The organism is Rhizobium sp. LARHSG275, assembly GCF_052871115.1.
This window is the reverse complement of record NZ_JBIXJN010000018.1, coordinates 113,509-160,024: the sequence shown is the minus strand read 5'-3', so window position 1 is coordinate 160,024 and position 46,516 is coordinate 113,509. Positions and strand designations below refer to the sequence as shown.

Below are 46,516 nucleotides of genomic sequence, written 5' to 3'. Positions count from 1 at the left end.
CCGCGACGATGCCGAGCACGGTGACGCCGAGCCCGGCATGGGCTAGCGCCGTGCCGAAGGCCGAACGCGGCAGGCCGGAAAGCCGCCGCCAGGCAAGGCTGCCCGCCACCTTGCCGATGCCGGCGCGATACCAGAGATCGGCCACCGCGCCGAGGATGAGGAACAGCCCGGCGGCCAGGCCGAGGACGGCAAGCACCGGCCCGCCATGTTCGATATAGAAGAAGATCAGCGCGGCAAGGAAGGCGAGACCTGCGACGACATAGAGCCGCTGCAGGGCACCCAGCAGATCGCCGCGCTTCCAGGCCAGCATCGGCCCGAAGGGTACGATGACGATCAGCGGCGCCATCAGCAGGCCGAAGGTCAGGTTGAAGAAGGGCGGCCCGACGGAGATCTTGTCGCCGGTCAGCGTTTCCAAGAGCAGCGGATAGAGCGTGCCTGTGAGCACCGTGCCGCAGGCGACCGTCAGGATCAGATTGTTGACGACGAGCGCGCCCTCGCGCGAGATCGGCGCAAACAGCCCGCCGGCCGACAGCTTCGGCGCGCGGAAGGCAAACAGCGACAGCGCCCCGCCGATGAAGATCAGCAGGATGCACAGAATGAAGACGCCGCGGGAGGGGTCGCTGGCAAAGGCATGCACCGAGGTCAGCACGCCGGAGCGCACCAGGAAGGTGCCCATCAGCGACAGCGAGAAGGTGAGGATGGCGAGCAGCACCGTCCAGATCTTCAGCGCCTCGCGCTTTTCCATGACAAGCGCCGAATGCAGCAGCGCGGTGCCGGCGAGCCACGGCATGAAGGAGGCGTTTTCCACCGGGTCCCAGAACCACCAGCCGCCCCAGCCGAGCTCGTAATAGGCCCAGTAGGAGCCCATGGCGATGCCGAGCGTCAGGAAGGTCCAGGCCGCCAGCGTCCAGGGCCGCACCCAGCGTGCCCAGGCAGCGTCGATGCGCCCTTCCATGAGGGCAGCAACGGCAAAGGAGAAGCAGACGGAGAAGCCGACATAGCCGAGATAGAGCAGCGGCGGATGGATCGCCAGACCGGCATCCTGAAGCACCGGGTTGAGATCGCGGCCCTCGGCCGGCGCCGGATCGAGCCGCAGGAAGGGATTGGAGGTCAGCAGGATGAACAGCGTGAAGGCGACCGAAATCCAGGCCTGCACGGCCAATACATTGGCTTTCAGCGTCTCCGGCAGATTGCGGCCGAAAACGGCGACCAGCGCGCTGAACAGCGTCAGGATCAACAGCCAGAGCATCATCGATCCCTCGTGATTGCCCCAGACGCCGGAGTATTTGTAGATCAGCGGCACCAGCGAATGCGAATTCTCCCAGACGTTTTCGACCGAGAAATCCGAGACGACATGGGCATAGGTCAGCACGGCGAAGGAGAAGGCCACAAGCGCAAACATCGCCAGCGAGCCGACCGTCGCCACATCCATCATCGCCCGGTCGTGACGACGGGCTCCGATCACCGGCACGATGGAAAGGATGAGCGCCGTGGCCAGCGCCAGCACCAGCGCGTAATGGCCGATCTCGATGATCATGGCGTCGCCTTCACTTGCTGTTCCTTCACTTCCTGGCCCTGACCTTCCTGGCCTTGGCCTTCCTTCCACAGCCCCTGGGCTTTCAGCTTGTCGGCCACCTCCTTCGGCATATAGGTCTCGTCATGCTTGGCAAGCACGGTGTCGGCGACGAAGATGTTCGTGCCGGCAGTGAACATGCCTTCGGTGACGACGCCCTGGCCCTCGCGGAAGAGATCGGGGAGGATGCCGGTATATTGGACCTTGACGGCATTGGCGCTGCCGTCGGTGACGGCAAATTCCACCGTCGAGCCGGTGCCGCGCACGACACTGCCCTCGCCGACCAGGCCGCCGAGGCGGATGCGGGTTTCCGGCGCCACCGGCGTCTTGGCGAGATCGGCCGGCATGTAGAAATAGGCAACCGACTGGCTGAAGGCGAACATGACAAGCAGCACGGCGGCGAGGATGAAGCCCATGCCACCTGCAATCACCGCCAGGCGCTTCTGTTTGCGCGTCATTGCGTCGCTCCCTCCGGGGCTATGCCGAGTTCCCTGGCCAGCGCCAGCAATTGCCTGCCCTGTTCGCCAGGCGGCGGAAAGGCCGCCAGCCCGCGCTTCAGGGCGCCGGCGGCGCGATCCTTGTCGTTCAATACGGCGTAAGAGCGGACGAGCCGCATCCAGCCCTCGAAATTGTTCGGATCCTCGCTGAGCTTGGCATCGAGGCTTTCGACCATGCCGCGGATCATCTGCTGCCGGTCGCCGGCGTCGGCCGCCGTCACATCCTGCTGCGTGGGATTGCCGGGAGCAGCCGCACCGGCGCCCGGATTGACGTCAGGGCCTGCCGGCGCGCCGCCGTTCATGGCGATATGCTGGTTGACCAGCGGCAGCCACGGCGCATCGGCCGGCGATTGTTTTGCCAGCGCCTCGAAGGCCTGCCGCGCCTCATCGGGCCGTCCCGCCTGCTCCATGCTGAGGGCGATGTAGAAACGGGCGCGCACATTCGCAGGATCGATCTGCAGCAAGTTATTGAGCGCGAGCAGGACATCTTCTCCCACAAGCCCGTTTGAACGAGCCATCAACGCTTCCGAGAGCCCGCCCAGACGCGGTACGCTCGCGCCAAGGATACGAAGCGCGGATCGATATGCCTCGACCGCGTCGTCCGCTCGACCCATCTTGAGGAGAACGGGGGCAAGTAGATCCCACCCCCGACCATCCTGTGGACTGCTGACGAGATGGTCGTGGGTCTTCTTGACAAGGATCGCAAGATCCTCGCCAGGGTCATCAAGTCTGGCCTGCAAAGGTCGCGACTCCAGCTCAGGAGAACCGAGAGAGGCGTAGACTCCGATGCTAATTAGTGGGAGCATCGCAGCGACGGCCAGTCTGACGCGCCTGTGGGAGCGTTGGGGACCGCTAGGCGTCCGTGGCAGATCCATGGACTTGAAGAGCCGTCGCGCTGTTTCCGCCTTGGCAAGTTCGTACTCGTTTGCACCAATCTGTTGCCTCGCCAGCTCCCTTTCGAGTTCGAGGAGCTGGTCCCGGTACACGTGGGCGTCCACGCCGACGTTCGAATGACGGGCGCGAACCGACGACAGCGGATGCACTAGGACTGCGGTTGTTGCGGCCGAGACGACCGCAAAAAGTATCCAGATGATCATTGGTCCAGAAGCCATTGCACGGCCGACCGTATGCACGATCGCTACGTGGAACATTGACCCTGATCAACTATCTCACATTTGATGGGCGTGGTGTGAAGACGTATCCGACGCCGCGAACCGTCTGGATCATCGTCGGTTCCTTTGGGTCAACTTCGACTTTTTTCCGAAGGCGGACGATCTGCGCATCTATCGCCCGGTCGAAGGCCTCCAGGCTGCGGCTTCTCGTTAGGTCCATTAGCTTGTCACGCGACAGCACGCGGCCAGGATTTTGCGCGAAGACCAGAAGCATTTCGAATTCTCCGGTCGTCAAGGAGACGTCCTCTCCCTGCGGAGAAGTTAGCTTCCTTCGACCAACCTGGAGCTTCCAGCCGTCGAACTGGAGGACTTCCTCCTCTGCGTTCGCGGCTCGATCCGTCGGAGGGGTCTGTATCCGCCTCCTTAGTACAGTCCTTAGCCTTGCGAGCAGTTCCCGCAGATGAAATGGCTTTGCAATATAGTCGTCAGCACCAAATTCCAGGCCCACAACCTTGTCGGTCACGTCGTCCTGCCCAGTGAGCATCAGCACCGGAACGTCGGACGTGTTGCGCAACTCCTTCAGCAGTTCGAGGCCGTTCTCTCCATTTGGGAGCACGAGATCGAGAAATATGGCCGAGTAGGACGCCTTGGACAATTCGGCGCGCATGGCGGCGCCATTGCCGACGGCGTTCACCCTGTATCCGTTGTCCTCGAAGTAGCGGACAAGCATCTGTCTGATCCGGGCGTCGTCGTCGACGACCAGAATGCGATCCGGTTCCATGTCCCTCATTCGTCCCGCTGCAATTCTGTTTCAAAACCAGATACCGCAGGATCGGGGACAGCGCTACTGTTGTTCTGGTCATGATAACAGTCCAGATCGTAACCGACCGACTGCGAGCGCTCCCTTCCGAGCAGCAAGTCGTCACAGCTCCGCAGGTCTCGTCCGTCGCGCATCGTGGTTAGCGCTCTCGGGGGGCGCTGAAGAAGACTTCTAACAAGCTTCCCTTAGCTGGGCCACGCTGCCGATACAGACCGTCCGGCCCCTCACGTCCACTCCCGCACCGGAAAGAGCTGCAAAGGCGCGCGACAGCGCCTCGGGAGCGAGCCCAAGCTTTCCGGCAAGAACTCTTTTCTGATAAGGCAGTCGGAACGTCGCCTGAGATGCGGAGTTGGGACACCGGCTCACGAAGTAGTTGGCAACGCGCTGGGCAGCGGTGTGCAGGCGGTCTCCCGCGATGCAGTCCAACGAGCCCAGCAGATGCCTGGCCATGATCCGCATGACGTTGCGCTGGATGCCGCCGTGTTCGGCGGCAAGTGCACGAAGGCCGGGCAGATCGAACTGCGCAAGCTCCACGGGGGCCGCGGCCCAAGCCCCATGCGCGTAGGCGTCCCCCATGGGAACCAGATATTCGCCAAAGCAGTCTCCGGGCTCACAGATGCAGACGTCGGCCTCGCGCCCGCCAGCCTCGGCCTTGGTCAACCGGACCACGCCAGACAGAACGCAAAACACGTGGGACGCTCGCTGTCCTTCGGCCACTATTCGTTCGTTGACCGCGACTGCCCGCAGACCCACCAACTCCAGCATGCTTCGGCATACTTTCTCATCGAGTCCTTCGAAGAGCTCTGACCGCAGTACTATCTCATCATCTAAGGACATCGTCGCCCCCCCTTTAACGGCCTACGACTTAGGCGGATCGTATTCATCGTCAGCGAGCACCCGCCAGGCGGCTCCCTGAAGATCGTCATACTGACCGCTCCGAAGAGACCAAAGAAATGCCGCAAGTCCGGCGCCGCCCATGAGGAGCGCTATCGGAATAAGAAAGATCAGCATGTTCATGCTACTTGACCTCCCCGCCCCTCGCGGCTGGCCGCGAAGCATCTATGACAGGAGATCGCTTGGAGCCTGCGTTGAGCCTGAGAGCGTTCGTAACGACGATGATCGATGAAGTGGACATCGCCACTGCTGCGATCAGGGGCGTGGCAAGTCCCGCCATCGCGATCGGGACGGCCAGCACGTTGTAGCCGATCGCCAGCGCAAAGTTCTGACGTATGAAGGCAGCCGATCGCTTCGCCACTGCGATCGCCTGGGGGACGGCGTCCAGCCGTTCGTTGAAGAATACCAGATCGGCGGACTGCCGGCTGATGTCAGAAGCCGTGGCAGGCGCCATGGAGACATGGGCGGCAGCCAGCGCCGGCGCGTCGTTGATGCCATCTCCCACCATGAGGACGCGATGGCCGGCGTCGCCGATCTTCTGGCACTCGTCGACTTTCTGTTTCGGAGTAAGCGCTCCCATCGCCCGACCGACGCCGAGCGCACGCGCCGCACTGTCTACTACGCTCTGACGATCTCCTGAAACGATCAATGTTCCAAATCCGCCGGATTCGAGTTCTTTGATAACGTCCTGCGCGCCAGCTCGGAGCGCGTCCTCGAAGAAAAAGCGCGCAAGCGCTTCTCCGTTCCTGGAAAGGACGGCTTCGGAGAGCGGGCTGTCGGCCGTCGACGGAGCCGGATCTACGCCGCACGCGAACGCCGCGCTCCCCAGCCTATAGGTCTCCTCGCCACGCATGCCTTCGAGCCCGCCACCGGGAATTTCGCTGACGCGATCAAACGGAGCCGCGACGTGGCCGGCGCTCTGGGCCAACGTCTGGGACAGTGGGTGCCTCGAGTGGACGGCTAGTCCCACCGCTTTCCCCAGATCGGCCTCATGCGCGGCCTCGAGCCTGACCAGCCTTGGACGCCCGATGGTCAGCGTTCCCGTCTTGTCGAAGGCGACCGTGTCGATCTCTGCAAGCCTTTCGAGCGCCGAGCCGTCCTTCACCATGATACCCCTGCGGAAAAGCTCGCCAGCCGCCACGACTTGAACGACTGGAACCGCAAGACCCAGCGCGCATGGGCACGTAATAATAAGCACGGCCACCGCGACCAGCATCGCATGCTTCCAATCGCCGTCGATCAGGCCCCAGGCAAGAAACGAGGCAAGTGCGAGAAGATGGACGACCGGGGAATACAGCGCGGCGGCGCGATCGGCGATACGCCGGTAGCGCGCCCTTCCGCCCTCCGCAGCCTCCATGAGGCTGATGATTTCGGCCAACAGGGAGTCCTTCGCGAGCTTGGTAGCGCGGACCACGAGAGCGCCCGTCAGGTTCATGGCGCCGGAGCTGACCCCGACGCCGACGCCTACGGAGACAGGGGCGCTTTCACCGGTAACGATCGCAAGATCGAGGTCGCTTTCGCCGACCGCGACGGTTCCATCCACCGGAATTCGTTCGCCGGCCGCGACCGCGATCTCGTCTCCCACGACGATCTCGTCAAGCGGAACATAACGGCGCGATCCGTTGGACGACAGGAGCAGCGCACCGCGCGGCGCAAGTCGCGCCAGGCCGTTGATGGCAGCACGGGCTTTTTCGCGCATCACATGGTCGAGCGTCCTGCCGATAAGAAGGAAGAACAACAAGGAGACGGTCGCGTCGAACCAGGCGTGTTCGCCATGATGCGCGGTCTCCCAGAGCGAAACCGCGTAGGAAAGGGTCACGGCCAACGATATCGGCACGTCCATGTTCGTGCGGCCGTGCTTCAACGCGTGCCACGCCGACCGAAAGAAGAACCGCCCCGCGTAAACTAGCGCTGGCGCGGCAATCAGCGCCGAGATCCAGTGGAACATGTCCCTCGTCGCGGCGTCGGCGCCGGACCAGACGGAGACGGACAGAAGCATGATATTGGTGGCTGCAAAGCCGGATACTCCGACTGCCAGGAGAAGCTGGTTCCTTGTCTTGTCGGTCTCGGGCGCCACTGGCGTGAACAGATGCGCACGGTATCCGGCGGCATTGACCGCAGCGATGATACCCGTCGGATCGGTGGCCCCTTCAACGGTTTCTTCAGCGTACACGCAGGTGACGCGCCGCGACGTGAGGTTCACTCTGGCTTTCCGGACGTATGGGAGCGCTGAAACGGCCTTTTCCAAGGTCGATATGCAGCTCCCGCAGTGGACGTCCGGAACGCTCAGGTCGAGCTGCCGGAGTCCTTCGCCTAAGGAATGGCTCACTAGCGCGATTTCCTCGGCGCTGATGAACGTCGTGCTTATCGCGAGAACCCCTTCGGCATCCATCGTGCAGCATGTCATTCGCCGAATCCCGCGGTATCGAGACGGGAGGCCTCGTGCATGACGACTTTGCCTTCCCTGCGCGAGATGACCTCCACGATCCAGTCGCCCGAGCCGACACGGTGCCGGGACTCAAACTGTCCGTCTGCGACTTTCGTGAACGAAATGTGGAAATCTTCGTGATCGCCGACGGGGCGTTTGAAGTTTGCGGTCACGTCGTCGACGATGACAGGAGATCCGTCACGGTTACGGATGTCGTAATGGATTCGGCCGCCGTCGAGCGACAGGCTTCCGATGATTCCGGACGCCGCCATCGCCTTCATATCTGCCGCCTTGCGGTTGAACTCCTGGCTGGCGACATAGGTGTTTTCGACGACCAGACCGCTCCAGCTCGACGAGGCGAACCAGGCCATGATCACGTTGACGCCGATCACCACCGCGAAGAACGAGCACGTGGCGATCAGCATGTGCCTCCCTGTGAATCCTTGACTGGCAGTCGTCATCTGGTATCTCCTGGTGAGTTGAACGCGGCTCGATATGTTGCTCTGTCGGCGTGGGCGGCGTCCTCGATGGCAAAGAGGAACTCGGCGACCGCGGCAGCCGACGGTTTGCTCGTCACAAACACTTTCACGGTGGTCGCAACATCCGGCGCCGCTTCGATGGTGAAAGCTCGGGCGTCTTCTTTGCCGAGCTCGGGAATGCGCATGGTAGCGCCCTCGTCGAGGCCTAGAAGGCTCAGCTCGACCTTGCGTGGAGCCGGCACCATGTTGAGTATTCGCAGCGTGTAGCCGTTGCGGATCGAGCCGTCGCTCTCCATGACGTACTGCGGATTGCGATCGTGGACCACGTTCAGTTCAAGTCCCTCACGCATTGCGAGGTGGACGACCATCGCGACGCCGATCAAAAGCCAGACAGACGCGTAAAACAGCACGCGTGGGCGGAATATGATCCGCCAATCGTAATGTTTGATCGTTTCGATAAACGAGCCATCAGCATTGCGGACCTTCGCGGGCTGCACCGAGGTCCTTCCGCCGTCCGTCGCGATGGCCATGTTGGCGGCGTATTCGCTGAGCGTCGCGTAGGCTATCAGCCCACGAGGCTTCCCGAGCTTGTCCATGACCCCATCGCAGGCGTCGATACACAAAGCGCAGGTGATGCATTCCATCTGCTGACCGTCGCGGATGTCGATGCCCATGGGGCAGACGGCCACACACGCATTGCAGTCGACGCAATCGCCGACGGGCTGTCCGGCAGCCAATGCCTTCTTCGGGTGACGTGAGCGAGCCTCGCCGCGCCAATCGTTGTAGGTGACGACCAAGGAATTTTCGTCGAGCATGGCCCCCTGGATTCGCGGCCAGGGGCACATGTAGGTACAGACCTGTTCGCGCATGAGCCCACCAAGCACGTAGGTGGTGGCGGTAAGTGTGGCGACGGTCGCGTAGGCGACAACCGGCGCCTTTCCGGTGAAAAAGGAGACGAGGAGCGTGGGCGCATCGGCGAAATAGAAGATCCACGCCCCCCCGGTCGCGAGGCCGATGATCAGCCATATCGTGTGCTTGGCGACACGTTTCTTCGCCTTGTCGAAATTCCACGGCCCGGCGTCGAGCTTCATGCGGGCGTTTCGGTCCCCCTCGATCGCGCGCTCGACGACAAGGAAAAGATCGACCCACACCGTCTGCGGACATGCATATCCACACCAGGCCCGCCCGACGGCGGACGTGACCAGGAAGAGACCGAACCCCGCCATGACCAGCAGGCCTGCGACGTAGTAGAATTCCTGAGGCCAGATCTCGATGAAGAAGAAAAAAAATCTGCGTGAGGCCAGATCGATCAGGATAGCCTGATCCGGTGCGTAAGGCCCCCGGTCCCAGCGAATCCAGGGAGCCAAATAATAGATCCCCAGCGTGATCAGCATCACGATCCACTTGAACCGCCGGAAACGGCCCTCGGCACGCTTCGGAAACACCTTCTTTCGCGGAGCGTAGAGGGGTTCATTTTTATGGCGGTTGTTTACGGGTTCAACGTCGATCCGTTCGACCGGCGTGGGATCTGGTGCTGTGTAGAGGTTCATTGCGCTCTGTCCGATTTTCCCTGTCTTCTCAGCTTTGGGAGGACCCGTCCTTGATCCAGGTCAAGGACGACAACTGCTCAAAAAAGTGGGCCGCACTCCGGACAGGGAAACGCGGCCCAAAAAGACTAGATGCCGGCTGGTAGCAGCCCGCCGCAATCGGCTCCTTTGAGAGATGGAGCTTAGGAATGGCCACGCCTCGGAAGAGAACGCGTGGCCTGGAGGAACTGCGGGGGAGAGACCGCCTGGACGTCCTCGAGAGGTTCCTACCTGCTTGTCGGCTTCTGTTCTTTGAGCCCGATCAAACTGATCATCGAATTCCCCATCTTTTCCGCATCCCCTTTTCGGGATCGGGTGTGACGGGCTTTGCGCGCACGGAAACTCGCGAGTGTACGACCGCGCGGGGATTCCATAAAGGGCGAGCAAGGGGTCGTGGTCGTGCGTGGTCATGTTGATCTCCTTCAGGTTCCACCGCCAAGCGAATGGACAAAAATGGTAAGCTCCTTGACCGTTGTCTCACCCAGGCGCGCTGCCCAGGCAGGCATTACGCCATGTTTGGGAGAGGCGACCTGTCGAACGATCGCATCTTCGCCGCGCGCCTTCAGCCAGATTGCGTCGGCGAGGTCCGGCGCACCCATTTCCGCCTTTCCTTTGGCATTCTCGCCGTGACATGCGGCGCAGTTGTCGAGGAAGATCTGTTTTCCCGCCTCTGCGAGAGCGGGGTCCGAGGGCGTATTGCTCAGCCCCCACACATAGGCGGCGACCTGCCGCATCTGGACAGGCTCCAGAACGTCGCCAAAGGCCGGCATCTCGGAAGCGTGGGTTTCGGCATCCGAGTCGAAGCGGATCCCATGGGCGATCGTGGTCTGGATGGCATCCAGATCTCCGCCCCACAGCCACTCGTCATCGTTGAGGTTCGGAAAGCCCGGACCGCCGCTCGCCCCGGAGCCATGACAGGGCGCGCAGTTCACCTTGAACGCGGACGCGCCGCCGGCGCTCGCAAATTCACGAAGAGCAGGATCCGCGTCGATCTCCTGCACCGTTTTGGCAGCGATCAGATCATGGAACTTCGTCTGGGATGCCTTGGCGAGATCAAGCTCCTGCTGCAGTTCGGCGCGAGTTGAGTAGCCGAGATAGCCCTTCGTGGCGGAAGTGAACATCGGGATGGCTGGATAAGCGATCGCGTAGCCGATCGCCCATAGAATACAGACATAGAACGTCCAGACCCACCATCTCGGCATCGGATTGTTGAGCTCGCGGATACCATCCCATTCATGACCGGTAGTCTCGACGCCGCTGATTTCATCGATATGCTTGTCCGACATCTCAGTCATCCTTCAGGGGAATATCGGCTGCTTCCGCCGCCGTCTGCTTGCTGCCGGGGCGAAGGGTGTAGACGACGGCGCCTACGAAGAACGCGGCCATTGCCAGCAGGCCCCAACTGTCGGCGAAGTGCCGCATCGCTGTGTACGTTTCCATTGCATCGCCTCATCGATAGCCGGTTGCGTCGTCGTAGGTTGAAAAGTCGACCAACGTCCCAAGCATCTGCAGGTAGGAGACGAGTGCGTCCATCTCCGTGAGCGTCTGCGGATCGCCGTCGAAGTCGCCGGTCTTGGCCTTCGGATAGCGCTCTAGCAGCGCCGTGGTGTCGGCGTTCGGATCGGCCTGCATCTTCATGTCGGCTTCGGCATTGGCCATCATGTCGTCGGTATAGGGAACGCCGACGTCCTCGTTGGCCTTGAGGTCCATGCCAATATCCGTGACCGAAAGCTCCTTCGACTTGAGGAACTCATACTTCGGCATGATGGATTCAGGCACCACGGCCCGCGGATCGGAAAGATGCTGGACGTGCCACTCGTTCGAATAGCGGCCGCCGACGCGCGCAAGGTCCGGCCCGGTTCGCTTCGAACCCCATTGGAATGGGTGGTCGTACATCGATTCCGCAGCCAGAGAGTAATGACCGTAACGTTCCACCTCGTCGCGGAACGGCCTTATCATCTGGCTGTGGCAGAGATAGCAGCCTTCGCGAATGTAAATGTTTCGGCCGGCCAGCTCGAGTGGCGTATAGGGACGCATCCCCTCCACCTTTTCAATCGTATTCTGCAGGTAGAACAGCGGTGCGATTTCGACGATGCCGCCGATGCTGACGACGAGCAGCGAGCCGACGAGAAGAAGCGTTGCGTTCTTCTCGAGGATCTTATGTTTATCAAGTATCGATGCCATTTTCTCACCTCACTCGGCAGGCTGTGCCTGGGGCACGTATGCGGTCGGAATGGCTGCCTCGTCGCGGAGATGGCCGCGGACCGTCATGAAGACGTTCCATGCCATCACCAGGCCGCCGGCCAGATACAGGCCGCCTCCGACGACGCGGAGCACGTAGTATGGGAACATCGCGGCCACGGTCTCGGCGAACGAGTAGACGAGGAAGCCCTGCGAATTGTACTCGCGCCACATAAGGCCCTGCTGGATCCCGGCCACCCAGAGCACGGCGGCGTAGATGACGATGCCGAGTGTAGCGAGCCAGAAGTGCCAGTTGACCATCCGCAGACTGTAGAGACGTTCACGTCCCCAGAGCTTGGGCGTCAGGTAGTAGATTGCACCAAAGGTGATCATGCCGACCCAGCCGAGGGCTCCCGAATGTACGTGGCCGATCGTCCATTCTGTATAGTGGCTCAGCGAGTTGACGGTCTTTATCGACATCATCGGGCCCTCGAAAGTCGACATGCCATAAAAGGCGATGGCGACGATCATCATGCGGATGATAGGGTCGGTCCGAACCTTGTCCCAGGCCCCGGAAAGGGTCATGAGGCCGTTGATCATGCCGCCCCAGGAAGGCATCCAGAGCATGACCGAGAAGACCATGCCGAGCGTCTGCGCCCAGTCTGGAAGCGCCGTATAGTGCAGATGATGCGGACCCGCCCATATGTACATGAAGATCAACGCCCAGAAATGGATGATCGACAGCCGGTAGGAATAGACCGGGCGGTTCGCTTGCTTGGGCACGAAGTAGTACATCATGCCCAGGAAGCCCGCGGTAAGGAAGAAGCCGACCGCATTGTGGCCGTACCACCACTGTGTCAGCGCGTCCTGAACGCCGGAGAAGACCGAGTAGCTCTTCGAGCCAAGGAAGGACACCGGAACGGCAAGGTTGTTCACCACATGCAGCATCGCGATCGTCACGATGAAGCCAAGGTAGAACCAGTTCGCCACATAGATGTGCGGTTCCCTGCGCTTTAGGATCGTCCCCAAATAGACGGCCAGGTATGCCACCCAGACGATGGTCAGCCAGATGTCCACGTACCATTCCGGTTCCGCATATTCGCGCGCCTGGTTGATCCCCAGGACGTAGCCTGTCGCGGCCATGACGATGAAGAGCTGATAGCCCCAGAAAACGAACCACGCCAAGCTGCCGCCGAAAAGGCGCGCATGGCACGTACGCTGAACGACGTAGAATGAGGTCATGATGAGCGCGTTGCCGCCGAAGGCGAAGATGACGGCGGAGGTGTGCACAGGTCGAAGACGGCCGAAATTGAGATAAGGCGCTAGATTGAGGTCCGGGAAGGCCAACTGCGCGGCGACGACTACGCCGACGAGAAAGCCGATTACGCCCCAGAAGACCGTAGCGATCAGTCCGTACCGGATCACCTCGTCAAAATAGCCTGACGTGTCGACCTTCTGCTGTCTTCCAGCGGGCGAAAAATCGACGTTCCTCACCAGCAGCAGGGTGCCAACGGACAAGCAGAAGCATAATATGCCCATGTGGACCGAAAATAGATTATCGTGCGCGAATGCGGCTCCTAGCAGCGCTAGGAAAGCAGCGACCGCGACCACTGCCGTTTCCGTTGTATAATTCATCACGTCGTCCCCAGTGCCCAGACGACCGCAACGCGGCCGGCTTTCTCGTACTTTGAGGCAGGACTGGCATGGGGGCGGCCTCTGCTCCTTGATCTAAATCAACGAAGGACGACTTTGGGGGCCGCATCCCGCGGCTGTTACAAACGGTTACACAGTCTCACCATTTGAAACCCGCCAATCATTGTCGTGTGACGTGCGTGCCTTCTATTGCATCCATCGAAAACGCGGGGACACCAAGATGCTGATGCAGAATCGCCAAGGCTTCCAACAGATCGAAGCCACCACGAGCAATGCGCGCGGCGGTCCCTCGCTCGGTTCCGTATTCAATATGTCGCCACTGGAATCGGTTTCGGCCGGAAAGGCCATCTGCTGGGAGGGCGACGCAGCGAAACACCTCTTCCAGGTCGTCGAAGGCGTCGTCCGGCTCCAGCGCATCATCGGCGAAGGACGCCGCGTGATCACGGCTTTTCACTTCGCGGGCGACGTTGTCGGCGCCTTTCTTCAGAACGACTTCCTCTTCACAGCCGAGGCAGTCACCGACTGCAAGATTCGGCGTGTCGCACGCAAGAGGTTTCTTGAGGAGGTTGGGCGATGCGACCTGCTGCGTCCCGAATACATCTCTCTGCTCTGCAACGAGACCGTCGCCGCTCATGACCAGATGGTGCTTCTGTCCAAGAAGAATGCCGAAGAGCGGCTTTGCAGCTTCATCGCCAGGCTGGTGTTCCGTCACAACGCCGGGGTCAATAAGGGCCTGCTGCGGATCCCCATGAACCGCCAGGATATTGCGGACTACCTCGGCCTGACGATCGAAACGGTATCCCGCACAATCACAAAGCTCGCTTCCCGGAACATCGTTGTTCCGGAAGGGCGTCATGACCTGAGAATCGTGAACTTGCGCCGTTTGCAGGAACTCTCAGGCAACCCAGATGATTTCTCGGAGAAAACCTGCCATAGCGTCAGTCTCCACTAATTGAACGCCGGACAAGCCATGCCTCACCGTCTCGTATCGCCACGAACAGCCTCCTATCAGGAGCTTGACGTAATGGTTCACGTGCTGGACGGCGCCGATATCCTGATCCATCGGTTCGAGGGCACCATCAGCCATTGGTCGATCGGCTGCGAGAACATGTATGGCTGGACCAGGGACGAGGCGGTCGGCGAGAACGTCTACGAACTGCTCGCCACCAGGTTTCCGGAGCCGGTGGACGAAATAAGAAATCAGATCAAGCAACGCGGGTTCTGGCAGGGCGAAATCATCCATCGTCACAAAAGCGGGCATGAGATCCACGCCGCCTCCCGCTGCGTGCTTGTGAACCTTCCCGACGGCGACCTGGCCATCATTCAGACCAACAGCGACGTCAGCGCCCTGAAACAGGCTCAGGACGCGGTCAAGTCCCGCGAGGCCCATCTAAGTTCCATTCTCGACACCGTTCCGGATGCGATGGTGGTCATCGACCATAAAGGAATGGTGCTTTCATTCAGCAAGGCGGCAGAAAAGCTGTTCGGGATGGCCTCCGATCAGATCTGTGGGCGCAATGTTAGAAACCTGATGCCGAATCCCTATCGTGACGCCCACGACGGCTACATCGGCCACTACATCGAGACGGGTGAAAAGCGGATCATCGGCTACGGCCGAGTCGTCACCGGCCAGCGGGCCGACGGCACCCAATTTCCGATGGAGTTACACGTCGGGGAAGCGACGGCAAACGGTGAACGGATCTTCACCGGTTTCGTCCGTGATCTGACAAGCCGCTTCAAGATCGAGGAAGATCTCCGCCAGGCTCAGAAGATGGAAGCCGTGGGGCAGTTGACGGGCGGCCTGGCCCACGACTTCAACAACCTTCTGACCGTGATCAGCGGGAATCTCGAGATGATCGAGGACAAGCTACCCCCCGGCAAGCTTCGAGACATCCTGAGGGAGGCGCAGGACGCGGCGGCCGACGGCGCGAAACTTACGGGCCAGTTGCTTGCCTTCGGCCGGCGTCAGCCTCTCAATCCCAAGCATGCCGATCTCGGTCAGCTCGTGACAGGTTTTTCTGATCTGCTTAGGAGAACCCTCGGAGAAGACATCAAGCTCTCCACGACGATCGCGGGATCCGATCTGAACGTGGTGGTCGACAGCTCACAGCTTCAGAACGCTATTCTCAACATCGCTCTCAACGCTCGCGACGCCATGCCCAAGGGGGGCAGTCTGACCACCGAAATCTCGCGCGTCCACCTGGATTCAGATTATGCGAAGATGTACCCAGAGGTCCGCAGCGGCAATTTCGTGCTCATTTCCGTCACCGACACGGGCGTCGGAATGACGGACGAAGTGAAGAAGCACGCCATTGAGCCATTCTTCACCACGAAAGAGGTCGGATCGGGAACGGGACTGGGTCTCAGCATGGTCTACGGCTTCGTCAAGCAGTCCGGGGGCCATTTTCAGATATACAGCGAGGTAGGTCGAGGCACCACCATACGGATCTACCTTCCGGCCCTGACAGGATCCAAACTGCAGAAGCCAGATTCAGAAGACGGCAAACAAGCCAATCCGCTTCCGCGAGGAAGCGAAAGCATTCTTGTGGTGGAGGATGATCCACGCGTTCGCCGGGTAGCCGTCGCGCGGCTCGCCGACATGGGATACGTGGTGCTTGAAGCGGAGAACGGCCGTGAAGCATTGGGAATCTTGCGCGACCACCAGGAAATCGCGCTCCTGTTCACAGACATCGTCATGCCGGGCGGAATGACCGGAGACGAGGTGGCGAGGGAGGCTCGCCTCCTTCGGCCCGACGTCGCCGTCCTCTTCACCTCCGGGTACTCGGAGCCGGCCCTCGCGACAACGGATGTCATCTCCGGCGCTCGATGGCTTCGCAAGCCGTACACTGCGAGGGAACTGGCGTCCATGATCCGGGAGCTTTTCGATCGGCATTGACGTCTGGGACTGGAAGCATTTGAAGGACGATCCTAGTACCACGGCGCCTTGCTGTCACAGTCCGTCCTGACGCGGCAGAGAACGCACGTTCCCCCGCGCGGCCGACAAGGTCGCGAAGCAGTCAGACGTGTTCTCGGCGGGCGATGCCTGCACACGCGTCGCCACATCGAAACGACTCGCTCAAGGGGATCCCGATTGCGGCCGCCAGTCAGCGCAACAGCTTGGTTGCGCCTCGATCCGCTTGGTGTGCCCCAAACAAATATCTTGCAGGTACCTCGCGCCTCCTGATGCAAGACGCAGCGGGAAACGGCTTAGGTCGGCCATAGAAGCCTTCTAGGGATGGTCGCCAAGAAGCTTTCTTCTCGAAACCGCTGCCGCTCGTCTCAATTGCGTGCGAAGGCTGCGCCCATCTTTCTAGATTTGGTCATCGTGCTTATCTTGTTTGGTCGTGGCAAGATACCTGAACTGATGGCCGACGTTGCACACGGCATAAAGGCATTTAAGAAGGGGATGCAGGACGATCATGTCCGCGTTGGTAACGACGCGACGCAACCTGAGCGTTCTTCGGAGCGAGCGCGGGATAATGAATAGCTGGCACTGGGACATCGCAAGGTGGAACGCTCGCAATGGCCCTGCCCTCGTCCTTGTCTCGGAGACGCCCGTAAGCTGTTCCAAAGTCGCCGCGAGCTCGCGACGCCCCGCTTGTTATCGGGTGTCATCGAGCATAAGTGCCGTGGCGAGATAGCCAACGCCGAGGGTGCTGGCGAACAGGTACACGAACATACCCTGGGCGATGTAATAATCCGTCGAACTAGCTGAGGAAATTCCGGCAAACCCGTTGCTCCATACGACGAGCCCTACCACGCACCCCAATCCGGCGCCGGCAGCGATGCGCGTCAGCATGAATGAAATCAACCGAGGCATCTTGCGTCTCCTTGGTCTTCGCGCTCAACGTACGAGCGCTGATCAAGTTCCGGCGGCGAAGTCACGTTCGATTAAATAGATGGGCAGGAGTTCCCCCTGGTATGGGGGCTTGGCCAGATAGTCGTCCGCGCCAGCATCGAGCCCGATTATGCGCTCGTTGATCGCATTGCGCGCCGTCAGGACAACTACCGGCGTCTGCGTCCCCGAAGCGCGAAGCGACTTCAAGACGTCGACATCATCTTCGTCCGGCAGACCGAGGTCGAGTAGCAGGAGATCATAGTCGCCGCCAAATTGGGCAAGCCGTCCTTCCTGCGCCGTCTCAAAGGCGTCGATCTTCCAGCCTTCGTCCCTGATTGCCTCGCAAAGAAGGTCGCGAAGCCGGGCGCGGTGCTCGATGAGCAGAATCCCCATGCATTCTTTCGGCCCGTGACCATCGCCCAGACGAGATTCTCCCGATGCCTCAAACTCCAATAGGATGCGATAGCTGTCGGTTTGCTTCAGCATCATTGAAACGCGCCCTGGCGTTCCACCCAAGTATTTGCGCTACGGCATACCAGGTTAAACGGATTTTTACCTCGCCTCTTATCCAGGTTGCAACGCCGTACCTATAGGACTTCCCTGACCGTCCGATGCACGAGGTCCAACGTGAACGATACCGCCGCCGCGCTGAAGAACGCGAAATATCAGATAGGCAAACTTCGTAAAGCGATTAGCGAGAGTTCATCAGCTGGCGCAGGAGATCGAAAAGCTGGAATCTCACTTACCGCTCCAGGAGAGCCGGGAATTCCTTATGACCCGCTGCGGCCTTATGCCGAGCGAAATCAAGACCTGCTCACAGTTCTCGCGGAAGCTCAAAGATTACGAGGAGTTCCTCCAGAAGAATGCCGTCTCGTACGACGTCATCCGCGGTCTCATTACCACGAATTCGACGGTTCGCGAGATCGCCCTGGCCCAGATCGCTTCCGGCGTCCGCTTCGACACCTCCGACCTGAGAGCAGTCCGGCGCGGAGTTGCCGATAGCAAGCTCACCGAATTTCAGTATCAGGCTCGCGCTAGCAAGAAGGCCATGCCCGACGCCGCCCGCCGGCGCTCGGCCGAGACCGTGTAGGAGTTCCAGTGCGACGCGGTCGCGCTTTTGGAGAAAGTCGCGGCGCTTCCGACAGCGACGACGAGGAGCTCCACGTCACGACAAATGGCGGAGATCGCGCAGGACGCAGCCCGGCTGCTACCCGTGTTCGAGACGATCGCCGGATCCGACCATCCGCGCGAGGGTGAACAAAGGCGGCGACATCGGCAGCAAAAGGCGAACCGCGTCGAAAAAACCTCGTTTTCACTATCCGCAAATTGCTGCCGAAGCGGTCGTTAGCACAGTGTTAGCGCGAGCCACCTAGTGTGGTGACGCCATGGGAAACCCGGTTGTCCGTTGAAAACAGGACAAGCAGAATGAAGACCAGCCCTGCCGCGGCTTACGGAGGTTACATGAAACTGGTTCTAGGCAGCGTAATATTGGCGTCTGCCATACTGCTATCCAGCTTGTCGGGATTCGCAGCTTCGGGAGGATGGCATTCCGATGGGCAAGGGACGAGATACTGGCACGTCACTCCACCGCCCGGGCAATGTAATATAAGCCAAGCGAAGAACAGGGCGCTTCGGGCCGGCATCTATCGTAGCGAGATTATACAGGAGGATGATAATGTCATCGTGCTCAGAGGTCTGGATGAATCGGGCGACCGGCGAACGATCGGTTTCGGCAACATCAGGGGGTGCCCCGAGTTGGAAGGGTATGAGGATAGTCCAAACTTCTGAGGACATAGTTAGAGTTTGTTCAGCGAATTTTTCCAGTTCCGACCGACGTGCGCATTTCTGGGCAAGCATCGCGTCTGTACCGATCGACAAGGCTGGCGGATAGCAGCGCATCGGATGCCTCATTCCCAACTGGCCTGCCCTGTTGATCCGGGTTTAAGGTCGAAGCATGTTCTGGTCAGCCGCCAGGTGGGAGTTGAGGTCGCGTGTTCGGGGAGATCGAAGGTCGGGAGCGGTTGTAACCGTTTCAGAGCGGCGGGGATTTCAGAGCGGCTGCTCTCCTCCCGCGGGCGCAGGCTCCGACTGCGCTTGGGATGATTCGCATCCTCAATCCGCCGAGCTCACGCATCCACTCGTTAGGAATTTATTGACCATAAGCTGGCTTTACTGAGCGCGATGGATGCGGAGGTTCCCGCACGTCGCCGAGTGTTTGGTGTGGGCGGGATTGTTCGTGTTGAGGTATCCAGTGCAAGGACTATCAGGCGCAGCCTTGGGCGGAATTGCGACACTCCTGTCGCGTGCGGAACGTTTCGTCGCGCAGACCATTCTGCCGGCTCTGTTTGCGCTGCCGGCACTTGTTGGTTCTGCATCGTTTGCCTCAGCCGAAGATCGTGCCCTGAAGCTGTTCTTTACCCATACGGGCGAGAGAGCGACGATTACCTACAAGCGGGACGGAAAGTTCGATCCAAAGGGCCTCGCCCAGATCAACCGGTTTCTGCGCGACTGGCGAAGGAACGAGCCGACCCGGATGGATCCCCGGCTGCTCGACCTGGTCTGGGAAGTGTACAAGCGCAGCGGCGGCAAGGATTACATCCATATCGTCTCCGCCTATCGTTCGCCCACCACCAACAACATGCTCCGCAACCGCTCGCGCAGCACGGGCGTCGCCAAGAAGAGCCAGCACATGCTGGGCAAGGCGATGGACTTCTATGTTCCCGGCGTGAAGCTTTCGACGCTGCGTGCGCTTGCCATGCAGATGCAGGTCGGCGGCGTCGGATATTATCCGACCTCGGGATCGCCCTTCGTGCATCTCGACGTCGGCAACGTCAGGGCTTGGCCCCGCATGTCCCGGCAGGAACTCGCTCGAATATTCCCGAATGGGCAGACCATGCATCTCCCGGCTGATGGTCGGCCGCTGCCGGGATACGATCAGGCGATTGCGAACTACAAGAAGCGCGTTGGCCCCACCTCGATCCAGATCGCCAGCACCGCTGGAGAAGACGAAGATGCAGGAGCGCCGACAACATCGAGCGGCGACAAAAAACTCGTGACAGCGCTTCTGCCCACGCCCCGAAGCAGGGCATTAAATGCGCTGGCGCAGACCGGCGCGGTCGAGCGGGATGACAAACGGTCCGCTGGGGATGTTTCATCTTTGCCGATTCCAATACCGGCGATGCGGCCGCCCGCCCTCGAGCACGGCGCGGGCGCAGATGACAAACTGGAGACTGCGTCGATTGGCCCAATTGATGTTCTTCCGGACAGGCCGGCGCCAGCATTGCCGACCTACGCCCGATTCGAACCCCTCGTTGTTGCACATCAGGCCTCCAAGCAGGGCCCTGATATGATCGCCTCCCTGCCCATGACCGCTTCCTGGGAAGGAGCAAGTTTCTTTGGATCGACTTCCGACGCGGCGTTGATGAAATGGGCGCTGCATTCTCCAGCAGAGGTGATGGGATTGAGCGCACCTCGCGTTTCCCCACGCACGGTTCATAGGGAAGCAAATGCCGCAACATCCGGTGAGGATATCATTCCGGTCGCCGCCAAAGGCCAGTTCAATACCAACCGGTTTGCGCCGTCTCCGGAGGGCTGACCTCAGTCATCGGGGGGTCCGCGCTGCGCCGGTGAAACGCATTCGTCGAGATCAGCTCCCGCCCCACCCCAGCCCTTGATCGCCCCAAGCTGCCGGTCGAAATAGTCGCGCCGGACGACGATCATCCCGTCTTCGATGGTGACGGTGCCCATGACCGGCAGCGTGATCTCGCCGCCGCTCTCGTGGGTGAGACATCGATACGTTCATTGAGGACGACATTGCCGGTTGCGGCTATGTTCATCTGCCTGCGGCTTAGGCAAACTTGACTAGGTTGAGGGCCGGCAGTGGACCACCGGGGAATTGGGCGAGTTTCCCGCCGACGGCGATAGGCCCAAGGTCGATGCCGGCAAAGCCGAGCCTGTCGATCAGCGCGCCGACCTCGGCTTTCGCCGCAGCGTCATCACCGGAATAGAAGAGAACGCGCTGGCCGCCTTCGGAATGCGGATCGCGGGAAACGAGATCCGCCAGCAGATGGTTGAAGGCCTTGACGACGCGGGCGCCGGGCACGAGATCGGCGACGATTTCCGTCGAGAGGCGTCCGTGCAATTCCGCCGGCTTGAAGAGCGGCGCCTCGATCGGGTTATTGGCGTCGATGACGATCCGGCCGTTCCAATTAGGCAGTCCTGCAAGCGCTTTCGGGAGTTTCGACCAGTTGACCGCGACGAAGACGATATCCTGCGAAGCCGCCTGCACGCTTGTGCCCGCCGACACGCAGGAGCCGATGGCCGCGACCGTCTCCGCGAGGCTCTCCGGACCGCGGCTGTTCGACAGCACAACCGGAATGTCGTGACGGGCGAGTGCGGTGGCGATTGCGCGGCCAATATTGCCTGCGCCGATGATGCCGAACGTGGTCATGTCATGTCTCCATAGTGTGTTCAGGTCGGGCCGCGTGGCCGCTATTCGATGTTCGACGAGGTGAAGATTGCCAATAGCCGAGCGTCACCACGAAGGCGGGAAATTCCATGTGTCAGCGCTAGAATGAAGGACTGCACTGCGGCCGACCAGTATTTTTTAAGATCTCCTAAGCAATCGCTACATCTTACAGTCGGTGCACGCGCATCGGCCCGAAAAATCGGAATCGATCCTCGGGAAAAGCGAGGTAGATCCAATGTGTTAAGGCGTTATCTATACGCTTGAAAAGACGCGCAGGCGCCATAGTTTTGGGCAATCGAACGACGACGGCGATCGTTTACGTGCGCGCGAAATTCAGACCAAAGTCCGATCCACCCCCGGACTTCGTGCCCTACTAAACTTTCGATCGCTGTAATAACAATAATATACTCTCAAGTAACGAGGCGAGATGATGTGAGAAACGGGGCCGGGTTCATTGGATCGCATTTCTGCGACGACTTCTACTTAGAAAGCGATACCCAGAAGCTGGTTGTTGTTGACAATCTTTGCATCGGACCTTTCGAAAATATTGCACACATCAAGGATCCCCATTGCCACCGAGCTACATGCTTTTCGATGAGCAACCTCAGCTCTGATCCGAAACTGGTTGGAGAGGTTCTCGATATCATGCCGATTCCTTCGATCGAATTCGATGGCGGCCGCTCATGGAATGGAGTGTCGATATTGGGCAGGTCGTGATCGCACGCCAAGCATCTGTCGCATCCGGCCCCGGCGCGGCCACGCGTCATCGACCGCGGCGTCGGAGGCGACACCTTAAAATAGGCAAAATTAAGAATTAACACTATCAAGCGAGTATTTCTTAGAAACCTTCTAAGTAATTGTCATGCAATACAGGCGATGCTAATAAGCAAAAACCTTATCTCAAGTCACGAGGGGCAAAGCAATGAAAAGCGTATTGATTTCTGGCGGGGCTGGCTTCATCGGATCCCACTTGTGCGATCGACTTTTGCTTAGGAAAGACATCCAGAAGCTGGTCGTTGTCGACAACCTCTGGACCGGGCTTTTCGAAAATATCGCACACATCAGGGACCCCCGTTTCCACTTCGTGAAATCCGACGTCGAGACGCTGCAGACCTCGGATAAATTCGACGAAATCTATCACCTTGCATCGCCCGCATCGCCGCCGTGGTACATGAAGGAGCCGAAGAGGACGATCTCCGCCAATCTTCTCGGGGCGTTCCGGTTGCTCGACTTGCTGAAGAAGGGCGGGCGTTTCGGTTTCACCTCTTCTTCCGAAGTCTATGGCGATCCTCTGGTGTCGCCGCAGCCGGAATCCTACAAAGGCCAGGTCGACTGCACCGGTCCGCGGTCGTCCTACGACGAGAGCAAACGGTGCACGGAGTCGCTGCTGTTCGAGATGCAGCGTACCCAAGGGCTTGACGTCAAGATCGTTCGCCCCTTCAACATCTATGGTCCCCGGACACGTTCCGACGATGGCCGCGCGGTCTCCAACTTCATCACCCAGGCGCTTTCGGGTCGCCCGATTACCGTTTTCGGCGACGGCTTACAGTCTCGCAGCTGGGGCTATGTCGATGACGTTGTCGACGGTTTCGCGCGCTATTTCTGGATAAATGAAACCGACTATAAGGGGCCTCTGAACGTCGGCAATGATCGCGAGATTTCGGTTCTGGAGGTCGCGCAATATGTCTCCAGACTCGTTGGCGGCGTGCCGATCGTCTTCGAGCCGTCACCGCCGCAGGACCCCACGAACAGACGGCCGGACTTGACCAACGCGCACTATGTCATGCCCGAGTGGTCGTGCAAGATCACCTACGAACAGGGCGTGGCAATGACGCTCGACTGGTTCAGGAACCAAATGAAGGCACACGCGGCAGAATAAGCCATGATGACTTTCGAGACTCGCGTCCTGGATGCAGGTGGCGTATGTTCACGGTGCGATTGAGAGAGTAATAATGCGAGAACCAGTTCCGTCCGATCTGAAGGATATAAGTTTTCCCATACCGATTCACTATCTTGATCTCGCCACCCCTCGCTTCGATGCCGTTTCGCCCCCTGTCTCCAATGGGCTCGTGGTCTTTCTGTCGGATGGTCTTCCGGTAGGACAAGCCTATATCGAAAGGCACGAGACGGCGGCGGCACTCGCCGAGCGTGTCGTGCGACCCGAGACGCTCGAGCATGCGCGTCATGTCGCGCAAACGCCGGTGCGCAACCGCGACGTCAGCATTCTGATTTGCACAAAGGACCGGCCGGAGGAACTACGCCGTTGCTTGGCCTCGATCCCCAAGCAGTCACTCAGCCCCATTGAGATCATTGTGGTGGATAATGCCTCCGCCGGCGAGGCGACGCGTCGGGTGGTAGAGGAATCGGGCGCCACCTATGTCCGTGAAGATCGGGTCGGGCTGGATTATGCGCGCAATGCGGCGGTTCGTGCGGCGAGAACCGAATTCGTCGCGTTTACGGACGATGACGTCGTCCTCCACGAGCGGTGGCTGGAGAACTTGATGAAGGGGTTCGATCTGCCGGAGATCGCCTGCGTCACCGGATTGGTCCTTCCCGGAGAACTCGCAACGCCTGCACAGTTTATCTTCGAAAAGCATTGGAGTTTCGGCCGGGGCTATCTGCGGCAGGATTTCAATCAGGATTTCTATACCAGGGATACACGTTACGGCGCTCCGGTTTGGACGATCGGAGCCGGCGCAAGCCAGGCCATCCGCCGCAAGGTCTTCGACGAGATCGGCCTGTTCGATGTCCGCTTGGACATGGGAGCTGCCGGATGCTCAGGCGATTCCGAATACTGGAATCGGCTCCTCCATCATGGCCATGTCTGCCGCTACGAGCCGACGGCGGTAGCCTGGCACTTTCATCGCAAGGATATGAAGGGGCTCGCCAAACAGATCTACCAATATATGAGTGGCCACGTCGCAGCCCTGCTCGTCCAGTATCAGAACACAGGAAATAACGCCAATCTGCGGCGGATCCTGCTCTCGTTTCCGAAATATTATGCCGGAAGGGTTAAAAGACGGCTTCGCAAAGGTGCGACATCACACGACTTCTTCCTGAAGCAGGAAATGCTCGGAAGCGTAAATGGCGCTCTATACGTTCTGCGGCGATGGAAGAGGCCCGCATGGTAACCGCTGTGAAGCCTGACATTTCTTTCCTCATACCCGCCTATAATGCCGACGATACGCTTGCTGAATGTCTTGCCAGCCTGCAGCAGCAGACGCGATCGAACTGGCAGGCCGTCGTGGTCGATGACGGTTCGACAGACGGCACCTGGGAGCTTCTCGAGGGCATCGCAAAAACGGACAGCCGCATTCTCCCCGCCCGTCAGCCGAATGCCGGCGCCGCCGCGGCGCGAAACCATGCCGCCAGACTGGCTGCCGCACCTCTGCTCTGCATGCTGGATGCCGACGATTGGCTGGATCCGACCTTCATTGAAAGCATGCTGCCGGTGGCAGAAGATGCATCTCCAGCAGTTATCTCCTATTGCGCCTACCGCCGTGTCGCCCCGGACGGCAGGCTTATGCAGGTAGAACAGCCTCCCACCCTGACGGGTGATGCCGCCAAGCGCGAATTCTCCTCCTTTTGTGCGCTCGCCATACATACGGTTGTCTTTCCCCGGAGCCTTTTCGAGCTTTTGGGAGGCATGGACGAGACCTTGCAGACCTGCGAAGACTGGGATCTTTGGCTTCGCATGGCCTTTTCGGGCGCCGAATTTCGTCGAGTCGACAGGTGCCTGGCTTTCTATCGCATGAAGTCGGGCTCTCTATCCGGCGATCCGACCAAAATGATGCGTGACGCCATTCGCGTGACAACGAAGGCGCAAGCGCTGCAGATGCAGCAAGGCTTGTCGGCCGAGGAGCCGGAGACAGGTTGGATCACGCCCGCGATCAGCCAGCTGCGCATGCTAGCCTGGGTCGTCGCGGCCAAGCTCGATCCGACTTTGGATATAGCGGCCCTTGCATCGCTCCTGCCTGACATGCCGGACGGCGCGGGCTACGAGAACCTTCTTGCCGGTGTAATTCTGCATGGTTTGCAGACAGGGCTCTTTATCGATCGGGCCCACGATCTCATTGATGTCAGCGATAAATGGCAGCCGACGTTCCTTTTGCTCATCCAGTTGATTCAGAAACATTCCTTCCCTGGCACTGGGCGCAAGATCATTGAGGCCGCTTCCTGGCATATATCGGCCGCAAACCCTTTGCGGTCATTCACGCTTGGCAATGTTCAGGTGGTCGGTGTCGCGCTCGAGACGCTTTCGCGAATTCCCAAGGCCGAACCAGCCGACACGCTCATCATGCATGCCCTGTCCGGCGGACAGCATGTCGGCTCTTTCGTCGGGCCATTCTGGGGCGATCTTTCGATCCGGGCGCAGATCAGGCTGATCATGCATGAGATGCAGGCCGAAGAGCATCTGCAAACACCGCCCAAGCTCGCCTATATGAGCTCCTGGACGAAGGAGGCATTGCGCGGGTACAGAGCCTTCGGTGGCCTCATCATACGAAATGGCCGGCGGCGGGGACGTCTCGAACGGATTTTGGTCCGTACCGGACGCAACGCCCTTCTTGCCTGCGCGCCAAGCGACAAACAAGACAACGACGCCAGGCTGTCCGACATCCTGCGGAATCTCCGACGCGATCCGACTCGACTGCTTTCAGACTCTTCTGGCCCGTGTCCGGAGGAAAAAAATGCGGCTCCCCCTGTTCAGTCGGAAGAAGAGTATTGGGAGCATATCTTTGAGCGCCCGGATCCATGGAATTACGTCTCCGTTTACGAGCAGGTCAAATATGCGCAGACGTTGAGCCTGATCCCGGAAGGGATCGAGAAGGCCCTCGAGCTCGCCTGCGCCGAGGGGATCTTTACCGAGAAGCTGGCGCGGAAGGTCGGTCGGCTGACGGCCACGGATATTTCCCAGCGGGCGATCGACAGGGCCGTCGAGCGGTGCCACGACCACCGCAATGTCGAGCTTCGTGTGCTTGACTTCGTCAGACAAGATCTTCCACCCGAACAGGATCTCGTCGTCTGCTCCGAAGTGCTTTATTACATGAAGGATGAGGAGATGCTTGCCGCCGTCTGCGGTAAGATGGCCGCAGCGTTGAAGCCAAACGGCTACCTGATTACGGCCCACGCGCATATCCGCCGGGACGAACCCACCCGGACCGGTTTCGACTGGGGCAATCCCTTCGGTGTCGGCACGATCAAACAGGTTTTGGCCGCACAACCTGGCCTGGCCTTGGAAGACACGATCGAAACCGAACTTTACGCCATCCACCGGTTCAGAAAGGGCTCTCTGGCCGATCCTGTGCTGCGAGTCGAGCGGCACGGAACTCCGTTGGACGCCGACGTGGCGAAGCACATCATCTGGGGGCCGGCTGGCGTTGAGCGTGAGGCGGCATGGACAACGGAGGTTACGACCTCGGTTCCCATCCTCATGTATCACAGGATCGCAGACGAGGGCCCCGCGGCACTCCGGCGCTTCCGCACGCCGCCCGAGGTCTTCCGCAAGCAGATGCAGTTCCTTCGGCGCCAGGGTTATTACACGCTGACGGCGCAGGCGCTTACGGATCTGCTGCGCAGGGGCAAGCCGGTCCAGGGCCGGCCCGTCATGCTGACCTTCGACGATGCCTACCTGGATTTCCTGACGGACGCCTTCCCGATCCTTGCCGAGAATGATTTCAGCGCCGACGTATTCGTCGTCACCGATAAAGTCGGCGGTCAATCAGATTGGGATTCTGCCTATGGAGAGCCTGCGCCGCTGATGTTGTGGTCGGATATTCAGCAGTTGCACCAAAAGGGCATCAGCTTCGGCTCCCACCTCGTATCACACACACCGGCCACTGCGATGGACAACGAAGCCTTGTTGGCCGAAGCCATGCTTTCGCGCAATGCGCTGCACAGCCGGCTGGGCACCTCCGTGGAATCCATTGCGCTTCCTTATGGCGCGACGGACTTCAGGGTCCCCGGCATTCTGGCGCTTGCCGGCTATGGGGTCGGCTTCACGACACGGCAGGCGAAAGCCACCTTTTCCGACAATCTCTTCGGTCTGCCACGCCTGGAAGTCCGCGGCGATTGTCCTCTTGAAGCCTTTCCCGAACTTATGGGCCTGCCGGGAGCTTTTATCGGATGAGAATAACTGGCGTTGCGGCCCCTCTCATTACCATCGTCATACCGGCTTACAACGCCGAGAGGACGCTTGCCGAAACGTTGAGAAGCGTCTCCAGCCAGTCCTACGACAAGCTCGAAATCCTTGTGGTCGACGACGGATCGCGGGACGGCACCTTCGATCTCGCGAGCGACCACAGCCTGATCGATCGCCGTGTCCGTGTTCTCCGCCAGGAGAATGGTGGGGTTGCGCGCGCGCGCAACCACGGCGTCCGGGAGGCCAGCGGCCTTTACATAGCCCCCGTCGATGCCGATGATTTATGGCACCCCCGGAAAATCGAGCTCCAGCTTGAGGCACTAGGGAAGTTTCCGGACGGACGCGGAGTCGCCTACAATTGGTATGCGGCGATTGACGAAAACGGGATCATTTTCGGTCATTCGCGACCAGTCCTGCATCAAGGGAATATCTTCGAACCTCTGTTAAGGGAAAACTTCATCGGCAATGGCAGCACGCCCTTGATGCCGCGGGCGGACATTCTTCGCTGCGGCGGCTATGACGCCAGCCTGCGCGACAACGGCGCCGAGGGATGCGAAGATCTGAAACTTTATCTGGCTTTGGCCGAAACCTTGCCCTTTGCGCTGGTTCCCGATTTCCTGACCGGTTATCGTTTCACCAACGGAAATATGTCCAGCAACGCTTATCGGATGCTGAAGTCCCACGCCCTGGTGATGGCCCCGATCATCACGCGCTATCCGCATTTTACGCGTGACATCAAGACAGCCGAATTCAACACGGCGCGCTGGTATTTCGCCAAGGCGTTTCTCGGCAGCGATTTTGCCCAGGTCAAAAAGCTGGCGCCGATGATGGTCAGCAAATATTCCTTGCGCCTTATCGCCCACGGCGTGCAGCAGGGCTGGCGCCAGGCGAAACGCGGCCTCCGGATGGCAAAGCGCGTCCTCGGCAAGTCTTCGGCGCGGCCGAAAACCCGCGTCGCGAACGCGCCGCTTCCGCAACCCGGAACAGCATTCAGCGATCGTTTCATAGCCGTGCCTGCCAAAGAGGCAACCGGTCTGACCTCTTCCCGGATGGTCAACAATGAATAGGTTTCGAAAGCCGCCTTCCGCTAAACCCGCAAGAGCCTACAACCTGGTTGTAGCGGCTCGGTTCCGCGAGCTTCTGCAACTCGTACCGGCACTGCGACTCAAGATGACAGTGATGATCATCCTGGGAATTCTTACCGGCTTCTCGGAAATGGTCGGCATCACCTTTCTGGTCAGCCTCGTCTTTCTTCTCGGGCAGCAAGGTCCCGCTTCCGGCTCCGCCGTTGCATGGCTTCCGGCGTTTTTCGGCGGCATTGACCTCAGTCTCTCGAAGCCTGTCCTGATCGGCATCCTGATCGGCTCGATCCTGTTTCGGATTTTTCTCGGATGCGCCAATTCGCTCATTGCAAGCGCTGTCAACCACCGAATTAGCGACCGCATGCGAGACCGTCTCTACGCCAAGGTCTTGACCATGCCGTTTCAGCGCTTTCAGGATTACGAGCGTAGCGACCTGATCAACGTTATCGCGACCGAATCCCATGCAGTGTCGTCGGCGCATGCCAGCCTGGTACGACTGGGAGTGAATTTCGGCACGATTGTGATTTTCGGCGTCGGCATGCTGGTAATGGCCTGGCCGATCGCGTTGCTCGCCCTCGCCTTCGGTTTCATCCATAATTTTGTATTGGGTTTCTTTGCCGGTGCCTACCGCCGTCTCGGCGCCTCTGCATTGGCGGCAGTGGAAGCATTGACGCAACTGAGCTGGACAACGCTACAGACTTTGAAAGCCGTCAAAAGCTTCGGCATGGAAAAGCGTCATCAACAACTCTTCGCGGCGCTTTCCAACGACGTCGGCCAGACCTGGCGGCGGTCGGACTGGATGGGAGCGATAACCTCGCTTCTGAGCGAAATTCTGACCTTCGGGGTCATCCTGACGATCATTCTGTCTTCGGAATTCCTGCCGGTCGATTTCAAGGCGGCGCTCTCGGCGACGATCCTTCTTTACAGGCTTCAGCCGCATATCAAGGGATTTGATTCCCAGATTCTCAGCCTTTACGAGATGGAAGCGTCCCTGCAAAACGTCCTGGCGCTGCTTTCGGAGAAAGATGACATCAAGCAGGCTTCGCAAGGGGAAAAGGTAAGCCGCCTGGCGGAGGCGATTGTCTTCCACGACGTCTCGTTCGCCTATGAGCGATCGAACGCACCGGCGGTTCACAATCTCAGCTTCTCGATCAGGGCAGGTGAGACGACGGCTCTGACGGGGCCGAGTGGCTCCGGCAAAACCACAATCCTCAACATGATTCTCGATCTCAACCCGCCGACCCGGGGCCTGATCACGGTCGACGGCAGGGATCTGACAACCATCGACCGTTCCAGCTGGCTGCAACTGCTCTCCGTGTCGGGCCAGGACGTTGAACTGATGGAGGGCACGGTCCTCGACAACATCCGGTTTCGTCGCGATATCTCGGAGCAGGATATCCGCTGGGCCGCCGATGTGGCCTGCGCAACGGAGTTCATCAAAGATCTGCCGTATGGCTTTGATGAATGGCTGGGCGACGAGGCGATCCGGCTTTCGGGCGGGCAAAGGCAGCGCATAGGCCTGGCGCGCGCGCTCGCCGGCCGGCCTCAGATCCTGCTGTTGGACGAAGCAACAAGCGCGCTCGACGAAGAGACCGAGATGCGGGTGTTTTCGGCGATGAAAGAAGACGCCGGCAGAACGCTGATTGTCGTCAGTCATCGGCCCGCTGTGGCCAGGCTGATGAAGAACCGGATCGATCTCCGCCCGCCCGCGCCCACATCTAAGCTCGGGTGACGGACATGGATGTGTCAACGATGTCGGGTGTTCGGGTGGCCGTCGTGATCCCTGCCTATAATGCCGGAGAATACCTTGCCCAGACGCTCCAATCCGTCGTCGACCAGACCCACAAGGCGCTTGAGATCATCATCGTCGACGACGGCTCGACGGACGAGACAGCCTCGATCTGTCGCCGTTTCGCCGCGAGTGATTCAAGGATCCGAATTCTGTCGACCGAAAACCGTGGCGTCGCTGCGGCCCGCAATACCGGGATCCAGGCATCGAAATCCGACTATATCGCCTTCCTCGATGCAGACGACCTATGGCATTCGACCTATATCCAAAGAATGCTCTCGGCTCTCCAGCCCTTGCCGGACGCCTGGGGCGCGGTCTATGCGCTTCACCGCTTCATCGATACCGAAGGATATTGCACAAGATCCGGTTCGTCGCTGAACGCCCGAGACAGCATTCTCAACCGTCATCTCGTATTCCGCTTCGTCGGCAATGGCAGCGGCTTCATGGTTCGCCGCGCTGTTATCGACAAGATCGGCGGCTACGATTCAAGCTATGCCAGAAAGGGGATTGGAGGATGCGAGGATTTCGATTTCGAACTCCGCACCGCTGAACATTTCAAGATCGAGACGGTGCCGTTGGGCCTGGTGGGCTATCGCTCACATTCCGCAGCCATGTCTTCAGACAGGTCACGGATGGCGCGATCGCTTCTGGCGGTGACCGAGCAATGCATCGCCCGCAATCCTGAGCTTCCGGCTTTTGTCGTCAGTTGCGCCCGCGCGTCGGCGCATCTTTATGCATTCTCAAAATTTGCCGCTTTGAAAGATTGGTCCAGCGCTGCGACCTCGCTCAAACACATTTATCATCATAGCCCAATGCTCGCCTCCGGCATCCTCGCCAGGCTGCTCTTTTCAAAAGCTGGCAGAGCCACACGCCGGGCGTTGTCGAAAGTCTGGCCAGCGAGGGAACAAAAGCAAAAGAATCTCAGGAAATTCGAAGAGATAGACCCGCTTCTCCCCTTGGTTGGTGGTTGGTCTCGCTTCAGAACGAAGGCATTGCTCAGCCGCTTGTCTGAGACGGATCGGTCTGGCGAATGCTCTGTGGCGACCTCATCGCAGGAGGCTTGATGTCTGTCGGCTGAACGGCTGTCGATGGCGTTTTTCGCTCGGCCGCTATGTCGCGCCGAAGAGATCGAGCACCGTCAAACATCCAGAGGTTTGACAACGCCTCCCGTCCATCAGCCTGGTGACTATCTCGCTATTTTGTACTACGAGCTTTTATTTTAACGAAGAATAGCAATTGCTAAAAAAGAGAGTAACCTACAGAAAGAAGAACTACCCCAATAATAATCTTCGACAATGTCGATTTTAACTGCAATCATACCTACGTACTGTGCAAGCATTCCGACTGGAGGACCCGCCAACCACCCCGGCGGGTCCTCAACTTTCCTTCTCGACCGGTTGCACAAATGCAATCGCCATTAACACTGCATCAGCATAGATAGATCTTACTTCGGACGACGATATTACGCTGTTGAGATCGGCTTGATGAGAAAATCTCGCATCATCGGCAGGTGACGGTCGAAGTGCCGGCTCTCCTGCTTAATACTTCGATCACAATTTCAATTGAGCGCGCGATATTTTGGGATCTGCAGTGAAATTTCGGAGACGGAGCAATCCCTCATAAAGTTGATATTGCTTTTCAATAGAAATTAATAAGTATCGATGCCGCTATTAGGAAATGCATCCTCTGATTATTTCTTGATATAATTTTAACCGCCTCACCATTGGCATCTAAATACAACCATTATCTGAAAGTCATAAATTTTACCTTTTGATAAATTTTTTTGTTATACTCAATTATTGTTACCAGTTTAATTAGTTCCTTCATTTCATAGGCATCGGCGTTTAGGTTTCGCGCGAGGGCTGGAAATCTCCCGAAAGCTATTTTCCTCCCCCCGGTTCTCAACGATCGGACAACCTGCCGGCACACTGGTGATGTTGTTACGGCCGATAGCCCCAATAGTCCTGGGCTGGTCGCGCGTGGAAAAGTTGCCGATGCAATTAAACATCGCCGCACGAAACATTAACATTCTGATAGATAACGATATTATATAGGACCGGCCAACGGAATTCGGTCTGTCATTTCAAAGGCCGGCATATGGGGCTGTACTTGCCAACGGAAATACCGATGCAAAACCCGCGGCGTAAGAAATGCCTATCCTCTAGGCGAGCCGCCTAATACGAAACAACTGATATGCTTGGACGAAGTTGGACGGTCCTGATTCATTACATCAGAGGCCCCGACCTGTGTCGAAATGGTCGCACCTCGCCCGCGAATTAACCCTTCATAAAGCATTTGCTTGCTCAACTTATAATTTGTGTCATGGTCACTGTAAGTAGCGAGGGAGCCGACCTGATGAGTGATATGGCATCGCAGATTCCGGAATTTGGTTACGATGAGCGCGTGATGATCTGCCGGAAGCAGATCGAAAAGGCGGTCTATCAGTTCATTGCAAATACGAAGGTCGAGGGATGCGATCCAGCGGAAGTCGCAATGGCCATCGCAGACATTGCCGACGATTACATTTTACTGCTGGCCCAGAAGCGCAATTTGACCCATTGAGGTCAATGGATCGGCCGTCAATCGGCCGATCGTCCGCACGATGTGCGTGACCCAAAATCGCCGCCGCTTTTCTGCCCGGAGGCAACGTCAACGGAATCGTTTACGGATTGCGCCGAAACCATCCGAGCGATGATGTCGAACAGCGTTTGAATAAACCGCCCAACCACACTCAACAGCGCATGCGTCCGCCCTGAACGAACCGGGCTTCTCCCAATCTATAATTCGCGCCAGCTCACAGAATGGATTTCGATTGACCGCTCACCGGACCAACATATGCATAACCCCGGAAATCGATGCTGATTTCCGGGGTTATGCATGGATTTGAAGTGGTAGAGCGTTCCAGCGCGTCCGATCGGACGCATGCCGGTCTAGTGGCTTCTGACGCTCACTTGCGGAACCGGGGAGCTCAATTCAGCCAATTCCCTGGTCAAGCCCTCCCCGACCTCCTGCTTCACTGCCTCGAGCGCAAGGTCGAGGCAATTCGTCGCGAACGGCAGTTTGACATCCTGGGCGACCTGTCGCGCATAGGCGATCATCCGCGCCAATGCGACGAGCTCTTCCAGACCGTCTTCCGCCCCTTGGTCTGCTTCTACCTTTCCAACCGATGTCACGCCCATGTCCCATTTCTCCAATGAATTGAAGGAATGATACGCGCCTAGACGTGATCCACCCCGTGAAAAAAGCGTGACACAACTCCCGGTGACTATTGCCGGCTCCGATTCACAATGCAGGGCGCGTGCGGAATGAAGTTTGGCGCAGTTTCCAGGGCAGATCGGCATTCGACCGAATATCGCGAACGTCCTGCACGGCTTTCAACAATTCCAAGGCATCGATGCGTTTCTGGTCGACGGCATTCGACAAAAGTGCCGCCATCAGGTGCGGACGATCCTGCTCGGCCAGCCCTGCACATTGCTCGACGACCGCCCGCCAAGTTCGCTTCTTGAAGAAGATAGCGCCTGCGGCATCCTCCAGCTGTTGGCGCAACCGACTTTCCAGCAGTCCGCTATCCTCCATCACATCGAGCGTTGCGCTGACATTGACGAGCGGTATCGTGAGCGGCTTGCTGCCCAGCGCGCTCGGCGCGTGAGTGAGTGCGACCGCGGCATCGTCGACCAGCCGGCCGATGCGATAGTCTTCGAAAATGCGTCCGATCCCGATCATGCCGAACGGATGGCATTCGGCAGCGCGCAACGCACCCATGCTTGCCGCCCCGAGAACCGCGACGCCCAGCGAAAGAGCATGGAGAATTTCCTTGTGCCAGACCGGTGCGGTATATTCGAAGCCGCCGTCGATCAGGCCGATGACATTGGCGCCCTGTTCCACCGCCGCCAAGACATCGCCCTGCGTCGCAGGCGGCAGGACGCATATCCCCTCGCCGGCAAGCGACGCCGCATCGGGAAGACTGGGACCTGCGAAAATGATCTTCAAAACCCTATTGCCCTGGCAAGCGCCCTTGTTCCGAACCGCTGGGCACGCTCCCCCTCCGGATTTTCGAGCTCGGGAATGACAATCTTGACGACACTGAAGGGAAGCGTGTCGTCGCTGAGGCGCACGGCGATCACCGAAGCGATCCGCCTGCCGCGTAGCTGGTCAAGCACATGCTGCAGCAAGCGGGCCAGATCCTGTTGCCCATGTCTGGCAACCGCATCAAGGCCGATGGCGGCAGCCGGCGGTGCGGCAACCGCAGCGAAGGCCTGCCGCATCAGCGGCGGCAAGGATCGTGAGAAAGTTGCGGGAGAGATATCGTCGCGGGCTCCGCTGATATAGGTCAACCGAGATTGCACGGCTTCCGTCACCGCCCGAATGGCCGCGCGCACGGGAGACGGGTGAGCGCCGGTGCCGCCGGTCACCTCGACGAGGCGAATGTCCCTGTTTCCGTGAAGGTCCCGGGAACCAAGCACGGCATCCCCAGGACCCAGCATGGCGGTGAAACAGGGGATTGCGATGTCGCTGGTGATATCGAAGAGCCTGAGCGCCAATCCCGATGTTTCGATCTTGTCGATCAGCCCGTCCAAAGCGACGTCCTGGAAGCCGCGGGGATCGACGCAGCCGGCATAACGATCCGCTTCCGCGCCCACCTGCCACAGCACATGGGCGTCACGCTCGATACGCTCCAGAACGCCATGAAAGATCGCCTCCTCGGCATTGTTTCCCGACGCCAGGCCGTCTGAAGACATCCAGTATCGCGCGTCACGCGTGCGGTCGAGCACCACCGCTTCAAAGGGGACATAGACCTCCTCGCCGGTGAGGATATCGATGCCGGCAACCCATTCCGTCTCCTCGTCCGGTCCAAGATCGGGTTTATGAAGAGCGGTCAGGCAGTTCAGCGTGTCGGTCTTGCATCCCATCGCCTGCAGACGGGAAGAGGTGCCGTGGACGAGATCGACGGCGGGTTCGCCGGCAACCGCCCGTTCGAGGGCTTCCATGATAGTGGATACTTTGGCGTCAATATCGGTCAGGCCCTTTCCCTGGGCAATCACGATCGAGCGGGAATTCGGGGCATATGCGCACCAGACGGGGATTCCGATGTCGTCCAGTCCGGTATGTCGCGCAACCCTGGTAATGCCGAACCCGGCCAAAAGAGGTTCGACGCGGGAAAGGGTTTCTCGCGGCGACATGATCCTGTCGGAATATATGGACCGATCCGTCAGAATGCCGGCTCAGCCGTCGACGTGACCGGAGAGGGCAACCTGCGCCGACGAGACGGCAACGGCAAGGTCGACGTCCTTCACAAATGTGCCGCCGGCTTTGCGCAGGTCGTTCGCGGTCGCCAAATCCCCCGTCGGATTGAGAGGCTTGACCGCACCTGCGCCGAGATCGGCAAGCCAAAGATCCGCCTCACCGGGTATACCTACAATGACAGCTTTCGCCATGTAATGCCTCTAAGCTATTGTTAAAAACCGGCCTTCAATAGGCCCTCCCGATACAGCTCTTTTTGCCAATGCTCTTTGAAGGGAACGATGGCGAGCCATTTCTCGACGTCGAAGGCCGGGTTGATGCTTGCGGCCCGTTGCCGATGGAAAAGCGCCCGTTTTCGATCGCCGATCATTGCGCAACTGGCCGCAGCAATGCGATGGGCCGGCGCTTTGTCTTTCATCGCCTCGACATAGGCGATGGCCTCCTCGTATTGTTCCAGGAAGAAACTCGCTCCCGCAGCACACCAGAGATAGGCGTCAGGCGCAATCGGATTGAGCGAAATCGCCTTTTTGATCTTGGCGAGCGCGTCGCCCGGGCGGGATGCATGCACCAGCGTGTCGGCATGGCTGTAGATGACGTCGGCAAAATGCGGGCTGAGTTCTTCCGCCAGATGAAGTGCGGCGACACTGGCATCGACATCGCCGAGATAGAGTTTGGTGACGCCAAGCTCGCGATGACCCGCCGCCGATTCTGGATCCCGCTCGATGGCCCGAAGCGCATTCTGCTCGGCCAGATGCAGCAGTTCGTTGTTTCCCTGCGCCGTCACGAGCCACTCGCTGGTGAAGGTCCTGGCCAGCCCGGTAAATGACGGAGAAAAATCCAGCTTATGCAACAGGGACTGCTTGAATGCCTTCCTTGCCCGGCGGATATGCGGCAACGTCAACCTGCTCATCAGGCTCGAGCCGACGAGATAGGAATGATAAGCTTTCGGGTTGGCTTCGAAGCGTAGTCGCTCTTCCTCGTTTTCAGCCAGTTCGCGGGCCACCGATAAGGTCAGTTGCTGCGCGATCAACCGTCTTTGCCGTGGCAATATATCGGGCGTCATCGCAAAGCGATTGGCCCAGATAATCTCGTCCGTGGGAAAGTAAACCAGCTGCGCGAATAATCCCTCTTCGGAGAGCCTCGTATCCAGAAGATAGGCGATCGAATGACGCGCGACCACGGCAGCCTTCTCGGAATCGCGGCGGATCTGGCCGGCCGTATGCGGCGCGACGATGGAAATGTTTCGTAGCGCGCAGAGTTCGATTGTAACGTCTTCGATCAGGGCGTTGGCAAGCGCAAGTCCGGCATCGGCATGTTTCGATGTCGGAGGAAGCAGCACCAGGCGAGGCAAGATCAGCGGTATCGGCGATATACGTTCGATGTCGGCAGCTGTCTGACCACCGGCCTCTGACCGCTTCACCTGTACCCGGGCATGGTCGTCGCCGTTCGGCAATCTCTCATTGAGGGACGAACCGCCGGATAGCCGGTGCAGCAAGGCTCTGACCTGCTCGTCATTCGGATCCCGTTCGAGGATCTGCAGGGCGGCGCTGGAAATGGTGCGCGCCGCGCCGGGCTTTTGCGCGTCCGGCATCGCATCCAGCAGTGCCTGCCGCAACTGCAGCGCCTGAGCGTCCCGTTGCGCCCTGATCCACGCTTCTATCAGCTTTGTCGCTGGTTTGATATTTCCGATGAAGCCGCGCTGGGTCAGTTCGGCGATCGCGTTCAGCCGCTCCAGCGGCGAACCGCCTGTGCGAAAGATATCCAGATCGCTGGAAACTGCCTGCGTGTCGAGACGAACCGTGGTGGCGGTGAAATCGAAGGGCATTTCCGCGCGACCGCCGTCTGTATCGCGGATGCGGGAAAGCAGTTTGCGCAGATTGAGCCGCGCCAGGTCAGCTTCGACGTCGTTCCATAGAAACTGAGCCAATTCATAACGGCTGAGTTCATGGTCCGCGCCGGCATAGAGATGGGCCATCATCAACAGGCCCTTGATCGGATAACGAACCGGGTCGCCATTCGTCTCGATCAACCGCAGATCGCCGAATGTCTGCAGATGGAGCACGATCCGTCCTCAGCTGTTCACAACCGAATCGTGCAACTCACTGTCGCTTTCAGGCAACCCCGCGGCTGCCAGGCTTTTGGCTAACGCAACCAGCTTTTGCCTGATATTCGGGTCCTCGATGGCGATGAATGCCTTGTTGAGCGCCAGCCCCTCCTTCGAGGACAAAAACTTGTTCAATTCGCTCGTCTCGCCCTCGATTGGTCCGGCGCCGCCGTTCTCGAAGAAAAAGCCGACGGGCACGCGAAGAATCTCGGATATGCGCTGAAGGCGGCTGGCGCCTATTCTATTCGTTCCTTTTTCGTATTTCTGGATCTGCTGGAAGGTAATGCCGAGAAGTTCGGCCAAGCCGTTCTGGGTCATCCCGAGCGTCTTCCGCCGAACTCTCACGCGGTTGCCAACATAGACGTCGATCGAATTCGGCGATTTAGCCTTCATGTGAATTAGTCTCCCGCGTTATCAGCACGCCCAGCTGTATAATGGAGAGTTTAAGCAAGAATGCAACTAAAAGTAAATATTTCGTAAGGGTTTTTTTTCAGCCGTGCACCAGTAAAAGCAACTTGTGGATTATTGCAACGGGGTGCCATTTGGCGCGGTGCTGCTATCGCGCATGTCGCAGCGGACGAATCCCGTTCGAAACCAGCGCCGCTCCGACGCCGTGTCTAAGAGGCTTTTGCGCAACAGCGATCATCGACTTGGCGAAAACGGCAATCCTTCCAACATATTCAAACGAACATTGTCGAAGCCGGTATCCAAAATATGCAGCGCGCCTTCCTGATGACGAGGCACAAAGGTGCCCAATTGCCGACACGAAGCCAAAGATATTTAACGGCTGAATGTATATGCTGGATCTAGAGCAATTCCAGCAAAAGTGCGCAGCGGTTTGTGTCCGGAGTTGCGCAAAAACAAAAAGATAGAGGGTTCCGTGGCTTGGAGAAAAACGGAAATGCTCTAGCCAGCCCGATCGAAACCCTTCTCGCGCGCCGGAGAAGACAAGCTTGCCTGATAATTCGTCGTCCGCATATGCGAAACAGCCGGTGGGAAAACCGCGGATTCCCGTGGTCTTCTGGTTGCTGCTGGCGATTTCCCTCTCACTGGTCATGGGGACGGTGCTGCTTTCCAACGACATGAAACACTTAAAGACAGTCAGCCATTATTTTGGTTTCGATCTCTTTCCCCATGAGGTGAGGCCGCCTCCACCCAAACCCCTTCCCCGCCCGACGCCCCCAGCCAGCTTTAAGCTTCCCTTGCATGCCATCGAACCACCGATGGTAGAGGCCGCGTCGACTTTTCTACGGACATGGCGGATATCCGGCGCCGCGATGTGTGCGGCACTGCGCAATGCCGGCATCGAGACCAGCGATTGGGCAGCGGCGAGCTTCAACGCCGATACGTTCGAGTGCTTTTTCGAGCAGAGCGGCAAGCGGGAAAAGGATCAGCTCCCAAAGTCCATCTTCGTCATCGTTCGCGGCAACGCCGCCGGCACGATCAACAATATGCGCGTGAAAATCATCAATCCCGAGACTGATCGAAATGGCCAGCTCGATCCCGGCATTCTGCGAATTTTCGAAATCATGCTGCGGCAACCGCAGTGGCTCGATTTTCACGAAACCCTGAACGCGATCAAGAATCTGAGGGACATCAAGGAAGACGGATTCGGAGCCAGCATCAGCTTCACCCGCGAGGTGCTCAATCCCGGGAATTACAATTTCACACTCTCGCTGGATGCGACTTCAGGAGCTCAGAAAAGAACGAGAAATTATTTTTCCGGCAGAATATGGCTGCCATTACCGGACCCCGCGGTCGAGACAGACAGCCCCCAACCGGAAGCAGTCTCCAGGCCTCCCGATGCCGAGGCCCCGGCAGAAAGTCGGGAACATCCGCATTAGAGCCCCGTGCGTCGTTTCAGACGCACAAAGGACGCTTTAACTCTTTCAATCCTCGCATCGGCAAATCTGTGCGGTCTCATGGGACTTGCGCGAGAACAATGAGATAGAGCATCTTCGCGACCTGGAGAAAGGCGAACATGTTTGTCGATTTCTGGCTTCACCCCAAGCGCCGGCCTGTTACGCCATGTGACTTACATCGTCATGATGTCTGGCCAGAATCTTGTAGAGCTCTTTCAAACTGTCCGCACTCGGCCGTTCGGTGCTGTCCCCACCCGCCGGGCGCCAGACACGCTCGACATTGAGATCCTGTGTGACTTGCGCAAGGTCATCGTTCAGCGAGCGAATGACGATCTCCGATCGACACAGCCGCCACGACATTCTGACGATCACTGCGAACGGGAGGAAAATGACGCCGACGATGCCGAGAACAAGGGCAGCGAACTGCCGGTCATCGAGAAGAGATAGATGGTTTCGAACGGTCGCCATAAAAAAAACTGCATTTTGAAATGCCATATAAAAATAGCTCGTCAGATAGCTAGACCAATCTTACATCACCGGCGCCCTCCCCCAGCGGTCTATATCTTGGAGTATGCTGAAAAGTCTTGCAGACACTGACAATGTCCCTGCCGGGAAAGTATATTTGAGGTTGCATTAGCCTGCTGAATTGAACGCGAATCCCCTGGCGGATCGGTGCCCACGAGCTCGGTCCTTCAAATTCCACCGCGGACATGAAAAAGCTAACAGAGAGAGATAGAATGAATAGAAGACGTTTCCTCGCCTCGCTTCCGCTCGCGCTGTTATATGTTCGTGCAGGCCAGGCCTTGGCACAGGTGCCTGCCGCTGCAGGCTTACGCGCCCTTGCCGACAAGAAGTCGTTCCGATTCGGATCGGCAATCGACCTGCAAAACATCAACGATCCAATCGCTTCCGAGATCTACATCGACAACGTCAATTCGATAACGCCGCGAAACGAGCTGAAGTGGAATGCGACGGAAAAGAGACCAGGCGTTTTCAGCTTCGGCAGTGCCGACCGCATGGTTGCATTTGCACGCAAAAACAACATGAAGGTTTATGGCCATACGCTGATCTGGTATCGCGTCCCGGGCTGGGTGTCTGATATCACGGACGCAAAGACCATTCAGGCGGCGATGAACCGTCATATAAAACAGGTTGTCACTCGCTATAAGAACTCGATCGATGCTTGGGATGTGGTCAACGAACCGTTGGAGTATGATGCACCGGATCTGCGGGATTGTGTTTTCCGACGCCTTCTTGGCGACGATTATATTCGTATGAGTTTCGACATGGCGCACCAGGCCAATCCCGACGCAACGCTGGTACTCAACGAAACGCATCTGGAGAAAAAATCCGACGTGTTCGAACAGAAGCGCGCGCGCATCTTGAAAATCGTCGAGGATCTCGTGGCAAAAAAAACGCCGATCAATGCGGTGGGGCTGCAAGCGCATTTCCGCCCCGGACTCGACCGGATCGATCCGGAAGGAATGGGGCGCTTCTGCGCGGCGTTGAAGGACATGGGTGTCGGCGTTTTCATCACCGAACTGGATGCGTCCTGCCACTTCCTGAACCGCGACAAAGCCCTCACGCCGGCATCCTACGCCGATATTTTCAGTGACGTGATCACCGTGGCGGCCGAACATGGCGACTTGAAAGGCGTGACAGTATGGGGCATGTCGGAAAAATACGGCGAGCGCGATGAGAAAGCGGCCGATCCCGCCGCCGCTTGCACGAAGCGTGTTAATCTTTACGACGAAAATAATGCGCCAAGAAGTGCGGTTGACGGTGTCCGGCGGGCAATAGAGGCGATGTGATGCACAAGACAACGGAGACGCGAACAGATTCATGAAAAAAGCCGTTATTTATGTGGAAAAATTTTTGCCTGCCAGCCAGGCATTTGTTCTCAACCAGGCGGTAGCGTTTCGTACTTTCGAAGCTGAAATTCTTGCCGGCTCGCGAATTTCTTCGGCGCATACAAAAAAATCCACTGTTCCGGTTCATGATATCCGTCGGTCTCCCATTGCGCGGGCCGGTGAACTGCTGCTGAAAATCCCGCAGATCGGCCTTCCCTTCCTCTTTCCTGCGATCGGCAAAGCCGATCTCGTTCACGCCCATTTCGGTAAGAACGGCTATGTCATTGGCCCGCTGGCCCGGGCCGCCGGCAAGCCGCTCGTCACGACGTTCCACGGCTTCGATGCCACCTATTCCGGCGACCCCAAAAAGCCCGGCGGCTTCAATCAGGTGCGTTTCTTCGCCAAGGGCCGGAGCGAGATGGCCGGCTGGAACAGCTGGAACATCGCCGTTTCCGATTTCATCCGCGACCGGCTGCTGGCCCTCGGCTTTCCAGCCGAACGCGTCTATCGCCATCATATCGGCATCGATCTCGATCTCTTCAAAATGGAACCCCGCCCCCGAAAAAAAGGGCTCGTGGTTTCAATTGCCCGCTTCGTCGACTATAAGGGCCATCGTTTCATGATCGATGCGCTTTCGCGTGTGGCTGCCGCCGGCACCCCGGTCGAATTCGTCATGGTCGGCCAGGGTCCCTTGAAGGAGGAAATCGAAGCACTGGCGCGTCGTTCCTTGCCAAGCGTCACGATCCATGAAAATCTGTCGCAGACTGAGATAAGAGATCTGCTCGCCAGTGCGGAGCTTTATCTCCATGGAAGCGTGACCCTCGACAATGGTCACGCCGAAGCTTTCGGCCTCGCAAATCTCGAGGCGGAAGCCGTCGGTACTCCGGTCGTCGCATTTCGCTCGGGAGGCGTCGGCGAAGCGATCGAAGAGGGGAAAACTGGTTATCTCGTGGAGGAGCGGGATGTCGCGGGAATGGCGGACGCGGTCGGAAGACTGCTCAACGACCAGACCCTGTGGACAGCCTTTAGCGCGCGGGCACCGCTTCTGGTGGCCGAGCGCTTCGACTTACGTCGTCAGACGGGGACGCTCGAGGACTATTACAGTTCCGTGCTAGACGAATTTTCCAGCCGGGGTCGGACTTGATGGTGCAGACAGGAAAAAAGCCGAAGTGGGGACTGAACGTATTTCGGCCACTGCGGAACGGATTTGTGAAGGCCAAGTGGCTCTATTATACGAAATTCTGGGGAATGGATATCGATCCGACGGCGAGCTTTTCCTTGAGCGTGCGTTTCGACAAGACCAACCCGAGGGGATTGCATATCGGCGCGGAAACTTACGTTGCCTTTGAGGCTGCTATTCTGACCCACGACCTCACACGCGGGCTCTACCTTCACACGAGGATTGGCAAACGCTGCTTCATCGGCGCCCGCAGCATCATCCTGCCCGGCATCGAGATTGGCGACGAATGCGTCATCGGCTCGGGCTCGGTGGTGACCAAGAGCATTCCACCGCGCTCGCTCGTGGCAGGCAACCCTGCAAAGATCATCCGCAGCGACATCGAAATAATCTCCCGCTACGGCCGGATGGATCCCGACAGTGGTTACCGTCCCGATGCGGAATTCCAGAAAAGCTGAGCGGCCTTCGGACGCGTCTGAGAGAGCAATATGAGCACGATAAAGGTCACCATCCTTTTTTCGACCTATAATGGCGCAAAGACGCTACCCCGGATGTTGGAGGCGCTGACCAAGACGACGCTTCCGCGCGATCAGTGGAAGATCGTGGCCGTCGACAACAACAGCAAGGACAATACGCGCGAAATCCTCGACGCCTTTCTGGACCGGCTGCCGCTTGAGATCTATTTCGAGCCCAGGCAGGGAAAGGAAAATGCGCTCGAAACCGGTTTCAAGCATCTCGATGGTGATCTTGTCATCTTTACTGATGATGACGTTATCCCCCAATCAGATTGGGTTGAGACGTTTCTTCGGGTGTCGGAAGAGAGGCACGACTTCAATATCTTCAGTGGCCTCATCAAGCCCGCTTGGGACGTGACACCTCCAGAATGGGTTCTGAGCTGGGCGCCACTCAATATCCTTTATGCCGACAATTCGAAGGTGCCGGTGGGCGAAATACCGAGTGCCTGGGTCCACGGTCCCAATTGCGCCTATCGTCGAGCGAGCCTGGGCGACGCCTACCGCACCAATGCCGGATTGGGGCCGAATGCGAGTGTTGCCCAATATGCAATGGGGCAGGATACGATGTTTGCCATCGGTATCGATGCCAAGGCATACCATACCGATGCTGCCGTTGTCGGGCACATCGTCCCTGCTGATTATCTTTCCGAGAAATGGATACTGGGGCGCGCGGAGCGCTACGGGTTGGGACAGCCAGTGACGATGCCCGCCTGGTTCAAGGAGCCCCTCTTTGTATTCGGAATTCCGGCCAAGTCCACGATGCTTATGGCTTATGCCTTTCTCAGATATTTTCTCCTGCGATGGATGGGCGACGCCGAAACGCGTTTCAAAGCCGCATGGGAATATCGGAGGCGACTTGGAAACTTTAGGAAAATTAGGTCTTTAGGGCAGGATAGCCGGGGCGCCTTGAAAGGCGATCCTGCATGAAGATTGCCATTATCGCACCCATCCAGCATCCGATCGGAAAGCCTTTTCGAGGAGGCGTTGAATCACAATTGTGGTTCCTCACCCGCGGGCTCGTCAGCCGCGGGCATGACGTAAAACTTTTCGCCGCATCAGATAGCGATAGCTCACTGCCTCTGCACCCGATCGTGGATAGCTCCGTACTGAATTCTGAGCGCCTGCAGAAACATGACGGGCGGTGGATCGAAAAATATCGGCGCTTTCAAAGAAACCGGATCGCGGATCAAGCATATTCGCACATGATCGATGTGGTCTGCGCTTCCAAATTCGATATCGTGCACAACAATTCACTATCGAAATACCCCCTAGCGAATGCGCATCGCCTGGGCGCTCCGGTGGTGACGACGATCCATACGCCCGTCTTCAAGGAAGTGGTTGAAGGCGCTAAGGCCGCCAGGTCTAGAAAGGGCTCGGATTTCGTTTGCGTTTCGCGATTTCTACAAGAATCTTGGCGCCCCTATATCGAAAGCAAGGTCGCCTATAACGGCGTTGATCTAAATGGCTGGCATTTCAGCGAACAACCCGATCGGAAGAGAACGGCCATATGGTATGGCCGAATAAATCGCCAGAAGGCGCCGCATATGGCGGTGCGAGCTGCCCTGGAGGCAGGATTTTCCATCTCGTTATACGGCTTGGCAGAAGACATGTCGTACTTCGAGAGTATGGTGAAACCGCTGTTGGATCCTGAACGCGCGGTCTATCATGGTTTGGCGGATCATTCCGAGCTTTCACTTGCCATCGGCAAAGCGTCGGTGGCGGTATTCTTGCCTGAATGGGATGAACCCTTCGGCCTGACTTTCGTGGAGGCACTGGCTTGTGGGACGCCGATCGTTGCTTATCAAAGCGGTGCGGCACCCGAAATCATCGACAAGGACAGCGGCATTTTCGTCGAGCGGAATGCGAGCGTGAATTTCAAGCAGATTTTCACTGAGGCGAGCCAGTTGTCGCGCGAGAACTGCCGTAACCGTGCAAAGCAGTTTTCGATGGATTCGATGCTTGCAAACTACGAGAGAATTTATTCGGAAACCATACAGGGAGCCAGTGTTCGCTGATGAATACGATGACGACCGAGTTGAATGTTGTCTATTTCAGTCTGAACTATCCGGAGCTCAGCCAGACCTTCGTATTCAATGAGATGCGCAGTCTTCGTGATGAGGGGGCAACTGTGCGGGTTGTCGCATTGCGCCACGCGGAAGTCGGGGCGTCCGATCTGCCGGCAAAATATGGCTTCTCGAACGCCGTAGATTTTGTGCTGTCGCCGGGCGTTCGCCCCCGCAGATCCAGAAGGGTCTTGCAAGCTGCTCGAGCAATGACGGAATGCGGTGTTGGCATTGGCGCTGCACTCCGTGCCAGCATGAAAAATCGGGCTAATGGTTTGCGCGAAATGCCCTTTTCGCTAAAGCTCCAGGTGGCTGCCAAACTGCAACCGAAAAGCCAGAGGCCGGTGATCCACTGCCATTTTGGTCCTGCCGGTCAATTCATGGCGGATCTGAAGAAGCTCGGACTCGGCACAGCGCCGCTTTCAGTGGTTTTTCATGGTTATGACCTTACCCAATATATGCAGGACAAGCGCGCCGACCTATACCACGATCTCTTCGAGCAAGCAGACCTTCTGCTGCCGATCAGCGATCTCTGGCACCGCCGTTTGATCGAACTCGGCGCGCCGCCAGAGAAGATCCGCACCCAGCGCCTTGGCATCGATTGCAGGGCCTTTCGCTTCAGGGAAAGGGTGAAAAGGTCCGACCAGCCACTACGCTTGATCTCAGTGGGCCGTATGACCGAAAAGAAAGGACACCGCTATATCCTTGAGGCATTTGCCCAACTGGTCGCCAGCCAGCCCGATCTCGACATCCGCCTCGACTTGATCGGATCAGGCCCGCTGTTCGATGGCATTCGCGCGCTCGCCGATCATTATCAGCTAGGCAGCCGTCTCGTCTTGCACGGAAGCCTTCAGCATGACGAGGTGCGCACGCTCCTGGATGAAGCGCATGTATTCGTACTGCCGAGTGTGACGGCTGCCGATGGCGATATGGAAGGCATACCAGTTGCGATCATGGAAGCCATGGCTCTAGGCCTTGCCGTTATTAGCACACATCACAGCGGTATCCCGGAATTGGTCGCAGACGGAAAGTCCGGTCTGCTGGTCCCTGAACGCGATGTTGAGGCCTTAAGCGCGGCAATGCAAACACTTGCGGCGAACCCCGAAAAGATCGCATCGATGGGACGCGAAGGACGAAATATTATCGAAGAAAATTATAACGAAGA

General features: G+C 58.5%; 43 protein-coding genes and 3 pseudogenes (1 of these 46 cut by a window edge). 21 read left to right on the top strand and 25 right to left on the bottom strand.

Annotated elements, in window-relative coordinates; genetic code table 11:
- The 13 genes from ACIPSK_RS23855 to ccoN form a co-directional block, all read right to left on the bottom strand.
- Window positions 1–1,537, bottom strand: a 1,537-nt coding sequence (locus ACIPSK_RS23855; RefSeq protein ID WP_446532974.1) for a heme lyase CcmF/NrfE family subunit, incomplete at its 3' end; no start/stop codon positions are given.
- The gene (ccmE, locus tag ACIPSK_RS23850) at window positions 1,534–2,031 is read right to left on the bottom strand and encodes a cytochrome c maturation protein CcmE (RefSeq protein ID WP_446532973.1); all 498 of its coding nucleotides are present in this window, start codon (window positions 2,029–2,031) and stop codon (window positions 1,534–1,536) included. The genes ccmE and ACIPSK_RS23855, both read right to left, overlap by 4 nt.
- Complete coding sequence (gene ccmI / locus ACIPSK_RS23845) at window positions 2,028–3,167, bottom strand: c-type cytochrome biogenesis protein CcmI (RefSeq protein ID WP_432653293.1); 1,140 nt, start codon at window positions 3,165–3,167, stop codon at window positions 2,028–2,030. Before ccmI ends, ccmE begins: the two co-directional genes overlap by 4 nt.
- Before the next feature lie 67 nt (window positions 3,168–3,234).
- Window positions 3,235–3,963, bottom strand: a complete 729-nt coding sequence (locus ACIPSK_RS23840) for a response regulator (protein WP_085991563.1) — start codon at window positions 3,961–3,963, stop codon at window positions 3,235–3,237.
- A 210-nt stretch (window positions 3,964–4,173) separates the two neighbouring features.
- Window positions 4,174–4,839, bottom strand: coding sequence for a Crp/Fnr family transcriptional regulator (locus tag ACIPSK_RS23835; RefSeq protein WP_026154300.1), 666 nt, complete (start codon window positions 4,837–4,839; stop codon window positions 4,174–4,176).
- 21 nt (window positions 4,840–4,860) lie between these two features.
- Window positions 4,861–5,019 (bottom strand): cbb3-type cytochrome oxidase assembly protein CcoS, encoded by a 159-nt coding sequence (gene ccoS, locus ACIPSK_RS23830; RefSeq protein WP_017965701.1) that lies wholly within the window; start codon window positions 5,017–5,019, stop codon window positions 4,861–4,863.
- Window position 5,020: 1 nt separating this feature from the next.
- The gene (locus tag ACIPSK_RS23825) at window positions 5,021–7,303 is read right to left on the bottom strand and encodes a cation-translocating P-type ATPase (RefSeq protein ID WP_162118036.1); all 2,283 of its coding nucleotides are present in this window, start codon (window positions 7,301–7,303) and stop codon (window positions 5,021–5,023) included.
- On the bottom strand, window positions 7,300–7,785 hold the full coding sequence (locus ACIPSK_RS23820) for a FixH family protein (RefSeq protein ID WP_017965703.1): 486 nt from the start codon (window positions 7,783–7,785) through the stop codon (window positions 7,300–7,302). Before ACIPSK_RS23820 ends, ACIPSK_RS23825 begins: the two co-directional genes overlap by 4 nt.
- Window positions 7,782–9,353 carry a cytochrome c oxidase accessory protein CcoG gene (gene ccoG / locus ACIPSK_RS23815; RefSeq protein WP_162118035.1) on the bottom strand — a complete coding sequence of 524 codons (1,572 nt, stop codon included), beginning with the start codon at window positions 9,351–9,353 and terminating at the stop codon, window positions 7,782–7,784. The genes ACIPSK_RS23820 and ccoG overlap by 4 nt, the downstream gene beginning before the upstream one ends.
- A 458-nt stretch (window positions 9,354–9,811) precedes the next feature.
- Window positions 9,812–10,675, bottom strand: coding sequence for a cytochrome-c oxidase, cbb3-type subunit III (ccoP, locus tag ACIPSK_RS23810; protein WP_017965706.1), 864 nt, complete (start codon window positions 10,673–10,675; stop codon window positions 9,812–9,814).
- 1 nt (window position 10,676) lies between these two features.
- Entirely contained in the window at window positions 10,677–10,829 is a 153-nt protein-coding gene (locus ACIPSK_RS23805; protein WP_017965707.1) for a CcoQ/FixQ family Cbb3-type cytochrome c oxidase assembly chaperone, read from the bottom strand.
- A gap of 9 nt (window positions 10,830–10,838) precedes the next feature.
- Window positions 10,839–11,573, bottom strand: coding sequence for a cytochrome-c oxidase, cbb3-type subunit II (gene ccoO, locus ACIPSK_RS23800; RefSeq protein ID WP_017965708.1), 735 nt, complete (start codon window positions 11,571–11,573; stop codon window positions 10,839–10,841).
- Window positions 11,574–11,582: 9 nt separating this feature from the next.
- A complete protein-coding gene (ccoN, locus tag ACIPSK_RS23795; RefSeq protein ID WP_162118034.1) occupies window positions 11,583–13,205 on the bottom strand; it encodes a cytochrome-c oxidase, cbb3-type subunit I in 1,623 nt (540 codons plus the stop codon).
- A 238-nt stretch (window positions 13,206–13,443) separates the two neighbouring features.
- Here ccoN and ACIPSK_RS23790 point away from each other — a divergent pair, with 238 nt between their 5' ends.
- The 3 genes from ACIPSK_RS23790 to ACIPSK_RS23780 all read left to right on the top strand — a co-directional run bounded on the left by ACIPSK_RS23790 (window position 13,444) and on the right by ACIPSK_RS23780 (window position 16,710).
- A complete protein-coding gene (locus ACIPSK_RS23790; RefSeq protein ID WP_162118033.1) occupies window positions 13,444–14,175 on the top strand; it encodes a Crp/Fnr family transcriptional regulator in 732 nt (243 codons plus the stop codon).
- 18 nt (window positions 14,176–14,193) lie between these two features.
- Window positions 14,194–16,119 carry a hybrid sensor histidine kinase/response regulator gene (locus ACIPSK_RS23785; protein WP_026154302.1) on the top strand — a complete coding sequence of 642 codons (1,926 nt, stop codon included), beginning with the start codon at window positions 14,194–14,196 and terminating at the stop codon, window positions 16,117–16,119.
- A 339-nt stretch (window positions 16,120–16,458) separates the two neighbouring features.
- Window positions 16,459–16,710 (top strand): twin-arginine translocase TatA/TatE family subunit, encoded by a 252-nt coding sequence (locus tag ACIPSK_RS23780; protein WP_162118032.1) that lies wholly within the window; start codon window positions 16,459–16,461, stop codon window positions 16,708–16,710.
- Between the two features lie 114 nt (window positions 16,711–16,824).
- On the opposite strand, the gene ACIPSK_RS23775 is transcribed toward ACIPSK_RS23780, so the two are convergent.
- Window positions 16,825–17,043: a hypothetical protein gene (locus tag ACIPSK_RS23775; protein WP_017965712.1), complete on the bottom strand. Its 219-nt coding sequence runs from the start codon at window positions 17,041–17,043 to the stop codon at window positions 16,825–16,827.
- An 84-nt stretch (window positions 17,044–17,127) separates the two neighbouring features.
- Window positions 17,128–17,454 (bottom strand): annotated as a pseudogene (locus ACIPSK_RS23770) (response regulator); the annotation flags it as partial.
- A gap of 379 nt (window positions 17,455–17,833) precedes the next feature.
- Between ACIPSK_RS23770 and ACIPSK_RS23765 the strand changes: the two are divergent.
- The 3 genes from ACIPSK_RS23765 (at window position 17,834) to ACIPSK_RS23755 (ending at window position 20,656) form a co-directional block, all read left to right on the top strand.
- Complete coding sequence (locus ACIPSK_RS23765; RefSeq protein WP_162118031.1) at window positions 17,834–18,151, top strand: hypothetical protein; 318 nt, start codon at window positions 17,834–17,836, stop codon at window positions 18,149–18,151.
- A gap of 335 nt (window positions 18,152–18,486) precedes the next feature.
- Window positions 18,487–18,849 (top strand): hypothetical protein, encoded by a 363-nt coding sequence (locus ACIPSK_RS23760; protein WP_246709806.1) that lies wholly within the window; start codon window positions 18,487–18,489, stop codon window positions 18,847–18,849.
- 397 nt (window positions 18,850–19,246) lie between these two features.
- Window positions 19,247–20,656 carry a DUF882 domain-containing protein gene (locus ACIPSK_RS23755; protein ID WP_162118030.1) on the top strand — a complete coding sequence of 470 codons (1,410 nt, stop codon included), beginning with the start codon at window positions 19,247–19,249 and terminating at the stop codon, window positions 20,654–20,656.
- Window positions 20,657–20,658: 2 nt separating this feature from the next.
- Here the strand turns inward: ACIPSK_RS23755 and ACIPSK_RS23750 are convergent, their stop codons facing one another.
- A complete protein-coding gene (locus ACIPSK_RS23750; RefSeq protein ID WP_246709804.1) occupies window positions 20,659–20,808 on the bottom strand; it encodes a hypothetical protein in 150 nt (49 codons plus the stop codon).
- Between the two features lie 100 nt (window positions 20,809–20,908).
- A complete protein-coding gene (locus ACIPSK_RS23745) occupies window positions 20,909–21,535 on the bottom strand; it encodes an NADPH-dependent F420 reductase (protein ID WP_409995790.1) in 627 nt (208 codons plus the stop codon).
- 426 nt (window positions 21,536–21,961) lie between these two features.
- Here ACIPSK_RS23745 and ACIPSK_RS23740 point away from each other — a divergent pair.
- The 8 genes and pseudogenes from ACIPSK_RS23740 to ACIPSK_RS23705 form a co-directional block, all read left to right on the top strand.
- Window positions 21,962–22,105: pseudogene (locus tag ACIPSK_RS23740) on the top strand (NAD-dependent epimerase/dehydratase family protein); the annotation flags it as partial.
- Window positions 22,106–22,451: 346 nt separating this feature from the next.
- Entirely contained in the window at window positions 22,452–23,408 is a 957-nt protein-coding gene (locus ACIPSK_RS23735; RefSeq protein ID WP_162118028.1) for an NAD-dependent epimerase/dehydratase family protein, read from the top strand.
- Between the two features lie 31 nt (window positions 23,409–23,439).
- Window positions 23,440–24,660 carry a glycosyltransferase family 2 protein gene (locus ACIPSK_RS23730; RefSeq protein ID WP_162118027.1) on the top strand — a complete coding sequence of 407 codons (1,221 nt, stop codon included), beginning with the start codon at window positions 23,440–23,442 and terminating at the stop codon, window positions 24,658–24,660.
- Window positions 24,654–27,656, top strand: a complete 3,003-nt coding sequence (locus ACIPSK_RS23725) for a trifunctional glycosyltransferase/class I SAM-dependent methyltransferase/polysaccharide deacetylase (protein ID WP_162118026.1) — start codon at window positions 24,654–24,656, stop codon at window positions 27,654–27,656. The genes ACIPSK_RS23730 and ACIPSK_RS23725 overlap by 7 nt, the downstream gene beginning before the upstream one ends.
- Before the next feature lie 2 nt (window positions 27,657–27,658).
- A complete protein-coding gene (locus ACIPSK_RS23720) occupies window positions 27,659–28,735 on the top strand; it encodes a glycosyltransferase (RefSeq protein ID WP_162118045.1) in 1,077 nt (358 codons plus the stop codon).
- The gene (locus ACIPSK_RS23715) at window positions 28,728–30,482 is read left to right on the top strand and encodes an ABC transporter ATP-binding protein (protein ID WP_162118025.1); all 1,755 of its coding nucleotides are present in this window, start codon (window positions 28,728–28,730) and stop codon (window positions 30,480–30,482) included. Before ACIPSK_RS23720 ends, ACIPSK_RS23715 begins: the two co-directional genes overlap by 8 nt.
- Window positions 30,479–31,603: a glycosyltransferase family 2 protein gene (locus ACIPSK_RS23710; protein ID WP_162118024.1), complete on the top strand. Its 1,125-nt coding sequence runs from the start codon at window positions 30,479–30,481 to the stop codon at window positions 31,601–31,603. The genes ACIPSK_RS23715 and ACIPSK_RS23710 overlap by 4 nt, the downstream gene beginning before the upstream one ends.
- 1,291 nt (window positions 31,604–32,894) lie before the next feature.
- Window positions 32,895–33,101, top strand: a complete 207-nt coding sequence (locus ACIPSK_RS23705) for a hypothetical protein (RefSeq protein ID WP_004676311.1) — start codon at window positions 32,895–32,897, stop codon at window positions 33,099–33,101.
- A 368-nt stretch (window positions 33,102–33,469) separates the two neighbouring features.
- Here the strand turns inward: ACIPSK_RS23705 and ACIPSK_RS23700 are convergent, their stop codons facing one another.
- The 7 genes and pseudogenes from ACIPSK_RS23700 to ACIPSK_RS23670 all read right to left on the bottom strand — a co-directional run.
- Window positions 33,470–33,718 (bottom strand): hypothetical protein, encoded by a 249-nt coding sequence (locus ACIPSK_RS23700; protein ID WP_064247947.1) that lies wholly within the window; start codon window positions 33,716–33,718, stop codon window positions 33,470–33,472.
- Between the two features lie 103 nt (window positions 33,719–33,821).
- The gene (locus tag ACIPSK_RS23695) at window positions 33,822–34,529 is read right to left on the bottom strand and encodes a TfuA-like protein (RefSeq protein ID WP_162118023.1); all 708 of its coding nucleotides are present in this window, start codon (window positions 34,527–34,529) and stop codon (window positions 33,822–33,824) included.
- Window positions 34,526–35,719, bottom strand: a complete 1,194-nt coding sequence (locus tag ACIPSK_RS23690; RefSeq protein ID WP_017965726.1) for a YcaO-like family protein — start codon at window positions 35,717–35,719, stop codon at window positions 34,526–34,528. Before ACIPSK_RS23690 ends, ACIPSK_RS23695 begins: the two co-directional genes overlap by 4 nt.
- 42 nt (window positions 35,720–35,761) lie before the next feature.
- Window positions 35,762–35,974 carry a hypothetical protein gene (locus tag ACIPSK_RS23685; RefSeq protein WP_170257252.1) on the bottom strand — a complete coding sequence of 71 codons (213 nt, stop codon included), beginning with the start codon at window positions 35,972–35,974 and terminating at the stop codon, window positions 35,762–35,764.
- 20 nt (window positions 35,975–35,994) lie between these two features.
- A complete protein-coding gene (locus tag ACIPSK_RS23680; protein ID WP_162118021.1) occupies window positions 35,995–37,842 on the bottom strand; it encodes a peptide antibiotic resistance protein in 1,848 nt (615 codons plus the stop codon).
- A 9-nt stretch (window positions 37,843–37,851) separates the two neighbouring features.
- Window positions 37,852–38,277, bottom strand: a complete 426-nt coding sequence (locus ACIPSK_RS23675) for a helix-turn-helix domain-containing protein (protein WP_017965729.1) — start codon at window positions 38,275–38,277, stop codon at window positions 37,852–37,854.
- Between the two features lie 163 nt (window positions 38,278–38,440).
- Window positions 38,441–38,598: pseudogene (locus ACIPSK_RS23670) on the bottom strand (class I SAM-dependent methyltransferase); the annotation flags it as partial.
- A gap of 239 nt (window positions 38,599–38,837) precedes the next feature.
- Between ACIPSK_RS23670 and ACIPSK_RS23665 the strand changes: the two are divergent.
- Window positions 38,838–39,728: a DUF6030 family protein gene (locus ACIPSK_RS23665; RefSeq protein ID WP_162118020.1), complete on the top strand. Its 891-nt coding sequence runs from the start codon at window positions 38,838–38,840 to the stop codon at window positions 39,726–39,728.
- Window positions 39,729–39,905: 177 nt separating this feature from the next.
- Here the strand turns inward: ACIPSK_RS23665 and ACIPSK_RS23660 are convergent, their stop codons facing one another.
- The gene (locus ACIPSK_RS23660; protein ID WP_246709802.1) at window positions 39,906–40,241 is read right to left on the bottom strand and encodes a hypothetical protein; all 336 of its coding nucleotides are present in this window, start codon (window positions 40,239–40,241) and stop codon (window positions 39,906–39,908) included.
- Window positions 40,242–40,483: 242 nt separating this feature from the next.
- Here ACIPSK_RS23660 and ACIPSK_RS23655 point away from each other — a divergent pair, with 242 nt between their 5' ends.
- The 6 genes in view from ACIPSK_RS23655 to ACIPSK_RS23630 are tightly spaced (at most 31 nt apart) and all read left to right on the top strand, a layout consistent with a single transcriptional unit that may run on beyond the window.
- A complete protein-coding gene (locus ACIPSK_RS23655) occupies window positions 40,484–41,557 on the top strand; it encodes an endo-1,4-beta-xylanase (RefSeq protein ID WP_017965731.1) in 1,074 nt (357 codons plus the stop codon).
- Between the two features lie 31 nt (window positions 41,558–41,588).
- Entirely contained in the window at window positions 41,589–42,740 is a 1,152-nt protein-coding gene (locus tag ACIPSK_RS23650; protein ID WP_162118019.1) for a glycosyltransferase, read from the top strand.
- Window positions 42,740–43,231, top strand: coding sequence for an acyltransferase (locus ACIPSK_RS23645; protein WP_162118018.1), 492 nt, complete (start codon window positions 42,740–42,742; stop codon window positions 43,229–43,231). Before ACIPSK_RS23650 ends, ACIPSK_RS23645 begins: the two co-directional genes overlap by 1 nt.
- A gap of 30 nt (window positions 43,232–43,261) precedes the next feature.
- Window positions 43,262–44,215, top strand: coding sequence for a glycosyltransferase (locus ACIPSK_RS23640; RefSeq protein ID WP_162118017.1), 954 nt, complete (start codon window positions 43,262–43,264; stop codon window positions 44,213–44,215).
- Window positions 44,212–45,303, top strand: coding sequence for a glycosyltransferase (locus ACIPSK_RS23635; protein WP_162118016.1), 1,092 nt, complete (start codon window positions 44,212–44,214; stop codon window positions 45,301–45,303). The genes ACIPSK_RS23640 and ACIPSK_RS23635 overlap by 4 nt, the downstream gene beginning before the upstream one ends.
- Window positions 45,303–46,516: the 5' portion of a glycosyltransferase gene (locus ACIPSK_RS23630; protein ID WP_162118015.1), read on the top strand. Its footprint extends 46 nt past the window's final position; 1,214 of the gene's 1,260 nt are visible here — the first part of the coding sequence; its start codon is at window positions 45,303–45,305; its stop codon lies off the right edge, out of view. The genes ACIPSK_RS23635 and ACIPSK_RS23630 overlap by 1 nt, the downstream gene beginning before the upstream one ends.

Coding starts and splice junctions, on each gene's coding strand:
- ACIPSK_RS23735 (WP_162118028.1), top strand. CDS start 22,452: ATGAAAAGCGTATTGATTTCTGGCGGGGCTGGCTTCATCGGATCCCAC.
- ACIPSK_RS23685 (WP_170257252.1), bottom strand. CDS start 35,974: ATGGCGAAAGCTGTCATTGTAGGTATACCCGGTGAGGCGGATCTTTGG.
- ACIPSK_RS23840 (WP_085991563.1), bottom strand. CDS start 3,963: ATGGAACCGGATCGCATTCTGGTCGTCGACGACGACGCCCGGATCAGA.
- ACIPSK_RS23700 (WP_064247947.1), bottom strand. CDS start 33,718: ATGGGCGTGACATCGGTTGGAAAGGTAGAAGCAGACCAAGGGGCGGAA.
- ACIPSK_RS23705 (WP_004676311.1), top strand. CDS start 32,895: ATGAGTGATATGGCATCGCAGATTCCGGAATTTGGTTACGATGAGCGC.
- ACIPSK_RS23755 (WP_162118030.1), top strand. CDS start 19,247: ATGCGGAGGTTCCCGCACGTCGCCGAGTGTTTGGTGTGGGCGGGATTG.
- ccmE (WP_446532973.1), bottom strand. CDS start 2,031: ATGACGCGCAAACAGAAGCGCCTGGCGGTGATTGCAGGTGGCATGGGC.
- ccoS (WP_017965701.1), bottom strand. CDS start 5,019: ATGAACATGCTGATCTTTCTTATTCCGATAGCGCTCCTCATGGGCGGC.
- ACIPSK_RS23650 (WP_162118019.1), top strand. CDS start 41,589: ATGAAAAAAGCCGTTATTTATGTGGAAAAATTTTTGCCTGCCAGCCAG.
- ccoO (WP_017965708.1), bottom strand. CDS start 11,573: ATGGCATCGATACTTGATAAACATAAGATCCTCGAGAAGAACGCAACG.
- ACIPSK_RS23660 (WP_246709802.1), bottom strand. CDS start 40,241: ATGGCATTTCAAAATGCAGTTTTTTTTATGGCGACCGTTCGAAACCAT.
- ACIPSK_RS23765 (WP_162118031.1), top strand. CDS start 17,834: ATGACCCGCTGCGGCCTTATGCCGAGCGAAATCAAGACCTGCTCACAG.
- ACIPSK_RS23785 (WP_026154302.1), top strand. CDS start 14,194: ATGCCTCACCGTCTCGTATCGCCACGAACAGCCTCCTATCAGGAGCTT.
- ccmI (WP_432653293.1), bottom strand. CDS start 3,167: ATGATCATCTGGATACTTTTTGCGGTCGTCTCGGCCGCAACAACCGCA.
- ccoP (WP_017965706.1), bottom strand. CDS start 10,675: ATGTCGGACAAGCATATCGATGAAATCAGCGGCGTCGAGACTACCGGT.
- ACIPSK_RS23645 (WP_162118018.1), top strand. CDS start 42,740: ATGGTGCAGACAGGAAAAAAGCCGAAGTGGGGACTGAACGTATTTCGG.
- ACIPSK_RS23640 (WP_162118017.1), top strand. CDS start 43,262: ATGAGCACGATAAAGGTCACCATCCTTTTTTCGACCTATAATGGCGCA.
- ACIPSK_RS23750 (WP_246709804.1), bottom strand. CDS start 20,808: ATGGGCACCGTCACCATCGAAGACGGGATGATCGTCGTCCGGCGCGAC.
- ACIPSK_RS23715 (WP_162118025.1), top strand. CDS start 28,728: ATGAATAGGTTTCGAAAGCCGCCTTCCGCTAAACCCGCAAGAGCCTAC.
- ACIPSK_RS23835 (WP_026154300.1), bottom strand. CDS start 4,839: ATGTCCTTAGATGATGAGATAGTACTGCGGTCAGAGCTCTTCGAAGGA.
- ACIPSK_RS23675 (WP_017965729.1), bottom strand. CDS start 38,277: ATGAAGGCTAAATCGCCGAATTCGATCGACGTCTATGTTGGCAACCGC.
- ccoN (WP_162118034.1), bottom strand. CDS start 13,205: ATGAATTATACAACGGAAACGGCAGTGGTCGCGGTCGCTGCTTTCCTA.
- ACIPSK_RS23790 (WP_162118033.1), top strand. CDS start 13,444: ATGCTGATGCAGAATCGCCAAGGCTTCCAACAGATCGAAGCCACCACG.
- ACIPSK_RS23780 (WP_162118032.1), top strand. CDS start 16,459: ATGGTCGCCAAGAAGCTTTCTTCTCGAAACCGCTGCCGCTCGTCTCAA.
- ACIPSK_RS23825 (WP_162118036.1), bottom strand. CDS start 7,303: ATGACATGCTGCACGATGGATGCCGAAGGGGTTCTCGCGATAAGCACG.
- ACIPSK_RS23655 (WP_017965731.1), top strand. CDS start 40,484: ATGAATAGAAGACGTTTCCTCGCCTCGCTTCCGCTCGCGCTGTTATAT.
- ACIPSK_RS23725 (WP_162118026.1), top strand. CDS start 24,654: ATGGTAACCGCTGTGAAGCCTGACATTTCTTTCCTCATACCCGCCTAT.
- ACIPSK_RS23805 (WP_017965707.1), bottom strand. CDS start 10,829: ATGGAAACGTACACAGCGATGCGGCACTTCGCCGACAGTTGGGGCCTG.
- ACIPSK_RS23690 (WP_017965726.1), bottom strand. CDS start 35,719: ATGTCGCCGCGAGAAACCCTTTCCCGCGTCGAACCTCTTTTGGCCGGG.
- ccoG (WP_162118035.1), bottom strand. CDS start 9,353: ATGAACCTCTACACAGCACCAGATCCCACGCCGGTCGAACGGATCGAC.
- ACIPSK_RS23820 (WP_017965703.1), bottom strand. CDS start 7,785: ATGACGACTGCCAGTCAAGGATTCACAGGGAGGCACATGCTGATCGCC.
- ACIPSK_RS23775 (WP_017965712.1), bottom strand. CDS start 17,043: ATGCCTCGGTTGATTTCATTCATGCTGACGCGCATCGCTGCCGGCGCC.
- ACIPSK_RS23635 (WP_162118016.1), top strand. CDS start 44,212: ATGAAGATTGCCATTATCGCACCCATCCAGCATCCGATCGGAAAGCCT.
- ACIPSK_RS23730 (WP_162118027.1), top strand. CDS start 23,440: ATGCAGGTGGCGTATGTTCACGGTGCGATTGAGAGAGTAATAATGCGA.
- ACIPSK_RS23760 (WP_246709806.1), top strand. CDS start 18,487: ATGAAGACCAGCCCTGCCGCGGCTTACGGAGGTTACATGAAACTGGTT.